40 protein-coding genes and 1 pseudogene (2 of these 41 cut by a window edge) are annotated in these 57,671 nt (G+C 45.0%); 33 read left to right on the top strand and 8 right to left on the bottom strand.

Annotated features, from left to right (window positions below; translation table 11 throughout):
- The 5 genes from DSL64_RS02490 to DSL64_RS29390 form a co-directional block, all read left to right on the top strand.
- Positions 1-2,006 carry the 3' portion of a glycosyl hydrolase gene (locus tag DSL64_RS02490; RefSeq protein ID WP_115829047.1) on the top strand. 1,084 nt of this gene lie to the left of the window's left edge, so the window shows 2,006 of its 3,090 coding nt (coding positions 1,085-3,090); its start codon lies off the left edge, out of view; it ends in the stop codon at positions 2,004-2,006.
- A 75-nt stretch (positions 2,007-2,081) separates the two neighbouring features.
- Positions 2,082-5,264, top strand: a complete 3,183-nt coding sequence (locus DSL64_RS02485) for a SusC/RagA family TonB-linked outer membrane protein (protein WP_115829046.1) — start codon at positions 2,082-2,084, stop codon at positions 5,262-5,264.
- A gap of 26 nt (positions 5,265-5,290) precedes the next feature.
- A complete protein-coding gene (locus tag DSL64_RS02480; protein ID WP_115829045.1) occupies positions 5,291-6,820 on the top strand; it encodes a RagB/SusD family nutrient uptake outer membrane protein in 1,530 nt (509 codons plus the stop codon).
- Positions 6,821-6,926: 106 nt separating this feature from the next.
- Positions 6,927-7,577: a hypothetical protein gene (locus DSL64_RS02475; protein WP_115829044.1), complete on the top strand. Its 651-nt coding sequence runs from the start codon at positions 6,927-6,929 to the stop codon at positions 7,575-7,577.
- Between the two features lie 14 nt (positions 7,578-7,591).
- Positions 7,592-7,714: an MPN domain-containing protein gene (locus DSL64_RS29390; protein WP_262512402.1), complete on the top strand. Its 123-nt coding sequence runs from the start codon at positions 7,592-7,594 to the stop codon at positions 7,712-7,714.
- Positions 7,715-7,879: 165 nt separating this feature from the next.
- On the opposite strand, the gene DSL64_RS02470 is transcribed toward DSL64_RS29390, so the two are convergent.
- On the bottom strand, positions 7,880-8,680 hold the full coding sequence (locus DSL64_RS02470; protein WP_115829043.1) for a hypothetical protein: 801 nt from the start codon (positions 8,678-8,680) through the stop codon (positions 7,880-7,882).
- Positions 8,681-8,803: 123 nt separating this feature from the next.
- Between DSL64_RS02470 and DSL64_RS02465 the strand changes: the two genes are divergently transcribed.
- The 19 genes and pseudogenes from DSL64_RS02465 (at position 8,804) to DSL64_RS02370 (ending at position 34,336) form a co-directional block, all read left to right on the top strand.
- Positions 8,804-9,013, top strand: coding sequence for a hypothetical protein (locus DSL64_RS02465; RefSeq protein ID WP_115829042.1), 210 nt, complete (start codon positions 8,804-8,806; stop codon positions 9,011-9,013).
- A 71-nt stretch (positions 9,014-9,084) separates the two neighbouring features.
- A complete protein-coding gene (locus DSL64_RS02460) occupies positions 9,085-9,996 on the top strand; it encodes a UPF0236 family transposase-like protein (RefSeq protein ID WP_115829041.1) in 912 nt (303 codons plus the stop codon).
- 671 nt (positions 9,997-10,667) lie between these two features.
- The gene (locus DSL64_RS02450; RefSeq protein ID WP_199539315.1) at positions 10,668-11,564 is read left to right on the top strand and encodes a hydroxypyruvate isomerase family protein; all 897 of its coding nucleotides are present in this window, start codon (positions 10,668-10,670) and stop codon (positions 11,562-11,564) included.
- 54 nt (positions 11,565-11,618) lie between these two features.
- Positions 11,619-12,758: a glycoside hydrolase family 26 protein gene (locus DSL64_RS02445; protein WP_115829040.1), complete on the top strand. Its 1,140-nt coding sequence runs from the start codon at positions 11,619-11,621 to the stop codon at positions 12,756-12,758.
- Positions 12,759-12,966: 208 nt separating this feature from the next.
- The gene (locus DSL64_RS02440) at positions 12,967-16,242 is read left to right on the top strand and encodes a SusC/RagA family TonB-linked outer membrane protein (protein WP_229216923.1); all 3,276 of its coding nucleotides are present in this window, start codon (positions 12,967-12,969) and stop codon (positions 16,240-16,242) included.
- Positions 16,243-16,252: 10 nt separating this feature from the next.
- Positions 16,253-17,926, top strand: coding sequence for a RagB/SusD family nutrient uptake outer membrane protein (locus DSL64_RS02435; protein ID WP_115829039.1), 1,674 nt, complete (start codon positions 16,253-16,255; stop codon positions 17,924-17,926).
- Between the two features lie 27 nt (positions 17,927-17,953).
- Positions 17,954-19,114: a glycan-binding surface protein gene (locus DSL64_RS02430; protein WP_115829038.1), complete on the top strand. Its 1,161-nt coding sequence runs from the start codon at positions 17,954-17,956 to the stop codon at positions 19,112-19,114.
- A gap of 17 nt (positions 19,115-19,131) precedes the next feature.
- Positions 19,132-19,992 (top strand): hypothetical protein, encoded by an 861-nt coding sequence (locus DSL64_RS02425; protein WP_115829037.1) that lies wholly within the window; start codon positions 19,132-19,134, stop codon positions 19,990-19,992.
- A 21-nt stretch (positions 19,993-20,013) separates the two neighbouring features.
- Positions 20,014-21,324 (top strand): serine hydrolase domain-containing protein, encoded by a 1,311-nt coding sequence (locus DSL64_RS02420; protein ID WP_115829036.1) that lies wholly within the window; start codon positions 20,014-20,016, stop codon positions 21,322-21,324.
- A gap of 179 nt (positions 21,325-21,503) precedes the next feature.
- Positions 21,504-24,191, top strand: coding sequence for a PQQ-dependent sugar dehydrogenase (locus DSL64_RS02415; RefSeq protein ID WP_158547848.1), 2,688 nt, complete (start codon positions 21,504-21,506; stop codon positions 24,189-24,191).
- 27 nt (positions 24,192-24,218) lie between these two features.
- Positions 24,219-26,417 (top strand): alpha-galactosidase, encoded by a 2,199-nt coding sequence (locus DSL64_RS02410; RefSeq protein ID WP_115829034.1) that lies wholly within the window; start codon positions 24,219-24,221, stop codon positions 26,415-26,417.
- A gap of 108 nt (positions 26,418-26,525) precedes the next feature.
- The gene (locus tag DSL64_RS02405; RefSeq protein WP_115829033.1) at positions 26,526-27,476 is read left to right on the top strand and encodes an alpha/beta fold hydrolase; all 951 of its coding nucleotides are present in this window, start codon (positions 26,526-26,528) and stop codon (positions 27,474-27,476) included.
- Between the two features lie 60 nt (positions 27,477-27,536).
- Positions 27,537-27,914: pseudogene (locus DSL64_RS29475) on the top strand (DUF6876 family protein).
- A 774-nt stretch (positions 27,915-28,688) separates the two neighbouring features.
- Positions 28,689-30,050 (top strand): NtaA/DmoA family FMN-dependent monooxygenase, encoded by a 1,362-nt coding sequence (locus DSL64_RS02395; protein ID WP_115829031.1) that lies wholly within the window; start codon positions 28,689-28,691, stop codon positions 30,048-30,050.
- Positions 30,051-30,176: 126 nt separating this feature from the next.
- Positions 30,177-30,974: an NADPH-dependent F420 reductase gene (locus tag DSL64_RS02390; RefSeq protein ID WP_115829030.1), complete on the top strand. Its 798-nt coding sequence runs from the start codon at positions 30,177-30,179 to the stop codon at positions 30,972-30,974.
- Positions 30,975-31,015: 41 nt separating this feature from the next.
- Positions 31,016-31,771 (top strand): NADPH-dependent F420 reductase, encoded by a 756-nt coding sequence (locus DSL64_RS02385; protein WP_115829029.1) that lies wholly within the window; start codon positions 31,016-31,018, stop codon positions 31,769-31,771.
- A gap of 149 nt (positions 31,772-31,920) precedes the next feature.
- Entirely contained in the window at positions 31,921-32,739 is an 819-nt protein-coding gene (locus DSL64_RS02380; RefSeq protein WP_115829028.1) for an SDR family NAD(P)-dependent oxidoreductase, read from the top strand.
- 61 nt (positions 32,740-32,800) lie between these two features.
- Positions 32,801-33,697, top strand: coding sequence for a helix-turn-helix domain-containing protein (locus tag DSL64_RS02375; protein WP_115829027.1), 897 nt, complete (start codon positions 32,801-32,803; stop codon positions 33,695-33,697).
- Positions 33,698-34,006: 309 nt separating this feature from the next.
- Positions 34,007-34,336 (top strand): winged helix-turn-helix transcriptional regulator, encoded by a 330-nt coding sequence (locus DSL64_RS02370; RefSeq protein WP_115829026.1) that lies wholly within the window; start codon positions 34,007-34,009, stop codon positions 34,334-34,336.
- Between the two features lie 466 nt (positions 34,337-34,802).
- Here DSL64_RS02370 and DSL64_RS02365 read toward each other — a convergent pair whose 3' ends face one another.
- The 6 genes from DSL64_RS02365 to DSL64_RS02340 form a co-directional block, all read right to left on the bottom strand.
- Positions 34,803-35,372 (bottom strand): sugar O-acetyltransferase, encoded by a 570-nt coding sequence (locus DSL64_RS02365; RefSeq protein ID WP_115829025.1) that lies wholly within the window; start codon positions 35,370-35,372, stop codon positions 34,803-34,805.
- Positions 35,373-35,458: 86 nt separating this feature from the next.
- Entirely contained in the window at positions 35,459-35,755 is a 297-nt protein-coding gene (locus tag DSL64_RS02360) for a putative quinol monooxygenase (RefSeq protein WP_115829024.1), read from the bottom strand.
- 60 nt (positions 35,756-35,815) lie between these two features.
- The gene (locus tag DSL64_RS02355; RefSeq protein ID WP_115829023.1) at positions 35,816-36,559 is read right to left on the bottom strand and encodes an SDR family oxidoreductase; all 744 of its coding nucleotides are present in this window, start codon (positions 36,557-36,559) and stop codon (positions 35,816-35,818) included.
- 19 nt (positions 36,560-36,578) lie between these two features.
- Positions 36,579-37,382: an SDR family oxidoreductase gene (locus DSL64_RS02350; protein WP_115829022.1), complete on the bottom strand. Its 804-nt coding sequence runs from the start codon at positions 37,380-37,382 to the stop codon at positions 36,579-36,581.
- A gap of 66 nt (positions 37,383-37,448) precedes the next feature.
- On the bottom strand, positions 37,449-38,027 hold the full coding sequence (locus tag DSL64_RS02345; RefSeq protein WP_115829021.1) for a TetR/AcrR family transcriptional regulator: 579 nt from the start codon (positions 38,025-38,027) through the stop codon (positions 37,449-37,451).
- Between the two features lie 900 nt (positions 38,028-38,927).
- A complete protein-coding gene (locus tag DSL64_RS02340) occupies positions 38,928-40,250 on the bottom strand; it encodes a hypothetical protein (protein WP_115829020.1) in 1,323 nt (440 codons plus the stop codon).
- 179 nt (positions 40,251-40,429) lie between these two features.
- Between DSL64_RS02340 and DSL64_RS02335 the strand changes: the two genes are divergently transcribed.
- The 3 genes from DSL64_RS02335 (at position 40,430) to DSL64_RS02325 (ending at position 47,678) form a co-directional block, all read left to right on the top strand.
- Entirely contained in the window at positions 40,430-43,489 is a 3,060-nt protein-coding gene (locus DSL64_RS02335) for a SusC/RagA family TonB-linked outer membrane protein (RefSeq protein WP_115829019.1), read from the top strand.
- Between the two features lie 64 nt (positions 43,490-43,553).
- The gene (locus tag DSL64_RS02330) at positions 43,554-45,188 is read left to right on the top strand and encodes a RagB/SusD family nutrient uptake outer membrane protein (protein ID WP_229216922.1); all 1,635 of its coding nucleotides are present in this window, start codon (positions 43,554-43,556) and stop codon (positions 45,186-45,188) included.
- 18 nt (positions 45,189-45,206) lie between these two features.
- Positions 45,207-47,678: a hypothetical protein gene (locus DSL64_RS02325; RefSeq protein WP_115829017.1), complete on the top strand. Its 2,472-nt coding sequence runs from the start codon at positions 45,207-45,209 to the stop codon at positions 47,676-47,678.
- Positions 47,679-47,848: 170 nt separating this feature from the next.
- On the opposite strand, the gene DSL64_RS02320 is transcribed toward DSL64_RS02325, so the two are convergent.
- Complete coding sequence (locus DSL64_RS02320) at positions 47,849-48,397, bottom strand: gluzincin family metallopeptidase (RefSeq protein ID WP_115829016.1); 549 nt, start codon at positions 48,395-48,397, stop codon at positions 47,849-47,851.
- Positions 48,398-49,027: 630 nt separating this feature from the next.
- Here DSL64_RS02320 and DSL64_RS02310 point away from each other — a divergent pair.
- The 6 genes from DSL64_RS02310 to DSL64_RS02285 all read left to right on the top strand — a co-directional run.
- Positions 49,028-49,639: an RNA polymerase sigma factor gene (locus DSL64_RS02310; RefSeq protein WP_229216921.1), complete on the top strand. Its 612-nt coding sequence runs from the start codon at positions 49,028-49,030 to the stop codon at positions 49,637-49,639.
- Between the two features lie 34 nt (positions 49,640-49,673).
- Entirely contained in the window at positions 49,674-50,810 is a 1,137-nt protein-coding gene (locus DSL64_RS02305) for a FecR family protein (protein WP_147300316.1), read from the top strand.
- A 139-nt stretch (positions 50,811-50,949) separates the two neighbouring features.
- On the top strand, positions 50,950-54,270 hold the full coding sequence (locus DSL64_RS02300; protein WP_229216920.1) for a TonB-dependent receptor: 3,321 nt from the start codon (positions 50,950-50,952) through the stop codon (positions 54,268-54,270).
- 12 nt (positions 54,271-54,282) lie between these two features.
- Positions 54,283-55,986 (top strand): RagB/SusD family nutrient uptake outer membrane protein, encoded by a 1,704-nt coding sequence (locus DSL64_RS02295; RefSeq protein WP_115829012.1) that lies wholly within the window; start codon positions 54,283-54,285, stop codon positions 55,984-55,986.
- A 41-nt stretch (positions 55,987-56,027) separates the two neighbouring features.
- On the top strand, positions 56,028-57,314 hold the full coding sequence (locus tag DSL64_RS02290) for a polysaccharide pyruvyl transferase family protein (RefSeq protein WP_115829011.1): 1,287 nt from the start codon (positions 56,028-56,030) through the stop codon (positions 57,312-57,314).
- Between the two features lie 117 nt (positions 57,315-57,431).
- Positions 57,432-57,671, top strand: the 5' end (the start) of a protein-coding gene (locus DSL64_RS02285) for an FAD-dependent oxidoreductase (RefSeq protein WP_115829010.1). Its footprint extends 2,925 nt past the window's final position; the window shows 240 of its 3,165 coding nt (coding positions 1-240); it begins with the start codon at positions 57,432-57,434; its stop codon lies off the right edge, out of view.

Raw genomic sequence — 57,671 nt, 5'->3', positions numbered from 1 at the left:
ATTCGCCCAGCCGGGTTCAGTTCGGCACTTCGCCCATGCGTAGCAGCGAAGCAATTATTGACTGGGCAAAGAAAGGTGAAGGCCGTGGGATCATCAGTCTGCTGTGGCACTGGAACGCGCCGACCGATCTGATCAATAAAGCACCTGATCAACTCTGGTGGCGGGGATTCTATACCGAGGCGACGACTTTCGATCTGGCGGCTGCCTTGGCCGATAAAAATGGCGCCCGTTATCAACTGCTAGTCAGTGACATTGATGTCATTGCCCTGCAGCTCAAAAAATTTCAGGCAGCTGATGTACCCATTCTATGGCGCCCGCTGCACGAAGCGCCGGGCGGTTGGTTCTGGTGGGGAGCGAAAGGGGCGAGTCCGTTCAAGGAACTCTGGCAATTGATGTACAATCGACTGACCCATTACCACCAGTTGCATAACCTGATCTGGGTATATACAGGTACGGATACGATCAACCCCGACTGGTACCCTGGCGATCAATACGTGGATATTGTTGGCGAAGATATTTATGCAGACCCAACAGCCAATCTGAGTGGCAACTGGGCGAATGCACAAGACCTGTTCAACGGCAAAAAACTGGTAGCATTAACCGAAACGGGTAATTTGCCAAACCCCGACAAAATTCGTGGATTTGCTACCTGGTGGTCATGGTTTGCAGTATGGACGGGAAATGACTACATCAAAAAGCAGCCGATTGATCAGTTGAAATCGGTATACGAGGATAATGATGTGATCACGCGGGATGAACTTCCAAACTGGCGGCCACCCGTTACACTAAAAGTCCAATATCAGGATGCCGACCAAGGTAAGGCCAACAACTCTGTGATTAGGCCTAATTTGATGCTGGTCAATGAAGGATCAACGCCAGTTCCATATAGTGAGCTTACGGTCCGGTACTGGTTTACGGCTGAAAATTACGCAGGCATTAATGCATACATTGATTACGCCCAACTCGGCGGCAGTAAAATCAAAACCAGCTATGTAGCCCTGCCAAATCCGCGAAATGGCGCTACCGGGTATATTGAATACAGCTTCGATCCGTCGGCAGGTAATCTGGCGGTTGGTACTTCCGGCATCATCCAGTCACGTTTTGTGAACAGTGATTATACGAACCTGAGCGAGACAGACGACTATTCATATCAGGCAGCAACGAATTTTACCCTCAACAACCGCATCACATTATACCGAACTGGTACGGACGGTATAGCGCAGTTGATATGGGGTATTGAACCCGATGTGGTTCCGTCGGTGGTGAAACTGAAAGTATTGACCCAGAACCGGAACAGTGCGACGAATAATAACTCGATCAACACATTCGTGAGCATCGTTAACGAGGGTAATGTACCCATTTTCTACGGGGATGTTTCGGTGCGTTACTGGTTTACGGCGGAAGGAACGCAGAGTCTGAATTTTTTCACCGATTATGCTAAGCTGGGTAATGCGAACGTAACGGGTCAGTTTGTGCGGAATTTGAACCGAAGTAAAAGCGATACCTATCTCCAACTAAATGTCAAGTCATCAGTGGGCATGCTATACCCGGCAAGCAATACAGGCAACATTCAGTACCGGATTGCCAAGGCAGACTGGTCGAAATTTAACGAGAGCAACGACTATTCATACAAGCCAGCGGCAGCAATGGATACAAATAGTCATGTGACAGTCTATTACAAAAGTCACTTGGTATTCGGTGCCGAACCAGCCGCGTTGAGCAACGCACGTTTAGCAGCTGATCAAAAAGTGACTTCTTTACAGGTTTCAGTGCTTGGAAATCCGGTAGTTGGAGAAAATGTTCAGGTGGACATTCGGGGTGTGGCCGGAGCTTCGGTGTGGATGTCGTTAACTACGGTAAATGGCATAACTGTATTTGAAAAGAAGATAGATCAAGCCGCTGAAATCGAGCGTCAGATACTGCCTTTGGGCAAAAGCACCGGAATTTATTTACTACGTGTCAGCACGCTCACTGAGTCTTTAACCGTAAAAATCATCAAACCTTAACTAGCGATCCTGACGCTTTGGTTCAGGTAGGTGAAAATCTTATCTCGTATTCCCAACTCAATTCTAAATCTCAATATGAAAGAAACTGTATTAATTGACAGAACCAAGCGGTGTAAAATACTGACGTTAGGTTCACTTTTTCTGATCGCGCTGACTGTTTGCACAGCCGCTGCCCAGGATAGGCAGATTACCGGTAAGATAACCGAGGGTAAGGGGGCTAGTGCTGTGCCAGGTACGAACATCACCGTTAAAGGCACCACCACGGGTACCGTCTCTGGTGCTGACGGTACGTATACGATCACCGTTCGGGATAATATGGCGACGCTGGTATTCAGTAGCGTGGGTTACACCAGTCAGGATAGTGCGGTGGGCACGAAGTCAGTGATTGATGTCGATCTGGTTCCTGACACCAAAGCGCTTAACGAAGTTGTCGTGGTTGGTTATGGTACACAACAGCGGAAAGACATTACCGGGGCGATCAGTTCAGTTAGTGCGGCACAGATTGAAAAAGTGCCGGTCACTACCCTGGATCAGGCACTTCAGGGCCGGTCACCAGGGGTTCAGGTGACGAATAACGATGGTTCGCCGGGTGGTGGTGTTTCTGTGCAAATTCGTGGAACGGGTACGTTTGGCGATAACTCGCCCCTCTACGTTGTAGATGGATATCCTATCTCTGGCGGTCTCAATACATTGAATCCCAATGATATTGCGTCGATGGAAATTCTCAAAGATGCGTCGGCCACGGCCATTTACGGTAACCGGGCTTCGAACGGCGTTGTTATTGTGACAACCAAGCGCGGCAAGCAGGGCGCATTGCAAGTTTCATTTGATGCCTACGGATCGGTGCAGGCGATTCCAGAATTATATAAAGTACTGAATGCGCAGGATTTTGCCTCGTTTGCCACCGAGATCGCTGACAAGGAGTCCTATCCGGTCTTGCCAGAATGGCGCAATCCATCGACACTCCGGAACATCGACTGGCAGAAAGAAGTGTACCAAACGGGCTATAGGCAAAACTATAATCTTGCCCTGCGTGGTGGCAGTGAAAAGGTGCAGACGTCGCTTTCGCTGGGTTATTTTGACCAGCGGGGAACAATTAAATTTTCGAATTTCAAGCGTTATAATGGTAGCCTAAACCTGGATTACACGCCTGCCAAATGGATCAAAGTCTCCACCAGCGTGAAGTATACCCGCACGGGTGGTTTCGTTGGTTTTGGCTCGGGCCAGAATGGCGTTGGTAACCTGACCAAACTTGTACCTACAATGACGGGCAATCCGTTGACGGACCAGGTAAAAGATGCCAATGGGAATTATGGCTACTACACCAAAGGTGCCACGGCGGTTTCCGGAAGTACCAATGTTATTGCTGATCTGGAAACCACCGATCGCGAGCAGGAGTCCAATAACCTTTTGACCACTACTTATCTGGAAATAACGCCTATTGCCGGTTTGCGACTGAAAACAAACTTTGGCTGGAATACCAGCGATGGATCTGGTTATTATTTCACGCCGACAAACAACCGTTTACTGACGCCACCATTGGCCTTTTATTCTCAGAATGCCAGCAACACGGCAGAGTGGTTGTGGGAAAACACAATCGCTTACAGCAAGACATTTGGCATCCATTCCATCGATTTTGTGGGCGGGGTGTCGGCTCAGGAAAATACGTTTCGCCAGAGTGGCGCCAGCGGCTCGGGACTCATTAGCGACGAACTGCGCAATGTGGGTTCCATTCAGACTGTAATACCGTATGGCAATCAGCAAACCTGGTCACTGGCATCTCAGTTCGGGCGTCTGACGTATAAATTGCTTGATCGCTACATCATTACCGGTACCGTGCGTCGGGATGGCTCATCACGTTTCGGTCCGGGTAACAAATACGGTGTATTTCCGTCTCTGTCCGTAGCGTGGCGTTTGAAAGATGAACCTATCCTTGCTTCTGTGAATGCGCTGAGTGACTTAAAGCTACGCGGTAGTTGGGGAAAAGCGGGAAATCAGAACATCGGTCTGTTTCAGTACCAGGGCATCTACAGTTCAGGAAGCAGCCGGAACGACAACCGGGGTTATGTGTTTGGGCAAACGAAAACGTATTACGATGGACTTGTCCTGAGCGCATTGCCGAATCCGAATTTAACGTGGGAAAACCAGACGCAGTCGAACATTGGTCTGGACGCCTCTTTCCTTAATGGCCGTATCAACTTTACGGCTGATTACTACGTGCGCTCCTCAAGTGGTTTCCTGCTGAACGTGAACGTACCTAGCCAAACAGGTTTCAGCACTGCCACTCGTAACGTGGGTAGCATTCGTAATAGTGGTTTGGAATTGGGTTTAGAATACCGTGAGTCGAGCAAACCTTTCAAATGGGGTATTAATGCAAACGTAACTACGGTAAGCAATAAGATTCTAAGCTTTGCTGACGGACTTACCTCAGTCGGTAACTTCTCTGATCTGGGGTTTCCGACCTACGGAGGCAATCTTTGGACGACGTTTACCCAATCGCAGGTCGGCGGCCGGGTGGGAGCTTTCTATGGCTTCAAATCAGCAGGAATCTTTCAGGCTCAGGAAGAAATCAATGCGCTCAATGCGGCCGCAGCTGCTAAAAATGGCGCTGGTACTTTTTATCAGGCATCATCTACCGCACCTGGTGACAGGCGGTTTGTCGACATCAACGGCGATGATCGTATTACTGACGATGACCGGGTGATCATTGGCAGCCCGATTCCGAAATTCTTTGGGGGTGTAAACTTCGATGGTTCATATGGACAGTTCGACGTTTCCATGTTCTGGTATGCGTCTGTCGGCAACGACATTCTGAATTATGCGAAAAGGAATCTGCAAAGTCTGGCCACCAGTGGCGGTGTGGGCGTGGAGAACGTCAGTGAAGAGTTTTATTTGAACCGCTGGACAGAAACCAATCCCTCAACGACCTACGCGCGTGCTGTCCGGGATGATAAAAGTGGTAATACGCGGGTGTCGGACGCCTATGTAGAGGATGGGTCATTTCTGCGATTGCGGAACCTGCAAATCGGCTACACGCTGCCAGCTACATTGGTACGTAAGATTACGTCTAACCGGATCCGGTTATATGTAAGCGGGCAGAATCTGGTTACGTTTACCAAATACACAGGCTTAGATCCTGAAATCGGGCAAGTTAGCGATCCGAACAACGGCAGCACGAGCGCGACGGTGAAAGGTGTTGATGTGGGCAATTACCCAACCTCACGCTTCTTTACACTAGGTCTCAATGTGCAGTTTTAGTCTACATCAAAATACATAAAAAAAATATGAAATTATATAAAACAATAGGTCGGCTCGGCTTTCTGGCCGTGATACTGTTGCCGATAAGCTGTAAGGAATCGTTCCTTGAACAAAAAAATACGCAGGGCATCACGGAAGACGCATTATTCAAAAAGCCGGAAGACGGCATTGCCCTGGTGACGGGGATCTATGATACGTTTCACGATGTTGATTTTACGCTGAAAGCGTTGTGGTATCAGGCCAATTTCCTTTCACAGGACTTCAAAAACTTTGGAGCCGATACGTTCTTTGAAACGTATGAAGTCCCCACCGGTTTTGACGCGCTGAATATTTTCTGGTCCAGAGCCTATCAGGGCGTTGCACGCGCTAACTCAGCCATTCCGATCATTGAAAATATGAGAACCAACAAGGTGATTTCGGACTCGCTGGCCAACCGGCTGAAGGGTGAGACGTTATTCTTGAGAGGTGTTTTTTACTATTACCTGGCTTCCAATTTTGGTGGCGTTCCATTGGAGCTGCAGACTGTTACAGACGATGGTCGTCATCCCCGGAATACGCAGGATGAAGTTTTTACCGCCGTTGCCGCAGATATGAAAGCAGCTGCCGACTTATTGCCTTGGCGGCAGGATCTGGCCGCTGCGGATGTTGGGCGGGCTACCAAAGGTGCAGCTTTGGCTTACCTTGGTGATGCCCAGATGTGGTTAAAGAAGTACGCCGACGCTGCCGCTACGTATGAGCAATTAACCGGTAAATACCAACTGGAAGATAAGTTTGTCAACATACATGAGTTCAATAATCAAAACGGTAAAGAGTCTATTTTTGAGATTCAGTACATTGCCGGCAGCGATATGACCTGGGGCCATGCAAACGACTCCCACTGGTTGGCAACCTTCGGAATGCCGGAAGAGGTTTCGCAGTTTGGATACTCATTCGCCGATAAAAGGCTGTATGACTCGTTTGAAGTGGGTGACACACGGAAGTTATCAACCGTCCTTGGTCCCGGCGATGTGCATCCTAGTCCGGCAATCAGGATCAGTGATTACCCATTGGTAAAACAAAACTACCCTGGCATGAACACGTTGGGAACCGTTGCGAAACCGTGGAAAGGATCTGACGGACTACGGTCGGGCTACTATGGTACGAAAACCTGGCGTGACCCTGCTGCAACGGGGAATTCAGGTAATCCCGCTTACATTTTTAGTGGCCAAAACCTGATTCTGATGCGTTACGGGCAGGTGCTGCTGAGTAAAGCCGAAGCCCTGTTCAAAAGCGGTAATGCTGCCGGTGCATTGGCTATCATCAATGGACAAATTCGGAAACGCGCTGGTCTTGGCGCTGCCGCCGGAACGGACGTCATGAAAATTATGCTGGAAGAATACCGGCACGAGCTGGCGGGTGAATTCTCGCTGTGGTTTTTACTCCGCCGGTCGGGTGAGCAAGCCAACTACGTAAAAGAACGATACGGTATTGCAGTGCCGCCCGGGAAAGACTTGATGCCGATCCCGCAACGACAAATTGCAACCAACCAGGAACTGATACAAAACCCGGGATACTGATCCATTGTGTCCTTTGATTAACCCACTTCACGGGAGCTGGATGCTTTCGGGAAGTGGGTTAGTTTATTCAATACAGCACAGTTGGTTAATAAATATTTTTTGATTCATGCGTACAGCAAATTTATTTCTCTTTATCGCAGCCATTGGGATTTCTATCAGCTTCACCGCCGACAAACCAATTGGTGTTTTCCAGCATAGCCAGGATATTGGCAAGCCTAAACTGGCCGGCTCATCGATTTACAACGCGTCGACCAGGGAATACAGGCTCCTTGGTTCGGGATACAACATCTGGTTTGCACGGGATGAATTTCAGTTTCTGTTCAAAAAAATAAGTGGTGATTTCACTGTAACTGCCGATTTTGAGTTTGAAGGAGCCGGTACAGATCCGCATCGAAAAGTAGGCTGGATGGTTCGTGAATCACTGACCGAGGATGCCGCGCACATCAGTGCCGTAGCGCATGGCGATGGCCTGACCGTATTGCAGTGGCGAGTAAAAAAGGGCATGGCAATGCGTGATCCGGAAGACGAAATTTTTAGTTCCCAAAAAAATATTCAGACAATCCAGGTTGAGCGCAAGGGCAATGCGTATACCATGCGCGTAGCAAAAAAAGGGGAAGCCTTACAGACCGTCGGTTCGCATCGCATGCCTGACCTACCTACCCAACTCTTTGTAGGATTGTATATCTGTTCCCATCATCCGGAAAAAGTAGAAGAAGCAATCGTCAGGAATGTTCAGATCGTTCAGGGTAAGCTCTGACAGGGTGAAGCCCCATGGCACTCGAATTTATTGAAGAGTTCAAGATGCTTTTATTGAACAATGCCAGCCGCGTGCTAGGTATTCTTGAAGTTTCCAATGGCTGGAACATCAATCCGCGGCACTTTTTACTACAATGAAAACAAGTTGAAAGAAGGTATTGCGGAATGCATAATGGCCGGCAACTACCCAGATGATGCGACCAATCTATCGGAGTAACAGCATCTGAATACGCTCTTGAATCTAGCCGATCTGAACACGAATGTCTTTCGAAATAGTGTTCTTATATCTGTGAATTTTGAGTCTTAATTAGTTTCCAATGTAATGTGAGGATCTCCATATAAATGTAGACAAGCCCATGCGGCAATTGTTGGAAAACTATCGAAGACCACAAGGTTTGCCTGATGCACGGCATGAGCAAGGCTTTCGCCTTTATTAAGTTCTTCTAATAACTTGGGTAACCATATTGGCGGAATATCTATATGCAGAGACCAAAATGGTGCTATAATTGATACATATCCTTCTGAAAGAAATTTCTTTACCAATGTAGATACGCTATTTTCAAATGGAGTTGATCTTATTGATCCCGAATGGCAAACAAAGAGAATGAGAATTTTTCCTGTACCAAGAATGGGTGACACATTCAGTTTCGGACTCTCGTTTGGATATATTGCCTGATTAATAGCAATTTCATTTGTTCCATGACTTACCAAAATGTTCATCTCGGACGAAATTGGCGACTTAATAGCCAAAGTTTGCTCGATATGAAACCTCTCAGTAGTGAGCGTTCCCTCTAAATTCTGAAACAATATTGAAATTGCAAGATCTCCACCCTCGGTGGGTATCCAAATTGATTTTGTAAAATCTCGAGTAAGTTTTGTTCTGCTAGAATTGCTTAAATACCACTCTGTCGAAATAATATTCGCGATGGGTCTTTTATGATAAATAAAATTCCCGTCCAAGTCTAGGAATAGGTTGTGAGGAAATTCGGAGACATTCATGTCAAGAATGACGTAGAGAGAAGCACTTCCAAAGCAACCTATTCGAATAAAATTAAATTCAGTTTTTAAAATGTCAGATTCTCGATTGTAATCGTCTGCAAACATTTGCCTAACCGGGCGCATTTCAAAAGTTCGCTTCGAAAGTTTCTTAACGCTGAAATATTTGAAACTCCTAAAGTATGATCTCAAGTAGGCGGTCTTTTCAATAAAACGAGTAATTTTACAGATATGACCCGCGAAGAATTACATGCATTGGTAGATGCTCACTATGATAAATTAACTGGTTTACAGTCAGAAAAGACCTTCTATGCCTACGAGGAAGGTTTCATAAAAGCATGGACGGAGTTGGGTGGGCAAGTGATGCAGGCTAGTTTAAAAAAGGGCACGTCTACTGATAAGCGAAAAAAAACTTCTGTCAAACCCGATTCGGTAGATTAGAGCTGTCCAAAACACATCGTTACAAGGCCAAAACGAACGGCTTTTTCATAAGTCCCTATCTTCAAAATTTGATGGCACTCGCCGGGGTGAGCGATGTGTACTCAAAATCAAATGAATTATTAAATGCTTTATTGGGTATTAATATATCTGAAAGTCAGTTATATAGAGTAACTGATTACTTGGGTAATGCAGTTGCTGAAGATGTAATGGCTGAGATCAAACATCAGAAGTTGAACAGCACTGAAAGGGTATATGCTTCAATGGATGGGAGCATGATTCAAATGGATCAAGGTTGGCAGGAGGTCAAGCTCGGCCGTATTTTCAGAGAGGATTGCAAATTAGAAAATGGCACAAAAGAGCAAGGCAATATACGTTATAAACTTGACGAGTCTTTTTACAGCGGCCATTTAGGTTCCTATAACCATTTTATTCCCAAGTTTGAAGCCAGCTTAGGCACTTATAAAGATTGTGAAGACCGATTGGTATTTATTACAGATGGAGCACAATGGATACATAACTACCTGGCTAATAGATTTCCCAATGCAACCCACATTCTAGATTACTATCATGCAGTGGAACACTTAACAGACTTTGCAAACTCACATTTTACGGACATAGCCAGACGCGAAAAATGGGTTAAAGCTCAAAAAAGCGAGCTGCTGGAAGGTTCTGCTCAGAATGTTCTGGATAATATAGCGAAGCTTAGAAAGCTGTCAAAAAACGTGAGGAAACAACGAACAAAGCTTCTGGAATACTATAAAAATAACGTTGATAGAATGGATTATAAGTCGTTTCGCAGTCAAGGACTTATGATAGGGAACGGCCCGATGGAAGCCGCGCATAGGACCGTCATACAAACAAGAATGAAGCGTAGTGGACAGCGGTGGACCCCCAAAGGAGCTCAGGCTATGCTAAACTTGAGGGTTCTCAGAGAAAGTAATCGATGGAGTTGTGTTACACAAGCATTAAGCCACGCTGCGTAGATCTGAAATGCGCCCGATTCCCAACGATGTGGAAGTCAATTTGTGATTTAGGTCATCTATTAGGTCTCGCAGAGCCATAACGTAGCTTCAAATGTTTATTTTAATTTATTGATTTCTGACCAACCGCTCCATCATCTCATCCCTCTCTCTCAACATCCGCTCATACAATGCAATCTTTTCTGCATGAAGCTACATAATTTTCTCAACTGGTTGCGAATCGTTCGTGCCGTAAATGAAAGAATTGCCAATCGTACATTCAATGCACACTAATTAAAACGAGGAATCCGAAGATGCACTCAATTGCGCATGTGATTCACAGTCAAGGAGTTATTGAGTCGTATTAATGCAGAAACCTGAATTGAAGATTTGTGGGATTTTTATAACACGCCTCGTTGGCGGGCTTGCTCTCAGCACACTTGAACTGACTTTAAGGGAAAACCCTAAATTTTAAAAAAGTAGGGTTTTCCATAATCCATCCTCATGGAGTTCCGTCCTATTTTTGCAAGAAAAAATTCTATTTCCTAATCCCCGGCAGTTGCTTCAGTTTTAAGAGTTCTAAGCCAGGCGCTTTCGCTGTTACGGCCACTGACAGCTTGTATAAAGATCTCACTTAGAAGTAAATGCGACAATAAATGTCGGCGTATTCAGATTTATAAAAACATATTTAGTTAATGGAGATTGATCAAAACAGACGTTCTATTTTAAAAACGATGGCCACCGGAGCAGGTTTGTTGAGCATGCCCCTGACAATGACCGACGTTTGGGGCGCAAATGAAAAAGCGTTTGTACCAGTCTTGAACGGACAGATAATGCATTCTGTATGCAGGTGGTGTTATGACAAAATTCCTTTCGAAACCTTTGCAGAAGAAGTGAAAAAACTGGGCATCACGTCCATAGAATTGTGCGGTCCTGCGGAATGGCCGGTTCTGAAAAAAATGGGCTTAACCTGCGCCCTGCCCTGGGGAGAAGGATTGACAAGAAGTCTGGATAAAGGTTTTTGCGATCCGGCCAATCATGACGAGCTCATCAGGGGTTTTGAAGATATCATACCAAGGGTACAGCAAGCAGGTTATGATCAGATCATTTGTTTTTCAGGAAATCGCCGTGGAATGAGCGATCTGGATGGCATGAGAAATTGTGCGGTTGGTCTAAGAAAACTCATGCCGCTTGCAGAGAAACACAATGTGACGCTGGTAATGGAACTGCTCAACAGCAAGGTAAATCACAGAGACTACATGTGCGACCACACTTCGTGGGGAGCAGGTCTGTGTGATATGGTAGGATCTGAAAAATTCAAATTGCTGTACGATATCTACCACATGCAGATCATGGAAGGTGACGTGATTGCCACCATCAAAAAATACAGCAAGTACATTTCGCATTACCACACTGGCGGCGTGCCGGGAAGAAATGAAATTGACGAAACTCAGGAGTTGTATTACCCTGCTATTATGAAGGCTATTGTAGCCACTGGCTATAAGGGATTTGTCGGACAGGAATTTGTGCCCAGCCGCAAGGATGACATCGCATCTTTAAAACAGGCTATTGGTATTTGTGATGTGGCATAATGCCAAAACCAATTGCCTTTCCAGTTCATTTCGATACAGTAATACCTATTTCAAATGCATTTTAATTTCAAAACAAACAGAATAGCAATCGCGTTGGCGGCACTGATGATGGTGTCAGGATCGATGGCTTGGGCTCAAAAACTGATTGATCCAAAGGCGACGAAAGAGACAACTGCACTTTATAGGAATATGCATGATTTAGCCAAAAAACATACGCTTTTTGGCCATCAAGACGCTACCGATTACGGGCACGGCTGGCGTGATGAGCCAGGAAGATCGGATGTAAGGTCGGTGGTTGGCTCACATCCGGCGGTAGTGGGTGTAGATATTGCGCCATTGACTGGCAGGTCCAAGGAATCAATTCAAAAAAGTGAAGCGCGTTTAAGAAAATTGGTGACCGATACCTACGCTCGTGGTGGCATTACGACAATCTCCTGGCATTTTTCCAATCCGGTATCGGGCGATGATTTTTACTGGAAGGATTCGGTGTCATTGCCAGCTGTTAAATACATTATTCCGGGAGGTAAAAACCATCAGGATTATAAGGTTATTCTGCAAGGTCTTGCAGGATGGTTCAAAAGTTTGAAAGGCGCGAACGGGGAGCAGATCCCACTCATTTTCAGACCTTATCATGAGTTCGACGGAGATTGGTTCTGGTGGGGTAAAGCGCATTGTACGCCGGATGAGTTCAAGTCATTGTGGCAATTTACAGCTGGTTATCTGCGGGACAGTCTGGATGTACATAATCTGATTTACGCGTTTTCTCCGGATAACAAATTCAACACCGTTGCAGAATTTACGGAGCGTTATCCGGGGAACAACTGGGTGGACCTGGTTGGAATGGATAATTATGGAGACATGGGGCGCGACGGCAAATACGATTTGAAACAGGCGATCAAAAAACTCAAAATCGTAAACGATTTTGCACTGGAAAACAAAAAGCTTGCCGCCATGACCGAGACTGGTCTGGAATCCATTGTTAACCCTGTTTGGTATACCGATGTTTTGCTTAAAGTGTTACAAACGAATAAGTTGAATCTGGCTTATGTTCTTGTCTGGCGTAACGATACCAAAAGTCCGACGCATTACTATGCACCCTTTCCGGGACATGCTGCCGTGCCGGATTTCAAGAAGTTTTTTGACGATGAATACACATTGTTTGAAAGTGATCTAAAAAATATTTATGGCAAATAGCCCATCTTATTAGAGGCCCTTAGCCTACATGTATCAAAGCGAAGCAAATCATGCTGTTTAGCCAAATAGCCACTTCGGATTAGCCTCCGAAGTGGTCACTTCCCCACTGAAATCTTTGGCCGGATGCAGTAAAAGACTATGAAATAAATACCGCCAGGAATTTCGAGAGAATTTATCATGAAATATTAAACCCAATTACTGAAATAGTATGAAACATGCTTTACTAAGTCAACATAGCCATGCCTCGGCTATGGCCAGGAGGGTGCCACCTCTTTATTTTAAAGTAACAAAATTTACCAGGACAACAGCCTGCCTCATTTTGGTGGCTGTGATGCAGGTAAATGCCGATGGACATAACAAGATGACCTCAGGAGTAGGCTCCTACAAAACAGCTGTAAGCACCTTGTCGGCCATTGATGTGACCGGGAAAGTGGTCGACGACAAAGGAGAACCGCTTCCGGGGGTCAGCATCGTGATCAAAGGATCTACGCAAGGTACCACTACGAGTGCGGACGGTAAATATTCGCTTACGGTTCCGGCAAATAGCTCGGTGCTGATATTCTCATTTGTCGGGTATTTATCAAAGGAAGTGCCCATTGGTGTGCAAAGTTCCATTAATGTAACGCTCCTAGTGGATGACAAAGCCTTGGAAGAGGTCGTTGTTGTTGGTTATGGCGAAATGAAGCGCGCCGATCTGACCACAGCACAAACATCGGTGTCTGCCAAGGACATTGAGAAAACAGTGAACACGACCATTGAACAGGCTATTCAGGGTCGGGCTGCGGGTGTATATGTTACACAGAATTCGGGACAACCCGGCGGTGGCATTTCTGTGAATATCCGGGGGGTAAATTCGATCAGCGGGAGCAATGAGCCATTGTATGTAGTCGATGGCGTGCAAATTCCCGGGCAGTCTGCCTCCTACGGCGCACAAAGCTCTTCGAATCCGCTTGCAGGTTTAAATCCGGCTGATATTGAATCCATTGAAGTACTACAAGGTCCGTCTGCAACAGCAATATATGGTTCGCGCGCTACCAACGGCGTTTTAATCGTTACGACCAAAAGAGGAAAGGCAGGTGATACCAAAATTTCCTATGGCTATCAATATAGCCTGCAAACGCCACCATCAGCTATGAAGGTGATGAATATGTCACAATATGCGCAAATGGTGGGTGAATACCATGCGATCGCAGGTGGAGATACACCGGGAGAATTTCTGGATCCATCACTTTTGGGTCCGGGAACGGATTGGCAAAAGGAGCTTTTCAAAAGCGCACCGATGAACAAGCATCAGTTAAGCCTGAGCGGGGGAAATGAGAAAACGACTTATTATCTGTCGGGCGAATACTTAAAACAAGATGGTGTTGCCTTAGGCTCGGGTTTTGATAGATACGGATTCAGATTGAATTTGGATAACAAACCAAGAAAATGGGCGACGATCGGCGCGAATCTTAGTTTTAATCAAACCAATGATAACCTCACTACAAGTCAGGAAAACGTAATAGCTAGCGCATTGCAGCTTACACCCCAAGTTCCGGTAAGAAATCTGGACGGATCGTGGGGCGGGGGAGATGAGAACAATGGTGCCAACCAATTCGCGCCGGTGAACCCGATTGCGATCGCAAATCTAACCACGAACAAACTGGTTAGACGACAGTTCTTAGGTGGCTTAAATCTTGGCATTGAGATTATAAAAGGTCTTAATTTCAGGACTTCTTTTAACACTAATCTCGGGTTTTCAAATTCAACCTACTACGTACCTACTTACGCTATTGGCTGGGCAAGAAACGTTTTTGCCTCACTGAATAATGTAACAGGGACGAATACCTATTACAATTGGAATCAGCTCCTGGAATACAACAAACAGCTGGGCAAGCACAGTATCAATGTAATGGTCACCCACGAGGCACAGGCTTCTACCTATAAAAATGTAGGCGCGACCCGGACCGGCTTTTTAACCAATGATATACTTGATATTGCCGCCGGAGATGCGCTTACCTCCAGCAATTCAGGTGGATCTGGCGAATGGGCAATGGAATCGTATCTGGGAAGATTGAATTACAATTATGCGGATCGATACATTGTGATGGCAACAGTGAGACGTGATGGATCTGCCAACTTTGGTAAGGAAAATAAATGGGGTGTTTTTCCATCTGTTTCCGCTGCATGGCGTGTGTCACAGGAGTCATTCTTTAATGTACCTTTTATCAGCGATTTGAAGCTGCGTTTTGAGACGGGTGTGACCGGAAACCAGGGAGGTGGTGGAATTTATTCACCCATGGGGACTGGGGCAACGCCTACATCTACCGGTTTTTTACCTACTAAATACAGTAACCAGGGTTTGAAATGGGAGGAGACGAAGACCAACAATTTCGGTGTCAATGTGGCATTGCTCGACAACAGGATTCAGTTTGAGTTTGACTATTACATCAAGGATACTGACAACCTGTTGATGGAGAAACCGCTGCCCTGGTATATGGGAACCAATGGGACTGGCGCTGTAAGCTCTCCGACAGTCAACATCGGCGCTTTGCAAAACAAGGGTTTTGGCTTTACCATCAACACTGTGAACATGAACAGGGGTGGCTTCAAATGGGAAACTAACCTGAATATTTCCAGTTTCAAAACCAAGATCAAATCTTTCTATTCTGATAATGCATTTGTAGACCGTACCTCATGGTGGATGCAAGACTGGACACAGCGTGCACAGGTGGGGCAGGCGCCGTGGTTGTTCCGTGGTTATGTGGAGGAAGGTCTGTTCCAAAATGTAGCTGAAATTGAAATCAGTGCCGTCCCGGTAGATAACAATGGACAAAGGTTGCCAACGAATATCGATAACATCTGGGTGGGAGACGTGAAATTTAAGGACATCAATGGTGACGGCAAGATTGACGAAAATGATCTGACCAATATTGGTAATCCCTGGCCAAAACTGTTTGCCGGCTTCACCAATACATTTTCCTATAAAGGATTTGATCTCAGCTTGCTATTTACCAGTACTTACGGCAATGACATTTACAATTATCTGGCTAAGCTCAATACCAATGCAAGCAACATTAACCTGAGCCGTAACCTGCTGGTAGGCGCCATGGATTACGCCAAGCCCATCACCACTGAGAGCGGTGAAGTAGTGCTGGCCAATCCCGGAACGGACGTAGCACGCATATCCAACGGGCCTAACGGAAATTTCAACAGGCACACAGACAAATGGGTAGAAGACGGCTCATTTATCAGACTAAAAAATGTTTCGCTGACCTACAATGTACCTTCCTCATTGATGTCGAAGCAAAAAGTTGTGCGTGCTGCCAGGGTATCCGTCGGAGCACAAAATGTGCTCACTTTTACGAAATATACAGGTTTTGATCCGGAAGTAGGTGCTTATGTATCCAGGGATTCCAGTCCTGGTAATCAGGCGATCGGGCTTGACTACGGCCGCTATCCACTGACTCCCATTTACACTTTTAGCCTGGGCTTAGACTTCTAAAAAATATCAAATGAAAAATCTTAAATATATACTTTATAGCAGCTTTCTCGCCCTGCTTGGGTTGACATCCTGTTCAGAAGACTTTCTTGAAAGACCACCCATAGACGCCATCGTAGATGCTGGCTTTTACCAGACAGATGATCAGGTTTTGGCTTCAACCGCACTGCTATACAGCAAGGTGTGGTTTGATTACAACGATAAGGCATCGTATAACCTGGGTGATTTCAGAGCAGGGACAGCCTTTTCGGCTTACAATGACCGCGGTAATGTGCTTTTCAACACAACCGGTAATACACCTGAGAACGGTTCTGCATGGCGTTCATTTTTTATCGTTGTTGGGCAGTCCAATCTGGCCATCACCAACATCAATCAGTATGCAGGCGCAGGCGTTTCTCCAACGATTAAGAAAATGGCGATTGCAGAGGCCAGATTTATGCGAGCCATGGCCTACAGGTTCTTGGTGATGAACTGGGGAGCTGTGCCGATTATCGAAAATAATCTGGCGTTACTCTCCGATACGACTGTTTCGAGAAACACACCGGAAAGTGTGTGGAAGTTCCTGACAAGTGAAATGCGGCAGGTGGCTGAAGATCTACCGAATACACCTATACGTCCGGGACGGGTAACAAGGTGGTCAGCTGAGGGAATGCTTGCGAGGTTTTACCTCACACGTGCAGGCGTAGACTCGAAAGGATCAGGCACCCGCAACCAGGTTTTTCTGGACAGCGCGAAGTATTATTCCGAAAGAGTCATTACGCAAAGCGGTTTGTCCTTGCTCAGAAACTATGAATCGCTTTTCTTGTTTCCTTACGACAACAATTCTGAATCGCTTTTCTCGCTTCAGTGGGTTTATTCTCCCGGTGCATTTGGTACCCAAAATTCAACACCTGCTTACCTTGCATTCAGTCCCGACATTGCCAACGGTGACGGCTGGGGTGGCGACAAAAGTGCCACCTGGTGGATGCTAAGTCAGTACGATGGAATCAGAGTAACAACGACAGGTATGCAGGGACGCACCGTGGATCAGCGCCTGAAAGCCACATTCATGCTGCCCGGCGCTTCCTATCCGGAAATCACGCAGACCATACCCGGTGGCGAACAAAAGCTGATTGTTCCCAATCCAGGCGGTGACAATAACTTCTTGTCTATAAAAAAGTATGTGACGGGAAAAGCCAAAGATGTCGGTGGCATGTCGGCAGCACAGAACTATGGACATGACACATACATGATGCGACTGGCTGAAATGTATCTGGTTTATGCGGAAGCAGTTTTAGGGAATAATGCTTCTACCAACGATGTAAATGCGCTGAAATATTTCAACGCGATACATACGCGTGCTGGCTTGCCGGCTTTCACCGGACCTTTGACTTCGGACGTTATTTTCAAGGAGCGACTTATCGAATTTGCTATGGAAGGGATGGCGTGGTATGATCTGGTTAGTCTGCATTACTATAACCCTGCAAAAGCCTACGCAATCCTGAACAGCCAGGACAGGGGATTGTTTGCCACAGCGCCTGACCAATTCCCGAACCCTACATCGTGGACATTCACCAAAACGGAATGGTCAACCACCGAGCGTACGATCAATGCCAACAGTGGGAACTTTCTTTTACCGATCCCATCAGCGGAGCTGAGCCAGGCACCTAACCTTCAAAAACCCGCTGTTGATTATTACAGCAAGTAATTTTCGCGATTTAAAACTGATAATCAAATGAAAAAAATATATAGACAGGGCCTGTTCTTCGCCTTACTGGCGTTGATGGCAGCATTTCAAATTGCCTGCAAGGAAGAAAATCTTTCCAATAATGGAGATCCGTCAATCACATACATCCGCATCACCAATCCCGCATCTTCGGACTCGCTGCTGGTAGGTGCATTTCAAAATAACCTGATCGCGATTGTTGGTGAGAACTTACAGGAGGTGCGTGAGATTTGGTTCAATGATCAGAAGGCGGTACTGACACCTACCTACGTGACGAGTAAAAGTATTCTGGTCAGTGTTCCGGCAATGGTTCCAAAGGAAATCAACAACATCATGAAAATGATTTTCGCAAACGGGCGGACATTGGAACACAGTTTTGAAGTGCAGATTAACGAACCGGAATTGCTTAGCATGAGCTGTGAGTATGTGCCGGAGGGAGGTGTAGCAACAATCAATGGGAACTATTTTTATCCGCCACTTACGGTCACATTTGCAGGTGGGGCAATCGGGGAACTGGTTTCTGTTGAAGATCAGATCATACAAGTGCGTGTGCCCAAAGGAGCTGTGGCTGGCCAGTTAACTGTTAAGTCAAATTTCGGAGAAACCAAATCAGACTTCTGGTTTCGGGACAACCGCAATATATTTTTAGGAAATGATCCGTTCACAGGCTGGTGGAACCAGAGCTACGTGGTGACCAAACCTGGCGCGGGAGATCCTATCGCAATCAATGGCAACTACATCCGGGTGAAAGAAGCAATCAGCGGCTGGCAGTGGAAGGAAGTAGCAGGAGGCCCGCCTGATGCCATGGGACCGATCAGCAAAAACATTCCTGACGCGGCTATTTTAAGACCAGCGGATTATAACCTGAAATTTGAGGTAAATACGCTGAAACCCTACAATAACAATTTACTCAAGATTAATGTAGGATTGGCTAATGATTTCGTCACCGACGCTTACCAATGGGCTCCGCCTTACGATACCAAAGGTGTATGGAGAACGGTAACGATTCCTTTCGAAGAAGTTGCAGCCAGCTACGAAAGTCTTGGTGTGAGAATGAGCGTCAGCCCCAATGGTTATTATACAAGACTGCTGTTCCATGGTGGCGGAGATCTTGACGCTGATATATCGTTGGATAATTTCAGAGTAGTACCGAAGATTCTTAAAAAATAGTGTAAAAGACTTCCATTATGAAAAAACGAATATACCTGCGGTTTTTAACCGTGACAGTTTTATTGCTGATCTTTAAATTACTCGTTGCCTGCAACGATAACGAAGTCGTCAAGAGTGATCAGGTGCAATTACTTAGTTTCGGACCGTCCGGGGTGATGTTTGGTGACACCATCAGCTTTATCGGAAAAAACCTGGACAAAGTAACTTCTGTTGAATTGACAGGCGCCAGTGTTCCGGCATCTGCATTCGTGAGGCAAACTCCTGAGCGTATTACATTGAAAGTTCCCAATGAAACATCGGAAGGACTCGTGACTCTGAAAACAACAGCAGGCGACATTGTTTCAAAAACAATATTGAGCCTGGAAGTAGCTGTTAAAATTGTTAAAATACCAACGCAGGCCAAACCTGGCGATAATATTACCATCACCGGAGAGTACCTTAACTGGGTGAGGGGAGTCACATTTGCATCAGACACTACGGTCGTTGAATTTGTGAGTCAGACCATGACCGAACTGGTTGTAACCGTGCCATTCGGCGCACAAACCGGCCTGATCACATTCTCTGCCGGTGGCACAGACCCGCTTTCCATTGAATCAGAAACGGAGCTTGTGGTAACATTGCCTGTATTGAAAAGTTTTGCACCCGCACGTGCGGAACGTGAGAAAAATCTGACCATTGCAGGTACAAATCTGGACTTGACAATGGGCATATTGTTTACAGGTGTAATCGAACCGATAACAGAATTTGTAAGTAAAGCACCCAGCCAGTTGATCGTAAAAATCCCAAAGGAGGCAACGAAAGGTAAAATCAGCCTTATTGCATACTCCGGTGTACCAGTCGTATCTGCTGATACACTCAGATTTGTCGGCGATAAATAGTGGATTGAAACTAACCAAACTATGAAAAAAATATATTTGAGCCTGGCACTTCTCGCAGTGTGTGCAGGTGCCACAGCTCAACAGAAATCTGCCTCGGCGCAAGCGTTAAACTACAACGCGAACCTGAAAGCCATCGGTACCAGTGAAGAGAAAACCAAACGTATCGACTCTCTGCTACAGAGTTTCATTGATCAAAAGAAAGCCAGCAGCCTTGTTGGCTTTGTAGCGAAAGGTGGAAACGTGGTATACAACAAGGCATTTGGCTACAAAGATGTTGAAAACCAGGTTCCCGCTTCGATTGACGACTACTACATTCTTTTTTCGCAAACAAAGGCTGTGACAACCGTAGCTTTTATGACACTGGTGGAGAAAGGGCTGGTTTCGGTAGACGACCCGGTTTCTAAATATTTTCCCGAAATTTCAGACAAAGTGGCGACCGCCATCAAAGAGGATGGGACATTCGAAACAAGGCCGGTGAAAACACCGATGACATTTGCGCACCTGATGTCGCATTCGTCTGGAATCAGCGCCGGGCTGGTAGGAAAGGCGCGCCGGGCTGAAATGGAGAAAAGGAATGCAGCTGCAACCTCAGGAGCCGCACCAACGGCGGGACCGGGACAGCGGACTGGCGGGGCTGGCACGGCGAAATACCTGAGAGATGATATGATTGTCCTGGCAAAATATCCTCTGGGATTCGATCCGGGCAGCGAGTGGAGTTACCATATCAGCACGAATATGCTTGCTTACATGGTAGAGCTTATATCTGGCAAAAGTCTGCGTGAATACGTCAAATCAACTGTTCTGGATCCATTAGGAATGACTGAAACGGATTGGTATTATGTACCATCTAAGCTGAACAGGTTTGTGAAAGCTTACAGCGACATTGATGGGAAACTCGTTCCGCAGTCTAACAAGTTCAGCGAGGCGACAATCAGCACTGTTCAATCTTATGCAGAGGGAGCCATCGGTCTGAATGGACCTATTGGAGACTATGCCAAATTCTGTCAGATGCTTCTGAATAAAGGCGAGTTTAATGGGAAACGTATTCTCAAACCGGAGACAATTGAGTTAATGACAAAAGTCAACCGTTTGCCTGCTGAAAATTCAGGCGGTAAAGGGTTTCAATTCGGGCTTGGATTTGAACTCTACAACGCTGAAAAAAAGCCGGTTCCGGAGGTTTCGAACACTGCCTTTGCCTGGGGAGGATTGTACGGCACAGATTACATCATAGATCCCGAAAACAATATGATTGTGTTGTTTTATCTGAACATGCCCAAACACGAGCCGATGTATAAACCGTTTCTGAGTAAGGCTTATCAGCTGTTTAAATAATATAATCTTAAATCTGCCACTACAACAATGCTTTTATGTAGAGGGAGAGGAAGAAGTAATTTCTTCCTTCCCTTTTTCTTTCTTTAATTACTTCTCACATTACAAGAGCTATCTTACTCCTAATCTTGATGTTAAAATCTTGCTATTTAATGAATATGTGTTTGCACATGCCCTTAAAAATGGCGTTGGCCTTCTCCGGTTTACTTTTAATAACATGCTCGTCTTGGGCACAATCGCCTGGCAAACCGGAAAGCAACCGGTTCACCAAAGTTATACTTGCTCAGCGCCTTGAAGAGCCTATGCAGTTTCAGATTTTAAGAGACGGCAGGGTTCTGTTTGCCGAAAGGAAGGGCAAATTGAAGGTGTACGATCCAAAGTCAAAAGCACTTGAAACAGTTGCTGAGTTTGCAGTCAGCACAAAATATGTTAATAAAGCAGGAGAAGTAACAGAAGGGGAGGATGGCATGCAGGGGATTATCCTTGATCCGGATTATGAGAAAAATCACTGGATTTATATTTACTATTCTCTTGCTGGTGACGAGGCAAAAAATGTCCTGGTACGCTACGAGTGGCATGGCAAAGGGTTACTTGAAAGCAGCCGAAAGGTGGTTTTGGAAGTGCCCGTTCAGCGTGAGGAATGCTGCCACGTTGGTGGAGGGATGACATTCGACAAGGATAAAAACCTTTATTTGACCACCGGCGATAATACATTTTCACGTGCTTCAGATGGTTTTGCTCCCCTTGATGAAAGACCTGGGGAATCTGCCCGTGATTCTCAGAAGTCGTCCCCAAATACAAATGATTTGAGGGGCAAAATTCTGAGAATACATCCTGAACCAGATGGCACATACACGATTCCAAAAGGCAATCTCTTTCCTGTGGGGACGCCTCAAACCAGACCTGAGATTTACACAATGGGTAACAGAAATCCCTGGCGGCCAACCATCGATTCGAAAACCGGATGGCTTTATTGGGGTGAAGTTGGTCCGGATGGCTCACGGGACGATTTGGAAAAACGCGGTCCGCAATCCTACGATGAGTTCAACCGTGCCAAGGGTCCGGGATTTTACGGATGGCCTTATTTTGTTGCCGACAACAAAGCGTATATAAAATATGATTTTGCAACCAAAGTTTCAGCAGGACCATTTGATGCCGCAAAACCTGTTAACAATTCTCCAAACAGCTCCGGTTTAAAAGAGCTTCCGGTTGCGCAGCCTGCTTTTATCTGGTATTCGAAAGCGCAAAGCCAGGAGTTTCCGTTAATGGAAAGCGGCGGTAACAGCGCAGTGGGAGGGCCGGTCTTTAGAAAAGATGATTTCAAAAAGGCCTCACGATCATTTCCGGAATATTATGAAGGTAAATGGTTTATTACCGACTGGGTACGGGGTTGGGTGAATGTAGTAGAAATGAATGAAAGCGGTGAGTACAAATCCATGGAGCGCTTTCTGCCTGATCTGAAACTGAAAGGGCCGATTGATATGAAATTCGGACCGGAAGGTGATCTGTACGTGCTTGAATATGGGAACGGGTATTTCAAAGATAATCCCGAGGCAGAACTGATCCGGATCGAGTACAACAGCGGAAACCGAAAACCATTGGTAGAAGCATCAGCGAACAGAATAGCAGGAGCACTTCCTATGCAGGTGACACTTTCGTCAGCAGGAACCAGAGACTATGATCAGGATGATGTATTGCAATACGAATGGGTTATCACTAAAAACAATGCGGCTTTTAAAACCCTGAAAGAAGCCAATCCATCTGTTATTTTTACAACACCTGGTACTTATAAGGCAACCCTAACGGTAACGGACAAGGCCGGAGAGAAAAATGCCAAATCGGTTGAGATAAAAGCAGGGAACGAACCTCCTGCAGTAGATTTCAAAATCACTAGAGGCAATTCTACCTTCTTTTTCCCAGGAAACAGTATCCAGTATCAGGTGAGCGTCAGCGATAAGGAAGATGGCAGTCTTGCAAACAAAAAGATATCTCCCTCCCAGGTTTCAGTCAGCACCAATTATTTATCAGAAGGTTTTAATTTGACCAAAATAGCTCAAAAACAGTTAAGTGTAGATGCGTCTGCGCAATTTGCCACCGCTATTTCACTGATTAATAACGGAGACTGTAAGGCTTGCCACGCTACGAATGAGAAGATGTTGGGCCCTTCGTTCAAAGCAGTAGCTTCAAAATACAAAGGCGATCCAACTGCAATGGCAGCTTTGTCTGATAAAATTCTAAAAGGTGGTTCGGGTGTTTGGGGAGATGCGTTTATGCCCGCTCACCCGACGATGGCCGAAAGTGATGTGAAAGGAATTGTCAAGTATATTATGAGCTTGTCCGATGCGCCCAAACCTGCGAAAACGCTGCCTGTAAAGGGCAGCTACACAACTGTGGTACCAAAAGGAGATACAGAAGGTAGCTTCATTTTTCGCGCCGCCTACACGGACAGAGGTACAAAAACAGCACCTGCTCAGTCGTCAGAATCAACGCTGGTACTGCGCAGTCCGATAGTTCCGGTATCTTATGCTGACCAGTTTAAAGAAATTAGCTTCAACAATGACAGTACCATGGCATTTGTCAGGAACTCCGGAGCATCCTTCAGGCTCAGAGGCACGGACCTTACAGGTATCAAACAAATTGAGATCATCCGTGCTCCGGGAAGAAATTCGTCCATGCCGCTTTCAGGAACAGTGGAAATACATGCCGGCGCTGTCGACGGAATTCTTTTAGGTAAGTTTTCGGGTGAATACAAGGATAAAACGATTCTCGAAGTCACTCCTGGTGCAGTGGCAGGTGTAAAAGATATTTACTTTGTCTTTACCGGAATGCCACTAAGAATAAAAGCAATCAGGTTTGGTCAGGGAGAATAAAATCAATCAATAGTAATTAGATCATTTATGTTTAAGAAAATAATCCACTCTGTTTTACTAATCATCTTTGCAACTGCTTCTTTTGCCCAGAATGCGCCAATCCTTATCCCGATAGAGACCAGGCAAAACGTTATGGTGCTGCAAACGGATAAGGAAAATCATCTCGGAATAAGCTATTTTGGGAAGAAATTAAGTCAGACTGAGGAATACAAACTCATTCCATCACAAAGCCGTCAACAGGATGGAAATGCGGGAATTTACAATTCGGCTTACACTCCGTCGGGAACATGGAGCGTTTCCGAACCGGCTCTTCAGCTTACACATGGCGATGGAAATAAGTCACTGGACCTTGTTTATGTGAGCCACAATACCACAAAAGAAAATGAAAATGTGAGTCTGACGAGCATTGTATTAAAGGATCCAATTTACCCGGTTGAGGTAACACTTTTTTACAAAACCTATTTTCAGGAAGATGTAGTTGAGCAGTGGAGTGTCATTAAAAGCGACGAGAAAAAGCCTGTCACACTCGAAAAATATGCTTCCGCAAATCTGTATTTTATTGCAAAGGATTATTATCTGACGCACTACAATGGAACATGGGCCAAAGAGATGAACCCGGAAGAAGAATTACTGACGGCCGGAATACGGGTATTGGATTCTAAATTGGGGACTCGCGCCAATCTGTACCAGCCACCTAGTTTCTCCTTGTCTTTTGATAAACCGGCAACTGAAACCGAAGGAAAAGTATTATTGGGAACCCTGGCCTGGTCAGGAAATTTCAAAATGGAATTTGAAGTTGATTCTTACCATAATTTGCGGTTAATAGCGGGTATAAACCCCTTTGCTTCCTCGTATCCGCTCGCTTCAAAACAGGAATTTAAAACGCCTTCTTTTATCTACACGTTCTCAGAAAATGGAAAAGGCGAAGCAAGTCGCAATTTGCATAACTGGGCCAGAAAATATAGAATTGTGGACGGTGAAGGAACCAGAATGACTCTTTTGAACAACTGGGAAGCCACTTATTTCGACTTTAACGAAGACAAACTTTCTGAACTTTTCAAAGACGGTAAAAAGCTGGGTGTCGATCTGTTTTTGTTGGATGACGGCTGGTTTGCCAATAAATACCCAAGAAACAGTGATGGGGCGGGCCTGGGAGATTGGCAGGAAAATGTTAAAAAACTACCTCATGGTATTGGTTATTTGGTGAAGGAAGCACAAAAGACAGGGATAAAATTTGGGATCTGGGTCGAACCGGAGATGGTAAACCCTAAAAGTGAATTATATGAAAAACATCCGGATTGGGTTGTAAGGCAGCCGCAACGCCCGGAACATTACATGAGAAATCAGCTTCCGCTCGATTTGACAAATCCGGAAGTGCAAAATTTTGTTTATGGACTTTTGGATAAACTTTTCACCGAAAATCCGGATATCGCCTACATCAAATGGGATTGCAACGCGGTCACCTACAATGCTTACTCTCCGTATCTTGAAAAAAGCAAACAAAGCCAGTCTCAGTTTTATGTGGATTATGTAAAGGGATTGTACAAGGTTCTCGAAAAGCTGCGGGCAAAGTATCCAAAAGTGCCGATGATGCTTTGCTCTGGGGGCGGTGGCCGTGCAGATTACGAAGCCCTAAAATACTTTACAGAATTCTGGCCTAGCGATAATACGGATCCATTGGAAAGAGTCTTTATGCAATGGGAATATTCTTACTTTTTTCCGGCCATCACGCAAAGTGCACACGTAACGGATTGGGGAAAGCAGCCGCTGAAATTTCGTACAGATGTGGCCATGATGGGCCGGTTAGGATATGATATTGTAGTAAGTCATTTAAATGAAAAGGATTTCAAATTCAGTCAGCAGGCTGTTGCTACTTACAATGCAGTGAAAGATGTCATTTTTCAAGGAGATCTTTTCAGATTGGTGGATCCTAAGAAAAATAACTACGCCGCGCTGATGTTCGCTACCAAAAATAAGTCCAAAGCAATTCTGTTCTCATATTTGGTCGGCAACAGAAATGGTGATGGCTCGGATACGCCCATCCGCCTGGAAGGACTGGATGCTACAAAAAAATATAGAGTAAAAGAGTTGAATCTATATCCTGATACGAAATCTGCATTGAAAGAAGATCAGATTTATTCAGGAGAATATCTGATGACGGCGGGATTCAATCCGGTTGTGAATGCGAGAAGGACGAGTGTGGTGGTGGAGATTGAGGTAATGTAGTACGCCTTGTTTTTTGATAACAGTAATAGTCAAAGTCGAAAACGACACATTACCTGTACTCTCATTTTTTGTCCTTGATCGTAAATAAAACTATAAATCAAATTGACCATGAAGTTGCAAGCCAAAAAGTTTCTATCAATTCTGATGCTGTCGATGCTTATCCCGACGATAGCCGTCAATGCTCAATCTGTAAAATTTCCCGAAGGCTGGACCGATGGTTATGCGTATGTCAATGGTATACGCTCGCACTATTACCACGCCAAGCCTGCGCCGGGTAAACCTGTGATGGTGATGGTACATGGTTATACAGACATTGGGCTTAGTTGGGCTACTCTGACTTTGAAATTGCAGGATGCCTATGATATTTATATGATTGATACGCGAGGTCACGGTTTGACCGATCCGCCTACTGCAACGGATAATGGGGAAACAATGATCAAAGACGTTGTGGATTTTGTTAAGTTCATGAAGTTTGAAAAACCGATCCTGATGGGACATTCGATGGGAGCAGCCACCGTTATGCGGGTAGGTGCACAGTATCCCGACCTGGCAAAGGCGATTATTATGCTTGATCCCTCCGTAGCTAACCGCGCCCTCAGTCCGGCACCACAGGCGGCTGGTGCATCAGCTGCACCAGCAAGCCAGACACCAGTCCGCAAGCCCAGTATGTTCAAAAGTCCGGATACCCTCGTTGCACAGAATAATACACCATTCGAAGAGGTTGTAGCGAGAGGCAAACGTCAGAATCCGATGTGGGACGATGTGGATGTATACTACTGGGCATTCTCAAAAAAGCAATATCATGGCCCTTACACACCCGAACAGGCGCAGGCAATGACAGGTACGATGAGTACAGCAGACGCCCTGGCAAAAATCAAGGTGCCGTCGTTGATACTAAAAGCAGATGCGAAGCCCGAAGTACGCAAGGCCAATGAAGAAGCGGCCCGTGTCATGCAAAACGGCAAATTAATTCACATTGATGGAGCCGGACACAATCTGCATCACGATAAGCTGGCGAAAACCGTGGAAGTACTGAATGCATTTTTGACGAGTTTATGATCATAAACTTATTCTGATAAAAACGCAGGTGCTTAACTGTTATCCAGGAGCTGTGGCTCGGTGTTAGTCTTCTCGGGAAATGTAAGTTTTGCTCCGATAAAGCTTGCCGGGTTTATGGGAACTGAGCAATGGTACCGTCACCCCATCGTAAAAAACACGTTATATACTGATGGAATTAAATATGTAGCTCAAAAAGCTGGGGCCTACTGGCTCATTGATGAAATGACTTTTAAGTAGTATCATCCCCGGATCAAAAATGAAGAATTTCAGGTTTGGACTCTTAAAGTTGATCTTGAAGAGTCTACTGCTAGACTTACTTGCGATGATGGTAACGACCCCATACTATTAACGAAATTAATTGGATACACCGACTTTCCGTTTGGAGAAATTGAAATTTACATGGCCAGTAATGTGATTTTACTGCCAAATGAATATTGAATTGAAAAAGCTGCTTCTTAGGGAGCAGCTTTTTCGCTATTAGGCCTATGTGAATTTTAGAATTGTTTTGCACTGTTTAGGAGAGATGAGTTCGTTTAAACAGTCGTTTTAATGAACTTTGATCAAGTTGCTATTATGTCCAATTCTGAGTTGTTAAAGTCGTGTTAAGTACTTATTAGCATTTTTAGCGGACATTATCCCGTACTAACAATATTGATGAGACGCCGATATTTATGTACGTTTAGCAAACAGTTTCCACAATACTTCCAGAATAATTGGCACGGGAAGAACTATTTCAGCAAGCAGCCAGTTATTAATACATTAACGAATGCGCATGTATTTAAAAGTTAAAAATATGGATACGAAATCACTTACTAAAATGGCAAAATCGCTTAGCGATCCCCACCGTCTGCTGCTGCTTAAAGAAATAGCATAAGGGACAAACAGAGGGTGTGCTGATCTGTTTGAATTCGTTCCAATAAGCCAGCCGTCCATGTCGCAGCACCTGAAATCATTGGCAGAGTCTGGGTTAATCGAATCACATAAAGAAGGACGCAATAAGCGTCTTGCCATTAATGATGAAAAATTAGAGGAGTTGACGCGTTTTCTGCAATCTCTGAAAATAGCCTGACATAGTTTTACCCACTGGCCAGCATGTAGTGGGTTTTCTTTTTTTTAAAAACATAAAAGTTTGCTTATATATTGATTTAACAATACGTTCGAATCCATAATGCCACGGTAAGAGCGTATCCAGCCATTATTATTAAGAATACCATGATAAATTCTTCAAAAGACCAAAACAGTAATCCCTCCACTTCAAGCAAACAGATGCTGATCGGCCTGCATTTGGGCAACGGGTATGGTTCTCAACCTGGGGCGTGGCGAATGCCGGGAGTAGATCCCGAAAGTTATACAAGTTTTGACGCCAGGGCTAGGCAAGCTCAGGCGGCTGAGCGCGGCAAGTTTCAATTTATTTTTTTGCCTGATGGTCCTGGTGCTGTGATGTCAGACATCGCAACGGAATCTCCAAATTTCAACCTGGACGTCATGATGACGCTTGCCGCAGTGGCACGCGCAACAGAATATATCGGCTTGGTCGCAACAGGATCTACAACATTCAATGAGCCTTTTAATCTCGCAAAGCAATTCAAGGCGCTGGATATTATGAGCCATGGTCGTGCGGGATGGAACGCGGTAACATCCAGCGGAAATGATGTAGCCGCTAACTATGGAAGAAAAATTCCATCCAGTGAGGATCGTTATGGCCGTGCCCATGAGGTTATTCAATTGATCCAGGCACTTTGGGGCAGCTGGGGAAAGGACGCCTGGGTGCATAACCAGCATACCGGCCAGTTCGCAAAGGAAAGTCAGATTCTTCCCATTTATTTTCAGGGAAAATATGTCGGCTCGCGCGGGCCGCTTTACATTCCTCCGTCCGAGCAGGGTCAACCTATCATCTTTCATGCTGGCGGCAGTCCTAATGCACATGAGCTCGCCGGACGCTTTGCGAATGCGGTCATCGGGTCGGCCTTTACCATTGAGGATGCGCGCGCGCAGCGCCATGCGTTCAGGGAGGCGGCCAAACGTTACGGGCGCGACCCTGACGAGATCAAATATATTCCTGGTTTGATGACTACCATTGCCAAGGACAGGCGCACAGCACTCGACCGCCGGATTCTGTTAACTCAGCATACCTTCGGTCAAAGAGTAAGCTATCTGCAACAAATGCTCAGTATTCCACTTGACGCAGCCCTGTTGGATCAGCCACTTTCGAAGCAGCAACTGGCTGATGCACGGCCATCTCGTTACGATCCTCGCTCTTCCCATGCTTTGAAGATTGCAAAAGAAGGCTGGAGCCTGAAAGATATATTGGCTCATGGTGTGATCGACTATCACCCTGTGATTGTCGGTCCAGGCATTGAAGCAGCAGATCATATGCAGGAATGGTTTGAAGCTGGTGCAGCTGATGGTTTTTGGATATCGCCGGACGTGAATGCAGACGGGATAGATGCCTTTGCAGATGAAGTAGTTCCGATCCTGCAACAGCGGGGGTTATTTCACAAGGATTATGAAGGTAAGACCCTGCGGGAGCATCTTGGTGCACCAGACCAGTATGGCATTGATCCCCGCGTTTGATTAGGGGTATGGAACGGGCTGGCCGAAATTTAAACTAAGTATCAATCAACTTAAAATGAAAAGATTAGAAGGTCTTGGAAAGGGCTAGGACTGCAATCGTTAATTACCAGTATTTGAATCTAAAAAATGAAAATAGGAATTATAGGGGCCGGATTAATCGGAAGAATATTGGCCAAAAAGTTTAGTGATGCCGCCCACCAGGTCAAGCTGGCCGACCGTAAATCGGTAGTGGCCATACAGGCCGTAGCTGATTTGGCCTGCGTAGAAGCTGTTGAGATGGAAGATGTGTTCACCGACATTGATGTACTCGTCATAGCGATTCCTCTTATGGCAATACCATCTTTGGCGCAAACCCTGCAAGAAAAGTTAGAAGCTAATGTCGTCATCATTGAAACGACAAATTACTGGCCGCACCGGGATACTAAAATAGAAGCCCTTGAAAATGGAACTGTCAACAGTGTTTGGGTGCAGCAGCAATTGGGTCGGACCATTGTGAAAGCTTTTAGTAATATCGGTGCATTCAGTCTTCTAACTGAGGGGAAACCAAAAAGCAGTAAGGATAGAATTGCGATAGCAGTTTCCGCAGATGTTCAAAGCGAGAAGGATCTGGTAATGGGATTGGTAGATGGTGCAGGATTTGATGCCCTGGATGCTGGACCATTAGAGGACTCGTGGAGACAACAGGCTTGCGGCCCTGCTTATTGCACAGACTTGCCTTTAGACCAGCTTGTTAAAGCAAGGCAATCCACAGTGCGAGAGACCCTGGCAGAAAAACAGGAACTGTCATTTAGTTTAATGAAAGATTTGGGGCAGGAATTTTTTGACATCCTGGTTTCCGGAAATTATCCGGACGACTTCGTTGATCACGCAGTAGATATCAATCGGTCGATAAACAGCTTACCGCCAAGAACGCACAGCAAATAAATTAATACAATCAAAGTAACTAGTTATAAAACAATTGCAATATGAAAATAGGAATAATAGGTACCGGCGCTATTGGCGGTACGATAGCAAAAAAAATGGTGGCGGCAGGTCACGACGTCAAAGTCAGCAATTCAGATCAAGGGGATAAATTAGACGCCCGTGCAATGGAATTAGGTGCATCACCTGCAACAATAGAAGGTGTTGTAACAGATGTAGAGGTCATCATTATCTCAGTGCCGACTATAGCCATCCCAACTTTACCGAAGGATCTGTTCGCAAACGTTTTGGAAAATGTGATCGTGGTAGACACTTCTAATTACTATCCTTTCCGCGATGCTGATATTGAAGAGATCAAAAACGGAAAAGTAGAAAGTGTTTGGGTATCAGAGCAATTGGGCAGGCGCGTGATCAAGGCATTTAACAATTTATTGGCGGAAACACTTGAAAATGGCGGAAGAGAACCCGGTGCTTATGACCGGATAGCGATGGCGATTGCTGGTGATGACGCAAATTCAAAAAAAATTATTGCAGGATTGGCCAATGATGCAGGTTTTGATACCGTTGACTCTGGTACTCTCTCTGAATCGTGGAGACACCAGCCGGGTACACCTGCTTACTGCACAGAACTTAATGCCAAGGAATTAGGGCAGGCCCTTTCGGACGGCATCAAAGAAGAAGCTCCGATTATAAGGGATAAAGCAATTGCCGGACTTTCATCGCTGCCAAACTATCCGGCACACCCCGATGTAGTCAAGTTCAATAGAGGATTGTTTGAAAAAAATCCTAAATCTGTTTGAATGAAACATGTATAGGTCAGTTTCTTATCCAGGAGCTAATACATCTGGCAGCTTTTTGGTAAAAACGTTTCATTATTGCCCACTTTTGTATCGTAAGCCGTGTCAAAAGTTAACAGAACTTTGTCATTATAAATATTCAAAACAAAGTTATGGCAAAAACAATTTTTATAACTGGCGCTTCCCGAGGGTTTGGCCGGATTTGGACAGAGGCATTTTTACAACGTGGCGACAATGTCGTTGCAGCTGTACGTAAGCCCGAAACATTGACTGAGCTTACAGAAGAATTTCCATCGAATCTATTGGTATTGAAGCTCGATGTGACAGATAAAGAAGCAAGTTTCGATGCGATTCAAGCTGCGAAACAGCATTTTGGACGTATTGACGTGTTAATCAATAACGCGGGTTATGGACAAATCGGAGCCGTGGAAGAGATAAGCGAGCAGGAAGTAAGATCACAATTTGAAACCAACGTCTTAGGTTCCCTATGGAATATTCAGGCAGTATTGCCTATTATGCGCCAGCAAAATTCGGGTCATATTATTCAACTATCAAGTGCGCTGGGATTGAATACAGTTACCTTCATGGGATTGTACAGCGCAACCAAGTTTGCAGTTGAAGGGCTCACGGAGACATTGGCTGCCGAAGTGAAAGATTTTGGGATTAAAGTAACCCTACTGCAACCCGGTCCTTATGACACTGATTTTAATGGTTCGGACTCTCTTGCTACAAGTAAGTCGATCCCTGTTTATGATAGCATGAAAAAAGTGTTTTGGGAAAATGCTGAAGCGGGAGGCTCCGGTAACCCTACAGCAACGGTCGATGCACTCTTCGCTTTGGTGGATGCTGAGAATCCGCCCCTGAGATTGATCTTAGGTAAGATTGCTTTGCCATGGGTAAAACAAACCTATGAGCAACGCTTGAAAACCTGGGAATCATGGCAGGACGTTTCTGTGGCAGCGCATGGCTAAATAAAATTTGAAATGAACGGAATCCAGATTTGTCGGGTTCCGTTTTTATCATTGAAAAACCATGGAACATTTCAAAAAAATAAGCGACTTGCATGAGGCACTGGGTGTTAAGCCCCCTGAGCATCCGCTTTTTAGCGTCATGTATGGTGAGCGTGACACCTGTGATGGTAATCATGAGGTTGAATTTACTTCACCATTCTACATCATCGGTTTTAAAAAGTTGAGATCAGGCAGCATGCTGTACGGAAAAACAAAGTATGACCATGACCGGGGCGCCATGTCCTTTGTAAAGCCGCAACAGAAAGTAACATTTAAAAATGTAGAGTTACAGGAAAAGGGCTTTCTGATTATTATCCACGAGGACTTTCTGCCAGGAACTGCCATTTATAACGAAATTAAGAAATACAGTTATTTCGACTACGAAGTTAATGAGGCTTTGCACCTTTCACCGGCCGAGGAAGCCATAATCTGGAATTTGTATTTCAGTATAGAAAAGGAGCATTACAACAACACCGATGAGTTAAGTAAGGCCATAATTGTGAGTCATCTGGACGCTCTGCTTAAATATGCACAACGTTTCTATAAAAGACAGTTTATTAATCGGACTCAGTTAACCGGTTCGACAGTGACTAAATTCAATGCATTGCTTGCTGCTCACTTTGATGAAATAAAAATAGAAAGCACCAGACTTCCCACAGTGTCAAACCTTGCTGATAAACTTAATATATCTCCCCGCTATTTAACCGACCTACTCAAACAAGAAACCGGAAAAACAGCGTTGGAGCTAATTCATCTTTTTTTAATCAACGAAGCGAAAAATCTGTTGACAGAAGGTGAACTTAATGTGTCGGAGATTGCGCATTTACTTGGTTTTGAAAATACTACTTACTTTTCCCGTCTATTTAAAAAAGAAGTAGGGATTGCCCCAAATAAATTCAAAGGCAGTCTCTCAAATTAATGCTCGGACATCTTTGATCATAATTGCTTGAATAAGGATGCGCATCATGCGCTTTTTTCTGTTTTTTTCGCGACGGCCTGAAAGGTAGCGCCCGGCTAATCACCGTCTCCAGTTTCAGTGGAGAGGTGTAAAATCAACTGTTTATTCAGCCCCTGTTTTTTTTCTTTATAAGCTGTTTTCCCGAAAAACTAGTTTTCTCATCTTGCTGTTGTCTCAGGTAATCGAATAAAATTGACAATAACGTACTGTTTAACAGTTAATTGAAATTCGATTGAGCTGCCTGCCAAATACTTAAAATTTTGATTTTCAATGAAAAAAAGAGAGCCAATTTTGCCATGTGATGATAGTTGTTCGCTGAAGGCATCATTAAAGATTCTTGGTGGCAAATGGACGCTGATGATCATATTTAAGATCAATGACAATGTGATCCGTTATGGTGAGCTGAAAAGGGCTATTCCAAGTATCAGTGAGAAAATGCTGATCCAAGAATTAAAGATGCTGGTTGAAAATAAATTGGTCAGCAAAAAGGCTTTTTCTGAAATCCCACCCAAAGTAGAATACAAGTTGACTGACCTTGGCCGCAAGACCCTACCGATCATCAACAAGCTGATAGAATTCGGTCTAGAAAACTTAGTCTGACGCTGATTTATTGGATGGACGTTCCTCATACCGTGAGTGCGTGAACCCGATTCAGGACGCTTTTATACTACCCTGCATAACGTATGATGGAAATTCGAGTACCCATGATGCTGTCGGTGTAGTAGATATTTCTTTAGACATAATTGGGCAGCTAACCGTTGAAAAATGCGAAAAGAACTTAGAGCACCTGATCATGACATTTTATCTATATCATTGATGAGTCAAATTATTCGGTGGTATTTCTTCACCTGGTTTTTCCAATCTAACTCAAAATTGACTTGTACTACATCATGGGGTTGCCTGTGGCTTTCCAAATTTTAAATACGTTCAATACTCCATAAGTCGCTGTTGTGACTGACTCATCTTCTCATAAAATGGAGAGAAAGTTGTATCAAATTTTCTCCCCATTTTTTTTTAAACATGTCTTTGATGATCATTCTGACTAAACTTTCGTTTGCCGCAGTGTTCAAGATTCTTTGTTATCTTTAATCACACGGCAAGGATTGCCAACAGCAATAACATTAGCCGATATATCCTTTGTCACCACACTTCCTGCACCGATTATGGTATTATCTCCGATACTGACACCCGGCAGAACGATTACGTTTCCCCCAAGCCATACATTATTTCCAATAGAAATTGGATATGCGTATTCAAGTCCCTCAATTCTTTGCTGGTTATCAACAGGATGACCGGCTGTATACAGACTGACGCCAGGAGCGAATAACACATTATTCCCAATGGTTACCGGCGCGCAATCGAGAATGGTGCACCCCACATTTGCATAGAAATTATTCCCCAAGTGGATGTTGTAGCCATAATCACAATGGAAGCGCTGCTCTACCCAAAAGTTCTCACCGACAGACCCGAAAAGCTCTTTTAATTTTTGCTTTCTCTCTTCTGCCTTACGGGGATGAAGGGCATTGAATTCATAGAGCAAATCCATGGCTAGTTGCCTCTCTTCAAAAAGTTCATTGTCGAATGCCAGATACAGCTCTCCGGCAAGCATTTTCTCTTTTTCTGTCTTACTATACATTTACGGCTAGTTTAAATTTTGAAAACATTCAATTTCGGATTTTTACTTCACTGGTTATCTGCATTTTTGTCAGTCAATTCCAATTGTCAGAGCTCCTGCAAAAATTCTACTAGGGGCGTACCTTCTAATTTGTCTTTTAAAAAAGCAAAAAACACTTTCACATACGTCTGTTGGTTATGCCAGCTATATGCCTGTTCAGATGTATAAATGGCTAAAAGTACCAATGTGTTTGGCTCCTGTATCTTTCTGTTTAAAATAAATGTTTCGCAGCCTTCTTCCTGCAAAATTTGTTCTCTGGTCGATTTCGCTAGTAACAAAACCTGGTCAATGAACTCTGCTCTAACAACCATAGTCACATTTGTGATAACCTTCTTAGTTTCCATTTTTATATATTTTTATTTTAAGCAAGTATGCAGAAAACCCGGTTTTCCGCATACCGCTGATCATCCCTGATTCATCATCGCAAGTGCTCCCTCAGGATCTGCCAGATAGTATTTTCTAAATTCTGCCGTTTGGCCCACCTGAATCTCGTATTCTTCATTTTGAAAACCATCCATCAAGGCTTCTGCAACTTCAACTGCAGGCATGCCATTTTGCTTCCCTCCAATTTCCTTTGAAAATTCAGTGTTCACCAGAGGAGGTATAAGCTCAAAAACCTTAATGTTTGTGTCTTTCGAAAAGGTATGTCTTAATGATAAGGTGTAGGAACGCAGCGCCGCTTTGCTATCTGCATAGGAAGGCAGATAAGCCCCCGGGGCAAAGGCAGCAATAGAAGTTACGTTCACAATGGCTGCCTCCGGCTGAGCTTTTAAGACGGGGATCAAACCCTCTGTCAGGCGGATCACTGAAAAGTAGTTTGTGGCAAATTCGGCCGTGGCCTTTTCAAATGCCCCCGCGTTTTCTCCGTGTTCATACAGAAAGGCGGCGCCTGCATTATTAATCAAAACACTTAATTCCGGATACTGTTCTGAGATTGTTTTAATCAGCATTCGGACATCGCCATCATCGTTGATATCACATTGAATCGCAACAGCGTTATCCAGCGTTTTCGCTGCTGTTTGTATTTTGCTTTCTGTTCGTCCTACAAGTATAACTTTATTACCAGCTGCGCTAAGCAATTTTGCCACTTCGTATCCGATACCTGACCCACCGCCAGTGATCAATACTGTTTTGTTTATGATTTTCATTTTGAGATTATTTTATTTACTAATTGGCTTTTCGTACATCCTTTAATACAGAACCTTCGAACATCTTGTGGGCATAGCTTTGCAGAAACAGGATCATTCCGGTCATCTTGCCAACCGGGTTGCTGAATTTCGGCTCCTTTGCATCAATTAACCTGGAAATAGTCTGGATGACCGCAGTGGGCTCTTCGGCAGAATCAATTCCCTTTTGTGTGAAGGCGTTCACTTTCGGACGGTACTGATTGTAATCAGCAATACTCCCTGTCGATGATACGGCATTATGGCTCAGATTAGTCTTAAACCAAACCGGCTCTACAACACTCACCTTGATGTTAAACTGATCCAGCTCGAACCGCAATGATTTAAAATAGCCTTCAATAGCGTGTTTGGACGCAAAATAGTAGGACAGGTTAGGAGGGCCGATAAGGCCGACAATGGAACTGACGGTAATAATTTGTCCTGATTTTTGCTTTCTGAAGATTGGCAGCAAAGCATTGGTTACTTTGATTGTGCCCCAGAAGTTCGTCTCAAATTGCTGCCTGCCTATTTCAACTGGTGTTTCTTCTGCGATCCCGGTAACCATGTATCCGGCGTTGTTGACCAGTACATCAAGCTTGGTGACCTGTTTGGTAACCTTCTCAGTGAATTCCTGAATAGACTGATCGTCTGAAATATCCAGTCGAAATAACTTGAAGGGGAATTTTCCTTCGTATTTTTCCGGCGTACGGCTGGTACCGATCACGATGTGACCCTTATCATGAAGATCCTTTGCAAGTAATAAACCAAAGCCGGATGACGCGCCTGTGATTAAAATTGTCTTTCCCATTTTTGTTCGTTATTTAAAGTTTATAATTATGTATCAATTGATACAATTTAGGTTAAAAAAAAGGCTTCACTCGAAAACCTTCAAACTGAAATCAATCGTTGCCCTAAGTATTGACTGATCCTTTTCAATGGATTTGGTCGTATTTAATCCTGTCCAAAGGTTTAAAAGGTATGTTTTCCAAAGCTCAGTTGGAATAGATGGATTGATTGTTCCGGCATCTTTAGCACGCAGTAAAGCGTCATAAAAGGCATCCGCTATGCGCCCCAGGTTTTTGGCCGCAGCATCTTTGAATTCGTTTTCATCAGCTTGGAAAATAGTATTACTGAAATAACAGCCAAACTGGCTAAACTTACCGTTGGGTTCAGTCATCACATAATAATACTGCCTGATTGCTTCAACCGGATTATCGATGGTTTTGAGCAGATTTAAAAATGGCTGTGGATACAAGGTAAAAAAGCGTTGCATGGATTTGGCAAACAATTCTTGCTTGCCTCCCTTGTATGCCAAATAAAAACTGCTAAAACCGATCCCCATCGCTTTTTGCAGGTCCCGGGAGGATGCTTTTTCATAACCTTGCTGCCAAAACACATCAATAGCGGCGTTCAGTGCAGCATCTTCATCGTATATTTTCTGCCTTCCAGCCATTGCTAATATGTTTAATTGTTAAAGCGATACAAATGTAAGACATATTGTATCAATTGATACAATATGTCTTACATTTTTTTTGACGGCACGTATAATACTATTTTCGACTCTGTTTGGGTCTACCAGACTTTGGGTGATGGCCTAACATGAAAGGGCTTTGGAATGAAGCAATTGTAAGCTGATATTTAGTTGTTAGGATTTCTCATTTTCTTTAAAGTTCTTATTTTTTTTCAGGGTTTTGGTAAAAAAGCATTTGTAACTAGGGCAACATTTGATGACTGGAAAGATATAGTCAAATTAGTGCTAAGGAGAAAGTGTATGAATTCTGTCTTTCATGTTTTCATGTGATGAAATGGCAGAAGTTAGACATATTCGCATTTTTCGGATATTGAAAAACGACATCAGTGAGTTATTGATGTAGTCGATTTCTGCGTGTATATAAAGTTTTAGATTATCAATGAGTTGTAAGTGTGGTTCGCCTCCCTGCATCTCCAATGAATAACTTTTACTGGAAGTAGTTTAACCAGTGAGCGATTTGTGTAGTAGTGAAAAATTTGAATTATTAACTTGTTGAATATTAATAAGTTGATAGCTTAACTCAAGTTCCTCCGTCAATCAAACCCGTTATTTATAACTTGAAAACAGACCACGCATATCTCAGCACCACCTTCATGGCTACAAGTCACCCAAAGGTCAATGCAATGTTAGCAGCAGCTGAATTGAATTTTAAGAAATGATGCAAAAACTTAGAGAAAGGCTCTTGCACTCATTTTTGTATCGGTACAACTTAGTAAGTAAACCGCTTAATTCGATTCGTAAGGAGCGGCTAAATAGAATGCTTTCAAGTTGCTTTGCTGAAAGAACAGAAAATATTTATGTTTTGCATACTCTACGATGTACTTAAAAGTTACCTGAAAAGGCTGCATTTGTTTGGGTATCTTTTAAGGAAACCGACTGAATTTCTCCAATACCAGAAAAGAAAATGCCCAGCCCGTAGATTTTTTTTAAAGGCTTTTGATAAGCGGTTTCAAACACTTTTTTATGGTTAATCATTACCGTAGCACGCTTGTTGACAACATTCAGCCCTATAATGCCCCCTTCCCGCAAGTCTGCGCCTAGAAAATCGAGCTTGTTAAACTCACCCTGTTTTGAAATTTCTGAAAACTGCATATCCGTCCAATGTTCGCAGCCTGGTTTCATTACGTCGATCAGATGTTTGGATTGCTCTCCGAAAACAATGACTCTGACCTGCGAGCATCGTACGCCTGCTCGGTCGGCGGAAGTCTTCAGCTTAACCGACAAATCAAAATTGTCGCCATCAATATCAGTTTGCTGCGTATTGAGAAATTTGACAAAAAACGTCCTATTGGTATCCACACCGGCTCTAGATACTTCCAAAGCGTCGACGCGGTTTTTACCATTTGAGAACAGACCAGCAGTATTGACCGGATAAACGCGCGTAGTATCAAACATCATTTCTGCAGTTGCCGTCCATGCATCCGTTTTCAAATAAACAGACACTGTATCCAGCGACTGGCTACCACGTTTCAAAACGGCAAGATACCGCCCGGGCACTTCGTAATAATGCGAGTACAAACTGTCGCCGGCCGTAACTGACACTTTGCGGCCATCACCAAACTCAATCAAATAATGATCGTCAAAACTGACCGGTAGTCCGCGCACAGTAAACGCAGCTGAATGCGGATTCTTGCCGACAGGATTACTACATTCTAGCTTTACGAGGGGCATCTCGGTTTTTTTTGATAACAAATAGTAGGCATAATATCCGCCCGCACTTAGCGCCAGCAGCATCGCTAGCCACCAGCTAATGCCCCGTGGCCTGTGAGAGGTTTGCAAGCCTGCGCGCTCTTGCGCTGAAATCATCTGCACGGGCTTGTGCGCGGGTCTGTCTTCGGTAATGCCTGGAAACGGTGAGCTGTAGGTAAAATGCTCCCAGTCTTTGAAGCCCAGGTAATGTGCCAGTGCATCCCGTGTGGCTTTCTGGGGAAAATAACGCTCGCCGGTTTTGGTCTTTCCAAATATCCGCTTCAACGTGCTGGGGCTGATCTGAACCTTGGTCTTTTTATAAAGAATGTATCCCAGCTGCACATAGTCACTATTGGTCCAGTGGGCAATGCCTGGCTTGCCGTAAAGCTCACTGACCAACCGGCAACAATGATCCAAGGACTCAAATGCAGTTGATCTTGCTTGTTCATTCTCCATAAAAAAATCACTGTAAGGGGCTGTATATTAAAATTTTAGGTTGTCCAAAGTTTTGAATAAATATCTGACTAGCCACAGTTTTTCTCTGAGAAAATATCCAAAATATATTTGCAAAGTTATAAATGCCCGGGCTGAATTCTTTTCAAAACCTGTTAATCAATCTCTAAAACTTAATAAATATGGGACAAAAAATTCTATTTTTTTTGCTCTTCTTCTTAGGCTGCACTTGGGCCGCGCAGGCGCAAACGCGTCAGCTCAGAGGCAAAGTCACTGACGAAGCATCGAAAAGTCTTCCCGGGGTCAGTATCGTCATCAAGGGAAAGCAGCAGGGCACAGTGACTGACGTGGACGGTCAGTACAATCTGGCGGTTCCACAAACCGGGCCAGTCACACTTACTTTTTCTTTCGTAGGTTACCAAAGTCAGGAAATTCAGGTTGGCGCACGCTCTGAGGTCGATGTGGCCCTGAAGCCAGAGGACAATGCTTTATCGGAAGTTGTGGTAGTAGGCTATGGCACCCAAAAAAAGAGTGATCTTACAGGAGCCATTTCCTCTATCGGCTCGCGCGAAGTGGCAGGGCGGCAGACCATACAGATTTCTGAGGCCTTGCAGGGCAGCATTGCGGGTGTGTCCGTAACCCGCAGCAGCGGCGCTCCGGGTGCAGGCTCGAATATTCTAATCCGCGGAATTACCACCATTGGCACCAATAACCCCCTTGTGATCGTGGATGGTGTACCTGTCAGCAGCATAGACAATGTCAATCCTGGTGATGTGGAGAACATCACCGTTTTGAAAGATGCCGCATCAGCTTCCATTTACGGTTCAAGAGGTGCGGCGGGTGTGATTCTTGTCACCACCAAGCGCGCCAAGTCAGGCCAAAGTAGCCTTGAATACACCTATGAATACGGGGTACAGCGCGCCACTGCCATGCCCGAATATGTGGGCGTGCAGGATTACATGCGCTATTTCAACGAACAAACAACCAATGATGGCGCAAGCACAGGCCCGTTCGGACAAGGCCTGATTGACAATTATCTGGACAGCAACCGCGTGAATCCCGACGAGTTTCCAAACACAAACTGGCAGAAATCACTGCTAACCCGCCGTAACGCGCCACGTCAGCGGCACGATCTGGTCTTCACGATGGGTACAGGGAAAATCAAGACCAAAGCTTCGCTGGGTTATACAAATTCAGGGGCGTTCTACGAGAACCGTTCCTACAACCGTTATTTATTCCGGATCAACAACGATTTGCAGGTCAACAGCAAAACGTCAGTGAACCTGGATGTCTTCTATAAAAGAACGACCAACAACGGCAATGCCAACGAGCTGCCCAGCAATGGCTTTAACCCCATCTATGAGTCGCGTGTGATGCCGCCGATTTACGATGATGTATACTCAGACGGGCGTTTGGCGCTGGGTAAAGATGGGCGCAATCCGCTCGCCCAGCTGCGTGGTGGCGGGTTTACCAAAACGCTCAATAACCAGATAGGGGGGAGAATCACAGTCAATTATAAACCCGTAGCCGGGCTTACCCTGACTGCGTTGATCGCCCCGGTTTTTGACCTTGACAAAAACAAATATTTCTCAAAACAGATCCGCTACACCAACCCGGACGGCACTAGCAGCACGATCGTCAATCAGGCAAGGACCGTTCTAAGTGAAGGCCGGCAGGAGAGTATTACCATGAACGGGCAGGTGCTGGCCAATTATGCGAAGGATTTCAAGGGTGGCCACAACATTGATGTACTGGTTGGATATGAAGAGAATTACCGGTCATTTGAAAGTCTTTCCGCCTCGCGTTCTGGCTTCGCGCTGACTGATTTTCCGTATCTCAACTCGGGCTCGACAGAGCTTCGCGACAACTCAGGAAGCGCCAATGAATCGGGTCTGCACTCTGTTTTCGGAAGGCTTCAGTACAATTACAAGAGTAAATATTTTATTCAGGCAAACCTGCGCTCGGACTTGTCTTCACGCTTTGCACCTGCTTACAGGGAAGCAATCTATCCTTCTGTGTCCGGCGGCTGGACCATATCTGAAGAAGATTTTCTGAGAGATAATACCTGGCTTTCGTTTTTAAAAGTGCGCGGCTCATGGGGCAAAGCGGGCAATGAGCGTCTGCTGGATAAAGATGGCAACCCGGCCTATTACCCTTATATGGCGACCATCGACTTTTCAAATGCATTGTTTTACCAGAATGGCAGCGTGGTGCCACTGACTGGTGGCGGCCAGCAGGTATATGCGGTTGAGAATATCTCCTGGGAAACAAGCCGCACTACTGATTTTGGCCTGGACGCGGCCTTCCTTAATGACCGGCTGAGTGTGGCAGCGGACTACTATATGAAGAAAACGACAGACATTCTGCTGCCGCTGGACATTCCGCTTTATATGGGTTATGACAAGCCCAACCAGAATGCGGGCGTGCTGAATGTAAAAGGCTGGGAACTTGAACTAGCTTGGCGCGATAAAGCCGGCAAGCTGGGATACTCTGTCTCTGCCAACCTTTCCGACGCCAAATCCACCGTGGGAGACTTGAAAGGCACTGAATTCCGTGGTGATCAGATTATCCGCAATGGCAGTGAATACAACGAATGGTTTGGATATCTGTCCAATGGCTTGTTTCAGACACAGGACGAAATCACCGGTACTGCTGTACTAAATGTGACTACCAAACCTGGAGACGTGCGCTATGTGGACGTGAACCAGGATGGCAAAATCACAACGGATGACAAGGTGCTACTGGGCGGGGCCTTACCGCGTTATCTTTACGGGGGCAACCTGCGCTTTGATTATCAGGGTTTTGATTTCGGCATAAGCTTCCAGGGGGTAGCCAAAAAGCTTTCCAGGCTGAACACCGACGCTGTGCAGCCTTTTGCGGAAGCATTTGGAAATATGCCCGCAGAAATGGTGGGTAAATTCTGGAGTCTTAATAACACCGCCCAGCAAAACCTGGCTGCTAGCTACCCAAGGCTTTCGCGCACATCGAACGCAGCGAATTATGCGCTTTCGGATTACTGGCTAATCAATGGAGGTTATTTCCGTTTGAAGAACATTACGCTGGGCTACACGCTGGGTCAACAGTCTGTGAAAAAAGCAGGCATTCAGTCGCTACGCTTCTATGTTTCGGCTAATGATGTGCTCTCTTTGAGCAGATTTCCGAAATATCTTGATCCTGAGTCTGCCAGCTATTCTTATCCCATTGTCTCCACCTTCATGGCAGGTGCTACGATCCGGTTTTAGACTTCATTTAAAAAATACATTTAAGATGAAAAAGATCATCCTTCCTATATTTCTGCTGGCGGGCTTGTCCTCTTGCCACACGCTGGACCTGGCGCCACTCTCAGAGGCATCCACTGGCAGATTCTATTCCAATCAGACCGAGCTTGAGCTGGCTGTGAATGACCTTTACAGACTCGCTTTCTGGGGAAATGACAATGAACTGTTCAGCGACAATGAATGGCATCGTGGGCAGCTGACAAATGCTGTGATTGGTGGCACGATGAATGCAGACGATGCTTCCGTGCAAACCTATTGGCTGAATGCCTACAAAGCTATAGCCCGTGCAAATTCGTTTCTGGCCAATAAAGACAAAGCCGCCTCTGTCACACCTGCCAATGTAATGCTGCGCCTGGAGGCGGAGATGCGGCTGATCCGCGCTTATCAGTATGCGCGTCTGATTACACATTTCGGGGATGTGCCTTTTCTGACTGGCCCGCTGACGCTGCAGGAGTCTTACGGGATCTCGCGCACGGCTAAGGCTCAGATTTTGACTTTCGTATTCACCGAGCTGGATTTTGCTGCAGCCAATTTGCCTGCGAGTTATGGTGGAGCCGAAGCGAAACGGCTCACCAAAGGCGCCGCGCTGGCAATCAAGGCGCGCACCGCATTATACACCGAAAATTGGGAGCTGGCCCGTGATGCGGCTTTGGCAATTATCGGGTCTGGGCATTACAGTTTGCATGCTTCGTATGCTCAGCTTTTTCTTCGTGCAGGCGAGAGTAGCCGAGAGATGATCATCTCTATTCCACGTGACGAGAAGCAGCAGGTTTTCAGCGGTGCGGGTTATGTGCAGGACAATATATCACGTAATGCCGGCGGATTTGGCGCGCAGCTTCCTACCAGAGATATCGTAGATTCTTACGAGTGCACTGATGGAAAGCCCATCGACGAGTCGCCACTCTACGAGCCCAAAGACCCATTTAAAAACCGAGACCCGCGCCTGACGGCAAGTGTGGTCGAGTTCAACACGCAGTGGCTTGGCTACAACTATACGCCCCATCCGGATTCACTCACCATTTTCAGTTCAAAGGAAAATAGGAAAGTGCAAAACAAGGACACGCGCGCGGTGGCTGCATTTGCCAGTTTTACAGGTTTCCTTTGGAAGAAAAGCATTGACCAGACCTGGCCTGATCGCCTGGTTGAAGACAATGATGCGATTATTATCCGCTATGCCGAAATCCTTCTTACCTACGCAGAAGCAAAAATTGGCTTGGGGGAAATTGATGCCAGTGTTCTTAGCGCTATTAATCAGGTCAGGGCGCGGGCCTATGGGGTTACCGAGCAGCAAACAGCCGGCTATCCGGCTGTCACCGTGGTCAATGCAGCTGCATTAACGCAGATCCTGCGCCGCGAGCGCCGTGTGGAGTTCGCTCGCGAGGGCCTTCGTTACATGGATCTGATCCGCTGGAAACTTGCAGAAAAAGCGCTGACGCGCCCGGTGATCGGTCTGCCAGACCCGGCCGTGCAAAACAGGGCCAAGTGGCCATTTCCGGGTGTGACGCCCCTTGATAGTGACGGCATTGCGGATTATACGAGCTTCGGCGCGGATGTTAAAGTACTGGCTCAGCGCAGCTTTGACAAAACACGACAATATTTATGGCCCATTCCGGCCGTAGAAGGGCGTGTGAATACCGGCATTACACAAAACATAGGTTATTAATATTACAGTATCGTATTTATGAAAAAGACAAACATTTGGCTTACAGCTTTTTTACTACTTCTAACTCTTCAATTAACGGCCCAAAGCAAAAAGCCCTCGTTCAGCGGTATTTATCCGCATCTGGCGATGTACAACGGGTCCGGCGAAAGTGGCACGGGGGCTGTTGTGCCCTGGGCGGGCAAACTTTGGGCGATCACTTATGCCCCGCATTTACCGTTTGGGTCAGACGATAAGTTGTACGAAATCAGTTCGGACCTAACCCAAACTGTGAGGGCAGAGAGCATTGGTGGCACGCCTGCTAACCGGATGATCCACAAAGAAAGCAACCAGCTTTTTATCGGGCCTTATGCGATCGATGCCGGTGGTAGGGTTCGTGCGATTTCTTACAAAACAATGCCGGGTCGTCACACGGGCAATGCCAGGCATCTGACTAATCCGGCTGGGAAAATCCTTTACGGCACGATGGAAGAAGGCTTTTATGAGGTGGATGTAAAAAGTCTGGATGTGAAGACGCTATATGTGGATGGCAATGTCAAAAACCTTAAAGGTGACGGCGAGCAGCAGCCTTATCAATACAACAACCTATTGCCCGGTGCTCATGGAAAGGGCTACTATTCAGGGCAGGGTGTGGCAGTTTTTTCCAATAACGGAGAGCCCGGCAAGAAGGCCGAACAGCAGTTTGATGTGCAGTCCGGCTCACTTTCTGAATGGGATGGTAAAAACTGGAAAGTCGTTCGGCGCAATCAATTTGTGGAAGTAACCGGGCCAGGCGGTATTTATGGCAATAAAAACCCTGAAACAGATGCGATCTGGGCTACGGGCTGGGATCATAAATCCCTGCTTGTGGGCGTGCGTGACAGTGGCAAATGGACGTTTTTTCGCCTTCCCAAAGCCAGCCATGCTTACGACGGAGCACATGGATGGAACACTGAATGGCCGCGAATCCGTGACGTGGGCGCGGTGGGAAAACCCGATTATTTGATGACCATGCACGGTATGTTCTGGAAGTTTCCTGAGACATTTACCTCCAAAAACACAGCGGGCATCCGTCCCAAAACGGCTTATCTGAAAGTGATCGGCGATTATACACGCTGGAACGATCAGCTGGTGTTTGGCTGTGATGACTCTGCACAGCGCGAGTTTTTGAACAAGAGGAAAGCAAAAGGCAACATAGAAGGGCCCGGACAATCCAACTCAAACCTGTGGTTTACCTCCTTAAACAAGCCTGACGAGCTCGGGCCAAACAGCTCGGAAGGGGCGGTTTGGTTAAATGAAAATGTGAAAGCCAATGAAGTTTCCGAGCCGATGCTGTTCAGCGGATGGCTGCATAGAACAGCATGGGTGCAGAACAATGGCGATAGCCAGGTCACATTTACCTTTGAAGTGGATCAATCAGGCAATGGAAGCTGGACAACGCTGAAAACGGTAAAAGTCCCCGCGAAAGCGGCAAAAGATATTGTGTTTGCAGCCGGCGAAACGGGCGAATGGGTCCGTATCAGAACGGACAAGGCAACCAATACCTCAGCGCATTTTTCTTATCAGACCGGCGAGAAGCGGACTATTTCTGCTGATAAGATTTTTACAGGGCTAAGTCCTGTAAGTGATCAAGCAACGAATGGTGGGCTGCTTTATGGGCTAGGAGAGAACAGGCGCGCGCTAGGCATAGCAGCACTCAATTATCAGGGCGGAAAACCGGCCGACGCGGGGTATTATGAGCTTGACGGTAACATGATCCTGAGCCGTAAGCAGGATTTGAAAACGCATGGTTTTATAAAAGAGAAGTTTGCTATTCCGAGGAATGTTGTGACAGTGGACGAATCATCTGTACTTGTAATCGACGACAAAGGGCGCCGTTGGCGTCTGCCGCTAGGCGATAAGGCATTCACAGGTCTTACCAATGATGGGGCCCTGCGGATTTGCCGGGAAGTATCCACCGAACGCGATTTGTTTAATTGCCACGGGACATTTTATGAACTGCCCGCAGAAAATGCCGACGGTTTTGCTAAGATTCGCCCCGTCAGCTCACACAAGTTGCGCATCAATGATTACGCATCTTACCGGGGCCTGCTAGTAATGACGGGTATTGACCCGAAATCGGCGGAAAATAATGAGCATATCATTTTGTCAGATGACCAGAAGGCAGCCGTTTGGGCAGGTGCAATCGACGATTTATGGAAACTCGGCAAGCCAACCGGCCACGGCGGGCCTTTAAGCAACACACAGGTTAAGGCAAATGAGGTTTCAGATCCCTTTTTGATTGGATTTTATGATCAAAAGACCTTACAACTTTCACACAATGCCAAGTCGGCTGTGAACTTTACCATGGAAGTAGACCCTGTTGGAAATGGGCCTTGGATGGAAAGTAAAAAATTCACCGTGGAGCCTGGTAAAGCTGTCAACTTTAATTTCCCCAAAGAGTTCGCAGCCCGGTGGGTGCGTTTCAAGGTTGATAAAGATTGCCAAGCCTCTGCATTGCTAGAGTACAGGTAGTCTGTTCAATTTTAGTTCTCTATATACGGTAGCTCATCATTGTTGGTGAGCTATTCGAATTTTGCCTCTTAATTATAGTTTTCCCACACGGCAGGCATTTGATTGGTGTTGAAGGATGTAAACAATATTGACAGTAAAAGAAGCACCCTGGGAGTAAGATAATGAGTTGCTTACCCGAATTGGTCCCGTGTTCCCCTGCCTGTTTTCGGGTCGACCAACACACTTGCAGCTTTCCAGATATGGTGATTACTGATCGAGAAGGCGAAATCAGTATCATCATCTGCATGAAATTTCCAGGTGTTTAGCCCACCACTGTTCAGGGTAATTCCTCCCGTGGTGATATCTGTTTGAGTAATGGTATTTTTAACCTCATCCTGTTTCTCTGCCTGCCGTATCCGCTCGACAAATTTGGGGCTGTAGACCTTGTCGCTGTTAGTCAGATCGCCAGCCGCCCAAACCTGATAGTTTCCCGGCACAGTAATGTCTACATCATAACTGCCGTAGTCGTTATAAAACGCATCATGACCTGTGTAAGGATACTCACTCCAACTATCCACATCGTCGTAGCCGGTGATTCGAGAGGAAAAATATGCCAGAAAAAATGCGCCTTCGTCAACCTGTCCGGTGCGTATAAATGAACCCTGATTGAGTGAGTATGCGTAGTCGATGTTTACTTTAATTGTTTGTCCAGGATATATCTTTACCTTCCTGACTGTCATCAGTGTGGCTCTAGTAATTAAATTTGCACTATCGATCTTTTTGCCATCGATCAGAAATTTACTGATACTGAGGCCATCTGCTAAGTCACTGGAATTGACAGGAATCTTGCGCAGTGCCTGTTTCTGTCATGGATTACGAAAAAGGGTCAGCAGAATCCGGCTCAGCGTATCCGGACTATTGTTTGTATAGTGTTTTGGACATTGCCATTAACGACACAGGTTACTGGATCAAATGTGATTTTTATCTTATGGTCTGCGTGGTTCTGCCAGTAATTTTTTCCAGGATTACCATTTTTGTTTCGCGTCTGTTTCACACACCCGCGATTCATTTCAGGGGTTAGAGGCAGTACCGATTGAGCCTGAGTTACTAGAGAAGACAAAAGAAATATTATTACTTTTTTGCTAAGATAGATAGATGCCTGCAGATATTCCTGCGGTAGATTTTGACTAAAAGACCAGACTTTTTCTCAGACGAATATTTTTTGAAGCGGCAGTGGTATTGGGACAAATTTCTTTCATCGATTGAACAGGCATAGGTTGGCGGGTTTAAATCGCTGTTGCTTTTGCCTGTAAATTCCAGTCCGCCAAGAAAATGTGAATTTCAGGGTTAAATTTCAATCCATACGTCCTTTGCTTCGAAAACACTTATCTGCCAAACTATTGTTGCCATCTACCGATCAGGATCTTTGGAAAGCTTTTCAGCAGGGTGATGAAAAAGCCTATACCAGTCTTTACATGAAATATGTTAAAGACATGTTTCGCTATGGCTCCAGTCTGGTGACCACTTCAGAAGCGTTCGTAGTCGATTGCATACATGATGTGTTTACTGAGCTTTGGGTTAAAAGAGAAAGGCTCAGCGTTCCGGACAATGTCAAATATTACCTTCTGAAAGCGCTCAAGACAAGAGTTATGCACCTTTTGGAGCGGAAGGAAAGACCATACACTCCCTTATCAGAATTAACACTCGATTTTTTCGAAACCAATGACCTTGAAGTAATCGAGGAACTCGAATTCGCTGATTCGAGACAAGAAAAATTACGTGTGCTGATTGCGAAACTGCCAAACCGGCAGCAGGAAGCCATACGACTTCGGTTTATTGAAAATCTCAACTACAACCAGATTGGTGAGATGCTTAATGTGAATACGCAATCTGCAAAAAACCTTGTTTTTCGGGCAACCGAACAGTTAAAGAAATGGATAATTCTTCCAATACTTCATTTTTTTTATATTTTTTTGGGTTAAACTGAGTACTTTTTGATAATTCTGTCATCTATGTGTGATATCAGCCTCATTTATAGACGTGAATACAGATTTCAATCACTTTTCAGCTGCGGATTTTTTGAGCAATGATGATTTCATAGCTAATCAGTTAAATCCAAATTCCGATACGGCGAAAAATTGGCAGGCGTGGTTGAATACGACTCCTCCAAACGTCAGTGAATGGAACCATGCGGTTTATTTGCTGGAATCTATTCAGTTGGGCTTGTACAACTATTCCTCCAATATCCTATCGGACGAAGCCATCTTATCGCTTTTACAGAGGATACAGCAGACAAACAATGAGAAACAAGATCATAAGGTCATCATCCCTTTACGACCTTGGAAATGGATAGCAGCTGCTGTTTTGCTAATCTTTGGTGCGCTGTTTCTCGTACGATTGCTGACTAAAAACGAGGCTAAAACCTACTACTCGCTCAGGGTCACGGATACAGACAAAAAGCATGTGGAAAGGATAAACAACACAGGCACAAGTCAAATGATCCTTCTGCCCGACAGCTCTATAGTGGAGCTTGCACCTGGTAGCAAATTGGCTTTCAACCCCGATTTCAATAAAGCAGATAGGATTGTTTACTTAGCCGGGGAGGCAACTTTTGAGGTGAAAAAAAGGTCAGGAAGGCCATTTCTTGTATATGCAAATGAGTTGGTTACAAGGGTTCTTGGTACTAAGTTTATAGTAAGGGCTTATGATACAGAGAAGAAGGTGCTTGTGGATGTGCTATCAGGGAGAGTATCTGTCTTTAGGGAAGAAGCAGATCAGACAAACCAGTTGGGCACCGATAAAAACACAGGCGGTTTACTGCTTTTGCCAAACCAGCAAGCGGTATTCTCACTTATATCTGAAGAGCTAAAAAAGGGGCTCGTCGAACAACCGGTAATTATTACGGAATCAAAGCAAACTCGGCCACAATTTGAATATGAATCCGAACCGATTGCAAATGTTTTGAGGGATTTAGAGAAATCCTACGGAATTTCGATCCGCTTTAATGAAGATATGCTGAAAGGATGCGAATTGAGCGCGTCGCTTACAAAAGAGTCGTTTGACGAAAAACTGGAAGTAATCTGTAAAACTATCAATGCTGAATATCAAAAATTTGACGGCCAGATTATTATAAATGCAGGCGGATGCAATTAGATTAGTTAAAACTTTATTTCCACTCTATGAAATCTAATCCCTAAGTAAGACCTCTTATCATTTTTTATCGAAATACCTGTATTCAAGCTACATGGTAAAAGCAACCCTATTGCCTAAACTCTGACCATAACAGAAGACGATGATGAAAAAAAGTGCAACTATCAGTATCACCAGTGTGATCAAAGCCATGTGTTTACACGTGCTGCTCGTGATTTTATTAGTACACTCTGCCTGTGCCAACATTGCTATCGGCCAGGAGTTGCTAAATAAAAGTATAACCATTACCGTTAGAGAAAAAAGCCTGCGTAATGTTCTACATTTAATCGAAAAGCAAGCCGATGTTAAATTTTCCTATAGCCCTCAGGTTGTTCCGGTCCATAATGAAATCACCATGAATGCGACCAATAAAAGTGTAGCCCTGATACTTGAGACTTTGTTGGATCCAATTTCAATTCAATACAGTCTTGTTGGCCGGCAGATTATTCTCACAAAGCCAAGGGTGGAAGATAAATCAAAGCAGGAGACAGGAAACCCAAAGCAAGAAAAAGCCATTAACAAGGAAGCCAGGACTATTAATGGTACAGTTACGGATGAAACTGGCAGCGGGCTTCCCGGGGTAAGTATTGTTATAAAGGGAACCCAGACGGGTACGGTCACCGGAATCAGTGGAGAATATTCTCTGGATGTTTCGGAAGGGGCGACGCATATGACTTTTTCGTTTGTGGGTTATATACCTCAGGAGATTGAAATCGACAGTAAGTCACAAATCGACGTAACACTAAAAACTGACACGAAGTCGCTGGACGAATTGGTGGTGGTAGGATATGGGACTGCAAGAAAAAAGGACCTAACCGGAGCTGTTGCAAGTGTAAGCGTGGAAGATACCCGCTTACAACCCAATACCAACGCATCGCAAATGTTGCGTGGTACCACAGCCGGTGTTCAGGTTAACGACAATGGAAGACCTGGTCAGGCAGGATCCATCAATATTCGCGGGATCAACTCTATATCCGCCAGCAATTCCCCTTTGATTGTCTTGGATGGAGTAATCTATGCTGGTGGAAACCTTGCCGACATTAATCCTAATGATATTGAATCTATAGATATACTGAAGGATGCAAGTTCGACAGCGATATATGGTTCGCTCGCAGCCAATGGAGTTATCGAGATAACTACCAAAAAGGGGAAAACAGGAAAACCCACGTTTGCTTTCAATACTTACATTGGCTCATCTGACTATGCATTTTTGCCTAAACAACTATCTCCGGAGAAATACCTGGCTGCCCGTAAAGATGCCGAAGTTGCAGAAGGAGGACCAGTTCCTTTTCAACCGATCGAACTGGCGAACATTGCGGCAGGCAGAAGTATAGATCCTTTTGAGGAGGTAAGACAAAAGGCTCCGATGAGCAACTATGAATTGAGTGTTGCCGGGAAAACGGACAAGGTTAATTACTTCTTTTCTGGTGGATATATGAAATCAAAATCTCCCATCAGAGGTGATAATTTTAGCAGGATATCAAGTAGAATGAACCTGGGAGTACAGGCAACAGACTGGCTGAAGATAGGGGTCAACTCAGGGTTTACTTCCAGAGACGATTCTGGCGTTCGCGCTGACCTGGTAGCAACAACTTACCTGAGTCCTTTTGCAAGCCTGTATCTTGAAGACGGAACATCTCCAAGGCCTTTGCCTCAGGATCTTGGTCTGGTCAGCAATCCGCTTTTGGGTAACATACTGAATACAAGAAACTCAATTACCAATGTGCTGTTCTCCAATGCTTATGCAGACGTCTCGATTTGGAAAGGGCTCTCTTATAAATTAAATGCAGGATATACTCGTACCGATTCTAAACTTTTTGTTTACAATCGTTCCTACGCGCCGCTCAACCGGCTAGGATCAGGATCGAAGCGGCAGGGAGAAACCCAGAACTTTACATTTGAAAATATCCTGACATTTAAGCACCAGCTTACTCAAAATCAGGCCGTAGATCTGACGGTGCTTTACGGCGCTTATGAATTCAAAAACCAGTTTTCTCTTCTTTCCAGTCAGAATATATTTAATGATGCTCTTGGCTACAATGCCCTGGAAATAGGTGAGAGCCATAATATTGATACAGGTGCTGCCAGATCCACACAAAATTCAAGTATGGCGCGCTTAGGCTATACAATATCGAAGAAATATTTTATGACACTCAGTGTGCGCAGAGATGGATACTCTGCATTCGGCAAGGGCAATAAATATGGTACATTCCCAGCTGCTGCATTGAGCTGGAATGTTAGCGAAGAGTCTTTTCTTAGCGATGTGCGGGAACTCAACTTTTTGAAACTAAGGGCATCATGGGGTAGGAATGGCAATCGTGGAGTCGATGAATATTCTTCCCTTAGCAAGATCGAACAGAACAATTATGTATTTGGTGATGGCGGTGCAACATCTGTGGGGTTGAGTACTGCCAGCCTTGCAAATCCGAACCTGGGCTGGGAAACCTCGGAAAGCTTCAATTTCGGAACCGATATACAAGCCTTTTCCAACAGGGTTAATTTATCAGTGAATTATTACCGTACCAACACATTTGATCTGCTTTTGGAGCAAACGATTCCAAATACCAATGGATTTGAAAAATTTCTGAGAAATATAGGTGAGACTAAAAATCATGGAATGGAAGTCGACTTGAAGACCGTCAATATCATGAAGGGGGGCTTCAACTGGAACACAAGCTTGGCTTTCTCTTTCAATCGAAACAAAATTGTGAAACTGACTGGCCGGGATTTGAACAACGATGGACGCGAAGATGATGATATCGCCAGTAAATGGTTTATCGGACATCCGTTAGGGGCGAACTTCGATTATGTTTTCGATGGAATTTTTCAGGAAGGGGCTGATTTATCACTGATACCCGGAGCAAAAGCGGGCGATATCAGATTCAAAGATATAAGCGGGCCGGACGGAGTACCTGATGGTAAAATAACTCCTGATGACAGAACGGTGGTGAATAATAACCAAAGAAAGTATCATCTGGGCATCACTAACATTTTTGCATATAGTGGATTAAGTCTAACCTCTACATTCAATATTGTCCAGGGCGGATACAGTCCTATTCCTTTAATTAACCCTGGATCAAGTTTCTATGATCAGGCGAATTTTTTAGATGTACCCTATTGGACACCGGCGAATCCCATCAATACACATCCGAGGATCAACTACCGTAATCCCCTTGGCTATGGATTTTATGAAAGTCGGAGCTTCGTAAGATTGCAGGACGTTTCTTTGGCCTACTCCCTTCCCGAGAAAATAATAAAATCTCTGCGAATCAGCACCCTGCAAATGTATTTGAGTGCCAAAAACCTGGTAACCTGGACAAAATGGAAAGGGTGGGATCCTGAATTTGGCGCAGGAGGCAGAGACCCGGGCAACAACGGGCCACTTATGAAGACTTTTGTAGCTGGTATTAATGTTTCGTTCTAAACCTTTGAGATCATGACAAAAAGATACATCAATATTTTAATGACAGCCTGTGTGCTGTCGCTAACCAGCTCGTGTAAAGAATCTTATCTGGATGAAGTGCCTTTGGATAGATTCAGTCCAGAAAACCTACTTACCAATGCAGCAGGTTATGACGCTGCTGTTGTGTCCATTTACCAAGCATCCAGAAAGGAGCACATTATCGGATCCAATAACTTTGAGTATATGACAGTAGCAACTGATCTGACACAGTGGGGGAGAAACGATTCTCGGGGAAACAAAGATTATAGTCTTTTAAATTCCAGCCTGGATGCTGCCATCCTTTATTGGGATTGGGCCTACAAAGAGATGATCGTAAAAACCAACCTTGTACTAGAAAATATTGATGACCCAACATTAAATATCCCCGACGAGGCCCGGAAGAACATCAAGGGACAAGCACTTTTTTTCAGGGCTTATACCTACAATTTTCTGGTCAATATTTATGGGGGTGTCCCCCTAGTAAAAGAACGAGTCATTGAACCGCGTTTTGATTTTACCAGGAACACCAGAGCTGAAGTACTGGAATTTATCGCTCAGGATCTGGAAATGGCTTCCGAGCTACTCCCGATGGCTGTAGTTGATGGAAGAATCCCGCGCGCGGCTGCGTATCACCTGCTCAGTGAGGTCTACATATCATTAGGCATGGAAAAAAAGGACGCTACCTTTTACGATAAATCAATATCAGCTGCCTCAAAAGTGATCAACAAAGAAGCCGGCGATTATGAGATCATGAGATCCCGCTTCGGTGCGGCAAGCGCAAGACCAGGCGATGTTTTCTCGGACATTTTTGCTGACGGGCAAGTTAATAGATCTGCCGGAAACAAAGAGGTAATGTGGGCATGGCAGTTTGAAAACTTTACGCCTGGGGGCAGTTTCTCAGCGTCTTCCGCCAACAACAGCATCCGTTATTGGGGATGTGAATACGACCGTATCAAATCTCCGAATGGTCAGCCAAATCTTCCTTCAGATAGCCTTGGGAGAGGAATTGGGGTCAACTCACCTACGAATTACCTTAAATATGATATCTGGAAATTGGATTCCAAAGACATACGTAACTCGCAATACAATATTCGCAGAACCTTCTATTACAACAACCCTGCGGATAAAGAATATTTTGGGAAACCCATCGTGACGAGGAAGGGAGCTGACGGGGCTTTGTATGTGTTGAAAAATGATGGTAGCAACTCGACTGTCAAATTGGATACGCTCAGAGAATATTACCCTTATTTCAGGAAAATAGAAGGTACACCATTAGGTAATAATAACCTAAGCGGTAATTCAGTCAAAGATTTTAGCCGGATGCGGGTTGCGGAAACCTATTTGCTCAGGGCTGAAGCTTACTACAGAAAAGGAAATATGGATCTGGCGGCAGGCGATATAAATGTGATAAGAGAGCGGGCAAAGGCCAGGTTAATTACTCCTTCAGATGTAAGCGAAGACTTTATACTAGACGAAAGGGCCCGCGAACTGATTGTAGAAGAGCCAAGACTACGTACACTTATTCGCATGGGAAGACTTGTCGATCGCGTAAGAAAATACAACTCAGCCCCTTCGGTAGCAAATGGTCCATCGTCGGGCAAAACGATTCAGGAATTCAACAGGTTTTGGCCCATACCACAAAAGGTAATCGATGCGAATGTAGGCGCTAAGTTCGAACAGAATGCTGGTTACCCATGATAAGCAGGCAACGTGTCATTTGTACCAACAATCAATAATTTATGGCTAGAAATCAATCAAGAAGAGACTTTATCAGAAACGCGGGGGGCATGACGGCGGCTACATTTATGTTTGAGAAAATGGCCTACGCCAAATCTGATCCAACCATTCTTTTTGTCTCCGGTTGGCAGGATGTAAACATTGGTGATATAGCCCATACACCAGGTTTAATTGCGATCCTTAAGAAAAGGCTGCCTGACGCTAAACTGATACTATGGAAAAAGAGCAAAGGGGAACTTTCAGAAGGCCTGATAAAAAAGCACTATCCGGATTTACAAATTATTCACGGTGCTGTAGATAAGGAAAGGGTACCTCAAACAGAGGAAGTTAAAAACGCTTTTGCAAACGCGGATTTTCTTCTTCATGGCTCGGGGCCATCTGTGGTCGCTGCCGACTACCTTGACAGCTGGCAAAAGCAGACACAAAAACCATTTGGGATTTTTGGTGTAACCATTCAGGATATAAGCCCGGATTTAAAAAGGATTATTCAAAACGCTTCTTTCATTTTTACACGGGAAACTGCGTCAATCCAGAAATTGAAAGAAAAAGGGTTGTCGGGAAATCACATCGCTTTTGCCCCTGACGCCACTTTTGCCATGGATATTCACGACAAGGAGAGGGCGGCGAAGTTTATGCAGGACAATGATCTTACAGACAGGAAATTCATCTGCGTCATTCCTCGCTTGAGAAAAACCCCTTACTACAAAATACGACCTAATAAGGCCGGTTGGAGTATTGAGCAAATACGCGAGGTGGATGAGCTGAATTACAAATGGAAGGAAGCGGATCATGCAAAAGCAAGAGAAGCTTTAACGGCATGGGTTCGCAAAACCAAAAACAAAGTAGTGGTGTGTCCTGAAATGACCTATCAGGTCGATGTAATGGACGAGTTACTTATTGATCCTCTTGCCGAGGATGTGAAGCCTTTTGTGGTGAAACATGACTACTGGTTACCCGATGAGGCGGCATCTTTGTATGCAAAAGCACATACCGTTATAAGTTATGAGTGCCATTCACCAATTATTGCTGCCGCTAATGGAACCCCCTGTTTCTATTTGAGACAACCCCAGGACACTATCAAAGGCCAGATGTACTACGATTTGGGTTTGAAAGACTGGACCTTCGAAATTGAAGAAACAACCGGGCAGCAGATTACAGAACAACTCATGCGCATTACCGATAACTATGATGCAGCCTTGAAGCAGGTTGAATCAGCGATGAGAAATGTTCGCGTTCGTTATGACAAAACACTTGCTATTATGAATCGGGAATTTAGTAAAATAAAGTAGGCAGATAGGGATTGTTTAGAATCCTATGAGCGCCAAATCAAGTTTCGGTGTGTTATAGTCTACATGGCCGAAATACTTCAATATTCCTAAGACCCTGACCTAACCCAATGACAGACGATGAACAGACGGAAATTTTTAAGCTATAGCATGCCTGCCACTGGAGCAGTTTTGCTCACCAATTCATTATTAAATCAACAGGCTTTTGCAGAAATAAGCCGCCAATTCGATGGACAGAATCCTGTCGGAGTTTACGATATTGTAATCAACGGCGCTGGACTTTCGGGATATTTTGCGGCGTTGTACGCAGCCAAAACTGGAAAGAAAGTTTTGCTCGTTGAAAAACGAAGTAGTCCCGGT

The sequence above is a fragment of the Dyadobacter luteus genome (assembly GCF_003383615.1).
Taxonomy (GTDB): Bacteria; Bacteroidota; Bacteroidia; order Cytophagales; family Spirosomataceae; genus Dyadobacter; species Dyadobacter luteus.
This window is presented reverse-complemented; position numbering and strand designations above follow the sequence as displayed.

Excerpts from the sequence above, each read along its gene's own strand:
- DSL64_RS02390 (WP_115829030.1), top strand. The coding sequence starts at position 30,177 with ATGAAAATAGGAATTATAGGGGCCGGATTAATCGGAAGAATATTGGCC.
- DSL64_RS02295 (WP_115829012.1), top strand. The coding sequence starts at position 54,283 with ATGACAAAAAGATACATCAATATTTTAATGACAGCCTGTGTGCTGTCG.
- DSL64_RS02335 (WP_115829019.1), top strand. The coding sequence starts at position 40,430 with ATGGGACAAAAAATTCTATTTTTTTTGCTCTTCTTCTTAGGCTGCACT.
- DSL64_RS02360 (WP_115829024.1), bottom strand. The coding sequence starts at position 35,755 with ATGGAAACTAAGAAGGTTATCACAAATGTGACTATGGTTGTTAGAGCA.
- DSL64_RS02290 (WP_115829011.1), top strand. The coding sequence starts at position 56,028 with ATGGCTAGAAATCAATCAAGAAGAGACTTTATCAGAAACGCGGGGGGC.
- DSL64_RS02395 (WP_115829031.1), top strand. The coding sequence starts at position 28,689 with ATGATAAATTCTTCAAAAGACCAAAACAGTAATCCCTCCACTTCAAGC.
- DSL64_RS02440 (WP_229216923.1), top strand. The coding sequence starts at position 12,967 with ATGAAACATGCTTTACTAAGTCAACATAGCCATGCCTCGGCTATGGCC.
- DSL64_RS02475 (WP_115829044.1), top strand. The coding sequence starts at position 6,927 with ATGCGTACAGCAAATTTATTTCTCTTTATCGCAGCCATTGGGATTTCT.
- DSL64_RS02300 (WP_229216920.1), top strand. The coding sequence starts at position 50,950 with ATGATGAAAAAAAGTGCAACTATCAGTATCACCAGTGTGATCAAAGCC.
- DSL64_RS02485 (WP_115829046.1), top strand. The coding sequence starts at position 2,082 with ATGAAAGAAACTGTATTAATTGACAGAACCAAGCGGTGTAAAATACTG.
- DSL64_RS02355 (WP_115829023.1), bottom strand. The coding sequence starts at position 36,559 with ATGAAAATCATAAACAAAACAGTATTGATCACTGGCGGTGGGTCAGGT.
- DSL64_RS02465 (WP_115829042.1), top strand. The coding sequence starts at position 8,804 with ATGACCCGCGAAGAATTACATGCATTGGTAGATGCTCACTATGATAAA.
- DSL64_RS02340 (WP_115829020.1), bottom strand. The coding sequence starts at position 40,250 with ATGGAGAATGAACAAGCAAGATCAACTGCATTTGAGTCCTTGGATCAT.
- DSL64_RS02445 (WP_115829040.1), top strand. The coding sequence starts at position 11,619 with ATGCATTTTAATTTCAAAACAAACAGAATAGCAATCGCGTTGGCGGCA.
- DSL64_RS02370 (WP_115829026.1), top strand. The coding sequence starts at position 34,007 with ATGAAAAAAAGAGAGCCAATTTTGCCATGTGATGATAGTTGTTCGCTG.
- DSL64_RS02435 (WP_115829039.1), top strand. The coding sequence starts at position 16,253 with ATGAAAAATCTTAAATATATACTTTATAGCAGCTTTCTCGCCCTGCTT.
- DSL64_RS02380 (WP_115829028.1), top strand. The coding sequence starts at position 31,921 with ATGGCAAAAACAATTTTTATAACTGGCGCTTCCCGAGGGTTTGGCCGG.
- DSL64_RS02480 (WP_115829045.1), top strand. The coding sequence starts at position 5,291 with ATGAAATTATATAAAACAATAGGTCGGCTCGGCTTTCTGGCCGTGATA.
- DSL64_RS02325 (WP_115829017.1), top strand. The coding sequence starts at position 45,207 with ATGAAAAAGACAAACATTTGGCTTACAGCTTTTTTACTACTTCTAACT.
- DSL64_RS02450 (WP_199539315.1), top strand. The coding sequence starts at position 10,668 with ATGGAGATTGATCAAAACAGACGTTCTATTTTAAAAACGATGGCCACC.
- DSL64_RS02320 (WP_115829016.1), bottom strand. The coding sequence starts at position 48,397 with ATGACAGTCAGGAAGGTAAAGATATATCCTGGACAAACAATTAAAGTA.
- DSL64_RS02415 (WP_158547848.1), top strand. The coding sequence starts at position 21,504 with ATGGCGTTGGCCTTCTCCGGTTTACTTTTAATAACATGCTCGTCTTGG.
- DSL64_RS02350 (WP_115829022.1), bottom strand. The coding sequence starts at position 37,382 with ATGGGAAAGACAATTTTAATCACAGGCGCGTCATCCGGCTTTGGTTTA.
- DSL64_RS02460 (WP_115829041.1), top strand. The coding sequence starts at position 9,085 with ATGGCACTCGCCGGGGTGAGCGATGTGTACTCAAAATCAAATGAATTA.
- DSL64_RS02365 (WP_115829025.1), bottom strand. The coding sequence starts at position 35,372 with ATGTATAGTAAGACAGAAAAAGAGAAAATGCTTGCCGGAGAGCTGTAT.
- DSL64_RS02405 (WP_115829033.1), top strand. The coding sequence starts at position 26,526 with ATGAAGTTGCAAGCCAAAAAGTTTCTATCAATTCTGATGCTGTCGATG.
- DSL64_RS02425 (WP_115829037.1), top strand. The coding sequence starts at position 19,132 with ATGAAAAAACGAATATACCTGCGGTTTTTAACCGTGACAGTTTTATTG.
- DSL64_RS02410 (WP_115829034.1), top strand. The coding sequence starts at position 24,219 with ATGTTTAAGAAAATAATCCACTCTGTTTTACTAATCATCTTTGCAACT.
- DSL64_RS02420 (WP_115829036.1), top strand. The coding sequence starts at position 20,014 with ATGAAAAAAATATATTTGAGCCTGGCACTTCTCGCAGTGTGTGCAGGT.
- DSL64_RS02430 (WP_115829038.1), top strand. The coding sequence starts at position 17,954 with ATGAAAAAAATATATAGACAGGGCCTGTTCTTCGCCTTACTGGCGTTG.
- DSL64_RS02470 (WP_115829043.1), bottom strand. The coding sequence starts at position 8,680 with ATGTTTGCAGACGATTACAATCGAGAATCTGACATTTTAAAAACTGAA.
- DSL64_RS02375 (WP_115829027.1), top strand. The coding sequence starts at position 32,801 with ATGGAACATTTCAAAAAAATAAGCGACTTGCATGAGGCACTGGGTGTT.
- DSL64_RS02345 (WP_115829021.1), bottom strand. The coding sequence starts at position 38,027 with ATGGCTGGAAGGCAGAAAATATACGATGAAGATGCTGCACTGAACGCC.
- DSL64_RS29390 (WP_262512402.1), top strand. The coding sequence starts at position 7,592 with ATGGCACTCGAATTTATTGAAGAGTTCAAGATGCTTTTATTGAACAAT.
- DSL64_RS02385 (WP_115829029.1), top strand. The coding sequence starts at position 31,016 with ATGAAAATAGGAATAATAGGTACCGGCGCTATTGGCGGTACGATAGCA.